45 protein-coding genes and 1 riboswitch (1 of these 46 running past the window's edge) are annotated in these 57,671 nt (G+C 42.9%); of the genes, 20 read left to right on the forward strand and 25 right to left on the reverse strand.

Annotation, left to right across the window (positions count from 1 at the left end):
* The first annotated feature begins 838 nt into the window (after window positions 1-838).
* A complete protein-coding gene (locus AAEZ00_RS11335) occupies window positions 839-1,177 on the forward strand; it encodes a cytosolic protein (protein WP_124013705.1) in 339 nt (112 codons plus the stop codon).
* A 728-nt stretch (window positions 1,178-1,905) separates the two neighbouring features.
* Here AAEZ00_RS11335 and AAEZ00_RS11340 read toward each other — a convergent pair.
* The 5 genes from AAEZ00_RS11340 to AAEZ00_RS11360 form a co-directional block, all read right to left on the reverse strand.
* Window positions 1,906-3,612: an amidase gene (locus AAEZ00_RS11340; RefSeq protein WP_124013671.1), complete on the reverse strand. Its 1,707-nt coding sequence runs from the start codon at window positions 3,610-3,612 to the stop codon at window positions 1,906-1,908.
* A gap of 79 nt (window positions 3,613-3,691) precedes the next feature.
* The gene (aguA, locus tag AAEZ00_RS11345; protein WP_124013670.1) at window positions 3,692-4,804 is read right to left on the reverse strand and encodes an agmatine deiminase; all 1,113 of its coding nucleotides are present in this window, start codon (window positions 4,802-4,804) and stop codon (window positions 3,692-3,694) included.
* A gap of 948 nt (window positions 4,805-5,752) precedes the next feature.
* Window positions 5,753-6,292, reverse strand: a complete 540-nt coding sequence (locus AAEZ00_RS11350; RefSeq protein WP_351075669.1) for a type II secretion system protein — start codon at window positions 6,290-6,292, stop codon at window positions 5,753-5,755.
* A gap of 360 nt (window positions 6,293-6,652) precedes the next feature.
* Complete coding sequence (locus AAEZ00_RS11355) at window positions 6,653-7,939, reverse strand: acetyl-CoA hydrolase/transferase family protein (RefSeq protein WP_124013668.1); 1,287 nt, start codon at window positions 7,937-7,939, stop codon at window positions 6,653-6,655.
* A 504-nt stretch (window positions 7,940-8,443) separates the two neighbouring features.
* Window positions 8,444-9,085, reverse strand: a complete 642-nt coding sequence (locus AAEZ00_RS11360) for a YitT family protein (protein WP_101032633.1) — start codon at window positions 9,083-9,085, stop codon at window positions 8,444-8,446.
* Between the two features lie 1,383 nt (window positions 9,086-10,468).
* On the opposite strand from AAEZ00_RS11360, the gene AAEZ00_RS11365 reads away from it, so the two are divergent.
* The 3 genes from AAEZ00_RS11365 to AAEZ00_RS11375 are packed head-to-tail and all read left to right on the forward strand — an operon-like array spanning window position 10,469 to window position 15,143.
* Entirely contained in the window at window positions 10,469-13,342 is a 2,874-nt protein-coding gene (locus tag AAEZ00_RS11365) for a xanthine dehydrogenase family protein molybdopterin-binding subunit (protein WP_351075674.1), read from the forward strand.
* Window positions 13,339-13,875, forward strand: a complete 537-nt coding sequence (locus AAEZ00_RS11370; RefSeq protein ID WP_101032635.1) for a (2Fe-2S)-binding protein — start codon at window positions 13,339-13,341, stop codon at window positions 13,873-13,875. The genes AAEZ00_RS11365 and AAEZ00_RS11370 overlap by 4 nt, the downstream gene beginning before the upstream one ends.
* On the forward strand, window positions 13,872-15,143 hold the full coding sequence (locus AAEZ00_RS11375; protein WP_351075678.1) for a c-type cytochrome: 1,272 nt from the start codon (window positions 13,872-13,874) through the stop codon (window positions 15,141-15,143). The genes AAEZ00_RS11370 and AAEZ00_RS11375 overlap by 4 nt, the downstream gene beginning before the upstream one ends.
* Window positions 15,144-15,360: 217 nt before the next feature.
* Here AAEZ00_RS11375 and AAEZ00_RS11380 read toward each other — a convergent pair whose 3' ends face one another.
* The 5 genes from AAEZ00_RS11380 to pbpG form a co-directional block, all read right to left on the reverse strand.
* A complete protein-coding gene (locus AAEZ00_RS11380; RefSeq protein WP_124013665.1) occupies window positions 15,361-15,837 on the reverse strand; it encodes a hypothetical protein in 477 nt (158 codons plus the stop codon).
* A 575-nt stretch (window positions 15,838-16,412) separates the two neighbouring features.
* Window positions 16,413-17,711 (reverse strand): MFS transporter, encoded by a 1,299-nt coding sequence (locus AAEZ00_RS11385; protein WP_351075682.1) that lies wholly within the window; start codon window positions 17,709-17,711, stop codon window positions 16,413-16,415.
* Window positions 17,712-17,816: 105 nt separating this feature from the next.
* A complete protein-coding gene (locus tag AAEZ00_RS11390) occupies window positions 17,817-18,434 on the reverse strand; it encodes an FMN-binding negative transcriptional regulator (RefSeq protein WP_351075685.1) in 618 nt (205 codons plus the stop codon).
* An 87-nt stretch (window positions 18,435-18,521) separates the two neighbouring features.
* Window positions 18,522-19,166, reverse strand: a complete 645-nt coding sequence (locus AAEZ00_RS11395) for a cupin domain-containing protein (protein WP_101032641.1) — start codon at window positions 19,164-19,166, stop codon at window positions 18,522-18,524.
* 184 nt (window positions 19,167-19,350) lie between these two features.
* The gene (gene pbpG / locus AAEZ00_RS11400; protein ID WP_101032642.1) at window positions 19,351-20,262 is read right to left on the reverse strand and encodes a D-alanyl-D-alanine endopeptidase; all 912 of its coding nucleotides are present in this window, start codon (window positions 20,260-20,262) and stop codon (window positions 19,351-19,353) included.
* A gap of 425 nt (window positions 20,263-20,687) precedes the next feature.
* Between pbpG and AAEZ00_RS11405 the strand changes: the two genes are divergently transcribed.
* The 4 genes from AAEZ00_RS11405 (at window position 20,688) to AAEZ00_RS11420 (ending at window position 24,647) form a co-directional block, all read left to right on the forward strand.
* Window positions 20,688-21,992 (forward strand): ATP-binding protein, encoded by a 1,305-nt coding sequence (locus AAEZ00_RS11405; protein ID WP_351075690.1) that lies wholly within the window; start codon window positions 20,688-20,690, stop codon window positions 21,990-21,992.
* A gap of 11 nt (window positions 21,993-22,003) precedes the next feature.
* Entirely contained in the window at window positions 22,004-22,798 is a 795-nt protein-coding gene (locus AAEZ00_RS11410; RefSeq protein WP_351088646.1) for a mechanosensitive ion channel family protein, read from the forward strand.
* 62 nt (window positions 22,799-22,860) lie between these two features.
* On the forward strand, window positions 22,861-23,523 hold the full coding sequence (gene rpiA / locus AAEZ00_RS11415) for a ribose-5-phosphate isomerase RpiA (RefSeq protein WP_101032643.1): 663 nt from the start codon (window positions 22,861-22,863) through the stop codon (window positions 23,521-23,523).
* A gap of 554 nt (window positions 23,524-24,077) precedes the next feature.
* Window positions 24,078-24,647, forward strand: coding sequence for an RNA polymerase sigma factor (locus AAEZ00_RS11420; protein ID WP_502959324.1), 570 nt, complete (start codon window positions 24,078-24,080; stop codon window positions 24,645-24,647).
* 283 nt (window positions 24,648-24,930) lie between these two features.
* Here the strand turns inward: AAEZ00_RS11420 and rsuA are convergent, their stop codons facing one another.
* Entirely contained in the window at window positions 24,931-25,620 is a 690-nt protein-coding gene (rsuA, locus tag AAEZ00_RS11425) for a 16S rRNA pseudouridine(516) synthase RsuA (protein WP_351075697.1), read from the reverse strand.
* A gap of 292 nt (window positions 25,621-25,912) precedes the next feature.
* Here rsuA and AAEZ00_RS11430 point away from each other — a divergent pair, with 292 nt between their 5' ends.
* The 4 genes from AAEZ00_RS11430 (at window position 25,913) to AAEZ00_RS11445 (ending at window position 30,072) form a co-directional block, all read left to right on the forward strand.
* Window positions 25,913-28,000: a M13 family metallopeptidase gene (locus tag AAEZ00_RS11430; RefSeq protein ID WP_351075700.1), complete on the forward strand. Its 2,088-nt coding sequence runs from the start codon at window positions 25,913-25,915 to the stop codon at window positions 27,998-28,000.
* Window positions 28,001-28,147: 147 nt separating this feature from the next.
* On the forward strand, window positions 28,148-28,927 hold the full coding sequence (locus AAEZ00_RS11435; RefSeq protein WP_351075703.1) for a RelA/SpoT-related domain-containing protein: 780 nt from the start codon (window positions 28,148-28,150) through the stop codon (window positions 28,925-28,927).
* 175 nt (window positions 28,928-29,102) lie between these two features.
* Window positions 29,103-29,504 (forward strand): SMI1/KNR4 family protein, encoded by a 402-nt coding sequence (locus AAEZ00_RS11440; protein WP_101032647.1) that lies wholly within the window; start codon window positions 29,103-29,105, stop codon window positions 29,502-29,504.
* Between the two features lie 67 nt (window positions 29,505-29,571).
* On the forward strand, window positions 29,572-30,072 hold the full coding sequence (locus AAEZ00_RS11445; protein WP_351075707.1) for a DUF4447 family protein: 501 nt from the start codon (window positions 29,572-29,574) through the stop codon (window positions 30,070-30,072).
* A gap of 59 nt (window positions 30,073-30,131) precedes the next feature.
* Here the strand turns inward: AAEZ00_RS11445 and AAEZ00_RS11450 are convergent, their stop codons facing one another.
* Both AAEZ00_RS11450 and AAEZ00_RS11455 read right to left on the reverse strand, forming a co-directional pair.
* Window positions 30,132-30,764 (reverse strand): glutathione S-transferase family protein, encoded by a 633-nt coding sequence (locus AAEZ00_RS11450; RefSeq protein ID WP_351075710.1) that lies wholly within the window; start codon window positions 30,762-30,764, stop codon window positions 30,132-30,134.
* A gap of 96 nt (window positions 30,765-30,860) precedes the next feature.
* Window positions 30,861-33,428, reverse strand: coding sequence for a TonB-dependent receptor (locus AAEZ00_RS11455; protein ID WP_351075713.1), 2,568 nt, complete (start codon window positions 33,426-33,428; stop codon window positions 30,861-30,863).
* Between the two features lie 756 nt (window positions 33,429-34,184).
* On the opposite strand from AAEZ00_RS11455, the gene AAEZ00_RS11460 reads away from it, so the two are divergent.
* The 3 genes from AAEZ00_RS11460 (at window position 34,185) to AAEZ00_RS11470 (ending at window position 38,042) form a co-directional block, all read left to right on the forward strand.
* Window positions 34,185-35,450, forward strand: coding sequence for an NRAMP family divalent metal transporter (locus tag AAEZ00_RS11460; protein ID WP_351075716.1), 1,266 nt, complete (start codon window positions 34,185-34,187; stop codon window positions 35,448-35,450).
* A gap of 210 nt (window positions 35,451-35,660) precedes the next feature.
* Window positions 35,661-36,125, forward strand: coding sequence for a YehS family protein (locus tag AAEZ00_RS11465; RefSeq protein WP_101032653.1), 465 nt, complete (start codon window positions 35,661-35,663; stop codon window positions 36,123-36,125).
* Window positions 36,126-36,353: 228 nt separating this feature from the next.
* The gene (locus AAEZ00_RS11470; protein ID WP_124013599.1) at window positions 36,354-38,042 is read left to right on the forward strand and encodes an NAD-dependent malic enzyme; all 1,689 of its coding nucleotides are present in this window, start codon (window positions 36,354-36,356) and stop codon (window positions 38,040-38,042) included.
* 147 nt (window positions 38,043-38,189) lie between these two features.
* On the opposite strand, the gene AAEZ00_RS11475 is transcribed toward AAEZ00_RS11470, so the two are convergent.
* On the reverse strand, window positions 38,190-38,624 hold the full coding sequence (locus tag AAEZ00_RS11475; RefSeq protein WP_124013598.1) for a DUF3069 domain-containing protein: 435 nt from the start codon (window positions 38,622-38,624) through the stop codon (window positions 38,190-38,192).
* Between the two features lie 781 nt (window positions 38,625-39,405).
* Here AAEZ00_RS11475 and AAEZ00_RS11480 point away from each other — a divergent pair.
* Window positions 39,406-41,253, forward strand: coding sequence for a tetratricopeptide repeat-containing diguanylate cyclase (locus tag AAEZ00_RS11480; protein ID WP_124013597.1), 1,848 nt, complete (start codon window positions 39,406-39,408; stop codon window positions 41,251-41,253).
* A gap of 34 nt (window positions 41,254-41,287) precedes the next feature.
* Window positions 41,288-42,529, forward strand: coding sequence for a tRNA epoxyqueuosine(34) reductase QueG (queG, locus tag AAEZ00_RS11485; protein WP_502959325.1), 1,242 nt, complete (start codon window positions 41,288-41,290; stop codon window positions 42,527-42,529).
* Between the two features lie 12 nt (window positions 42,530-42,541).
* Here the strand turns inward: queG and AAEZ00_RS11490 are convergent, their stop codons facing one another.
* Together AAEZ00_RS11490 and metE are read right to left on the reverse strand one after the other, a co-directional pair.
* Window positions 42,542-42,754, reverse strand: a complete 213-nt coding sequence (locus AAEZ00_RS11490) for a dodecin (protein WP_101032658.1) — start codon at window positions 42,752-42,754, stop codon at window positions 42,542-42,544.
* Between the two features lie 215 nt (window positions 42,755-42,969).
* Window positions 42,970-45,261 (reverse strand): 5-methyltetrahydropteroyltriglutamate--homocysteine S-methyltransferase, encoded by a 2,292-nt coding sequence (gene metE / locus AAEZ00_RS11495; protein ID WP_351088647.1) that lies wholly within the window; start codon window positions 45,259-45,261, stop codon window positions 42,970-42,972.
* 154 nt (window positions 45,262-45,415) lie between these two features.
* Between metE and AAEZ00_RS11500 the strand changes: the two genes are divergently transcribed.
* On the forward strand, window positions 45,416-46,321 hold the full coding sequence (locus tag AAEZ00_RS11500; RefSeq protein WP_351088648.1) for a LysR family transcriptional regulator: 906 nt from the start codon (window positions 45,416-45,418) through the stop codon (window positions 46,319-46,321).
* Here the strand turns inward: AAEZ00_RS11500 and AAEZ00_RS11505 are convergent.
* The 6 genes from AAEZ00_RS11505 to AAEZ00_RS11530 all read right to left on the reverse strand — a co-directional run bounded on the left by AAEZ00_RS11505 (window position 46,301) and on the right by AAEZ00_RS11530 (window position 53,776).
* The gene (locus AAEZ00_RS11505) at window positions 46,301-47,041 is read right to left on the reverse strand and encodes an HDOD domain-containing protein (RefSeq protein WP_351088649.1); all 741 of its coding nucleotides are present in this window, start codon (window positions 47,039-47,041) and stop codon (window positions 46,301-46,303) included. The genes AAEZ00_RS11500 and AAEZ00_RS11505 overlap by 21 nt on opposite strands.
* 119 nt (window positions 47,042-47,160) lie before the next feature.
* The gene (locus AAEZ00_RS11510; RefSeq protein ID WP_351088650.1) at window positions 47,161-49,149 is read right to left on the reverse strand and encodes a TonB-dependent receptor; all 1,989 of its coding nucleotides are present in this window, start codon (window positions 49,147-49,149) and stop codon (window positions 47,161-47,163) included.
* 143 nt (window positions 49,150-49,292) lie between these two features.
* A riboswitch (cobalamin riboswitch) is annotated at window positions 49,293-49,507 on the reverse strand.
* A 302-nt stretch (window positions 49,508-49,809) separates the two neighbouring features.
* On the reverse strand, window positions 49,810-50,475 hold the full coding sequence (locus AAEZ00_RS11515; RefSeq protein ID WP_351075736.1) for a hypothetical protein: 666 nt from the start codon (window positions 50,473-50,475) through the stop codon (window positions 49,810-49,812).
* A gap of 126 nt (window positions 50,476-50,601) precedes the next feature.
* Entirely contained in the window at window positions 50,602-50,925 is a 324-nt protein-coding gene (locus AAEZ00_RS11520) for a DUF3622 domain-containing protein (protein ID WP_351088651.1), read from the reverse strand.
* 194 nt (window positions 50,926-51,119) lie between these two features.
* A complete protein-coding gene (locus tag AAEZ00_RS11525) occupies window positions 51,120-53,033 on the reverse strand; it encodes a peptidase U32 family protein (RefSeq protein ID WP_351088652.1) in 1,914 nt (637 codons plus the stop codon).
* A 176-nt stretch (window positions 53,034-53,209) separates the two neighbouring features.
* Window positions 53,210-53,776 carry a phosphoribosyltransferase gene (locus AAEZ00_RS11530; RefSeq protein ID WP_101032665.1) on the reverse strand — a complete coding sequence of 189 codons (567 nt, stop codon included), beginning with the start codon at window positions 53,774-53,776 and terminating at the stop codon, window positions 53,210-53,212.
* Window positions 53,777-54,150: 374 nt separating this feature from the next.
* Here AAEZ00_RS11530 and AAEZ00_RS11535 point away from each other — a divergent pair, with 374 nt between their 5' ends.
* Both AAEZ00_RS11535 and AAEZ00_RS11540 read left to right on the forward strand, forming a co-directional pair.
* Window positions 54,151-54,810 carry a DNA-J related domain-containing protein gene (locus AAEZ00_RS11535; protein ID WP_351088653.1) on the forward strand — a complete coding sequence of 220 codons (660 nt, stop codon included), beginning with the start codon at window positions 54,151-54,153 and terminating at the stop codon, window positions 54,808-54,810.
* A 444-nt stretch (window positions 54,811-55,254) separates the two neighbouring features.
* Complete coding sequence (locus AAEZ00_RS11540) at window positions 55,255-55,911, forward strand: thiol:disulfide interchange protein DsbA/DsbL (RefSeq protein WP_124013588.1); 657 nt, start codon at window positions 55,255-55,257, stop codon at window positions 55,909-55,911.
* Between the two features lie 367 nt (window positions 55,912-56,278).
* Here the strand turns inward: AAEZ00_RS11540 and AAEZ00_RS11545 are convergent, their stop codons facing one another.
* From AAEZ00_RS11545 to AAEZ00_RS11555, 3 genes are all read right to left on the reverse strand, one after another.
* A complete protein-coding gene (locus tag AAEZ00_RS11545; RefSeq protein ID WP_351075752.1) occupies window positions 56,279-56,809 on the reverse strand; it encodes a cytochrome b/b6 domain-containing protein in 531 nt (176 codons plus the stop codon).
* Window positions 56,810-56,812: 3 nt separating this feature from the next.
* A complete protein-coding gene (gene hemG / locus AAEZ00_RS11550; protein ID WP_351075755.1) occupies window positions 56,813-57,334 on the reverse strand; it encodes a menaquinone-dependent protoporphyrinogen IX dehydrogenase in 522 nt (173 codons plus the stop codon).
* Between the two features lie 168 nt (window positions 57,335-57,502).
* On the reverse strand, window positions 57,503-57,671 hold the final stretch of the coding sequence (locus AAEZ00_RS11555; protein WP_351088654.1) for a di-heme oxidoredictase family protein. Its footprint extends 1,457 nt past the window's final position; only the last 169 of its 1,626 coding nucleotides appear in the window; its start codon lies beyond the right edge, outside the window; it ends in the stop codon at window positions 57,503-57,505.

Genomic DNA, 57,671 nt, shown 5'->3' on the forward strand with positions numbered 1-57,671 from the left:
ACTCCTGATGTCATAATCAGTCGTTAAGATAAAGGCTCAATGAGCGCAGTTGAAGACGTACTTGCCCGGACGCATACGTTATTACTAATACATCCTCTGAACAATTAACTATGTTGGAAGATAATCTTGTTCATATCAATATTGGTCAAGCCCCATATGAAATGGGAAGACAAGCCATTTTGACACTGTATAAAATTGTAACAGAACAAAAATATGACAGAATAATTTACACACCTATCACATTTTGCACACCAGAGAACGTTGATACATGTACCAAGGTTTCGGGATTGTAATCATATTTAAACAGCATGGTATAAAAGCTAACGAATAATTATTTATAATACTTTCCAAATATCTTTTGGACAAAAGTGAGTTTGAGGTATTAATTAACTCAGCTTACTTGGTATTGGTTTAGCTTGATTTATAACGTCGCTTCATTTGAACTTATTGCCTGCAGCATGTGAGCTACAGGACGTAGTAAATGTCGCGATCACAGGGATATGAAAGAGTGACCTTAGTGCAGATGATTAAGCGAGACGCCAGCTCTTGATTTTAAAATCAGCATCCCTGTGGGCTTAACCAAAACATCCCTGTTTTGAATACTCGCTGACTCATCTACACCTGTAATTTAACTCTCTTCGATTTAGCCGCATAGTTGTCTATAGATGAAAGCTAAATAGGAAAAGCTCAAATCTAATTAGATGACTTATTTTGGGGCAAAGACGTGTTTCAAGGTGACCTAGTGAATGACCGTAAATTGCACAGAATTACTAAATCTCTACTACGTTCTGCCCTTGATAATGTTAAAATCTCCGCATCAGAATTACCGAGAAACTCAATGTTTATCCATCATGTTAACGGCATCGACTGGCTAGTGATCACAGCTTTTGAAGAACTGAAAACTATGTTTATCGAAGAAGCCGGTACGATACCCTCTTGCTTCTCTACCGCCAGCGAATTGAACCTGGTTGATCAAGCAAAGCGAACTTATAGATATTTGCCTACTCTCAGAGGCGTAATCACCGATATCGGCACATATCAAAGACAGGGTAACGAAGAAGATTTGAACCCACAGCTTGCCTGCTTAGTTGAGGGGCTTGGTCGAGTATTTATCTATCACGGCGGCTTTGTAGCTTTTGTGGATGACGAGCAAACCTTTATTACCCGAATAGACTGAAAATTATTCAGTAAGTTGAAATCGGCGAATTGGCATCCCTAGCAAGGAATGGGGCATAAATGATTTGCATACCTTGCTGCATTGGTGTGATGCAACTCTGAACTTGAGGACGTTGAAGAAAATAGCGTGAGCCTGACATGGATGTCAGGCTAGCTTTCGTTGGCCAAGGATGGCCTATCGGAAGCGTTAGCATTTTCGAATAAGTCCGAAGCAGGCTTCAAATGAAGTTAAAAGCTGGATCAATCCCCATGGCGACCTTTTCGCTGTTCAGAAAATGTTGCGGGGCGGCTGGGAGTTCCAAGAGGGAATAGCCGTTGATTTCCTCTTGGTCTGGTGTGGGTGAAGCGCCACGACGTTAGTGGCCGCAGGCCATAGCTTAAAAACACTTTGGGGCAAAAATGAGTTAGTAATACTGGCTTAAAAGGTATTGATTCAACTCTGAACTTAAGAACGTTGAAGACTCTTTATAACAGAATGCGTGAGCCTGACAGGCCTTTCTCGCACATCTGACCTATATGGATATTGGAAAGTCGGCAACATCATTGATCATGTCCTTCAAGGCATTCAGGCATCCTGCCTATCAGAATCAGGCTAGCTTACGCGGTACAGGTCGATTGGCATCTAACCGATATGGATATGGGAAAAATGAGTTAAACAAGTATTTACGTTGGAGTTAAAAAAACGGAATTGGCGTGTAAGATCCAATCCCGTTTTTCACTTCTTGGTGCTTATCTGCTAAGCGCTGGCGTGCGTGTAGGGATCAGGCGCTTGCTGCCTGTAGCCTCAAATGCACCCGCAAACCTCAGCAGGTTGTTGTCGTCATAAGCACGGCCCGCGAAAGTTAACCCTACAGGCATGCCAATATCGGCCATTGCCCCCATCGGCACAGTAACCGTTGGTACACCTAAGTGGCGAATAGCAAGGTTGCCGTTAGCGACCCAAATACCGTTGCTCCAAGCGATGTCGGCGGAGGCTGGATTAACATGCGCATCTGCTGGACCCACGTCAGCCATGGTTGGAAACAGCACTGCATCGAGTTTGAGTTCGTCCATCCAGTCTTCCAGATCCAGCTTGCGAGTCTTCTCTAAGCCGCGCAGACCATCCGGTATGCTGTCGATTTGGTTATACGACTTGAGACCTCTTTTGGCCATATTGACGTACTCATCCATGCCAGCAGCAAGATCGCCCTCACGGTTCGGCAAGGTGCCAAGATCGTGCGGGAAAATCAAATGCCCATTAACGTCAGCTAATTTGTTCAGTTTAGGGTCATTGTTGGCACGCAAGAATTCATCTAAAGCCCACCCCGATAGTGCCCATAGCTCATCATCAAGAAACTCAGGTGTGACTAAGCCACGGTTAAATACCGTCGGCGCACCAGGCCGGTCACCTTCACAGTTAGAAACCAGCGGGAAGTCCACTTCAATCACTTCGGCTCCGGCAGATTCCAGTGCTTTGCGTGCCGCTTCCCAGAGGTCGATCACCGATGATCGAGTATTGATGCGCTGACCGGTCGGGCCTCCGATACCGGGGTTTTCGCTAGTGCCAGCCAATTCATCCTTGTTAATGAACATGCGTGGCACCCCGAAACGCTTGCCTTTAAGCGTGTCAGCTTGGGCGGCAAGATCCAGATAAGAGTCTGGACGAACTGTTGATGCTTTTGGGATCTCGACCCAAGGTTGTAGACGCCATAGGTCGCCACGGGTGATAGGGTCGTCTGCCACGATAACGTCAAGAACTTCGAGCATGTCGGCAATAGTACGGGTATAAGGCACCACTACATCCATGGTCGGTGTCAACGGCCAGTTGCCGCGCACAGAAATCACCCCCCGTGACGGGGTATAGGCGCACAGACCGTTATTTGATGCAGGTCCACGACCGCTCGACCATGTCTCTTCGGCTAGACCGAAAGCAGAATAGCTTGCGGCGGTCCCAGTACCCGCGCCATTGGAAGAACCAGAGGCGAAGGGAGCTGTAAGGTAGTTAGCATTGTATGGGCTTTCGGCGCGACCGTAGTGACCACGCTGCATACCACCATTGGCCATAGGTGGCATGTTGGTTTTACCTAAACAAATGGCACCCGCTTCGCGCAGACGTTCAACGGCAAAGGCATCGTATTGAGCAATCAAATCCTTAAACGCTGGGCTGCCCGAAGCCGCAGTGAGCCCCTTAACAAGATAGCTGTCCTTGGTGGTATAGGGAATACCATCGAGTGGGCTAAGTGTTTCACATTGAGCTCGGCGTGCATCAGAAGCCTCAGCTTCCTTGATCGCATCTGGATTGTGAACCACCAGCGCATTCAGCTTGGTCTCTGTCGCTGGGCCGTCGTAAGCATCAACCCGTGCGAGATAAGACTTCACCAGTTCAACCGCTGTGGTGCGACCGGATTCGAGCGCTGTACGCAGCTCGGCAATAGAAACCTCAGTGACTTCGAACATGTTTCGACCTCTTATTGAAAGCCAATTGTGTTAAAACAACAGTGACATACATGGTCATTGTGTTCTCCTTAGTTTTTACTTACTGTCCAGAGGGGATCTGTTGGGTGATGCAATGGATGTTACCACCACCTAATAAGATCTCGCGGGCAGGTACTCCGACAATTTCATACTCGGGGAAAATCTCCTGCAATTTTTGTGCAGCGATATCGTCAGTTGCAGGGTCGAGTAGTGGAAAAACGATACGATTGTTGGTAATTAAAAAGTTCGCATAAGAACCCGCTAAGCGTTCACCCGCCGTGCGTGGAACACCAGTCCCCTCAGTTACGCCTTGCGCTTCCTCTGCTGTGCAATACAAAGGACCTGGCTGTGGTAATAAATGGATTGTTAATTTACGGCCTTGTGCATCCACAGTATTTTGTAAAATATCCAAAGCGGCTTTTGAACGAGGATACTGCGGATCGGTTTGATCATCAGTCCAGTGTAAAACCACTTCGCCTGGGCGAGCAAAACAGCAAATATTATCAATATGTCCGTCGGTCTCATCCATGTACACACCTTCTGGCAACCAGATAAACTGCTGCACATTTAAATAATCACACAGTAATGCTTCTATTTGTTCACGATTAAGATCTGGGTTGCGATTGCTGTTAAGCAAACATTCAGCCGTCGTCATGCAGGTGCCTTCACCATCGACATGAATTGAGCCACCTTCGAGGATCAACTGAGCCTGATAACGCTCAAAACCATGCTGCGTGAGCATCTGTTGTGCGACTTGCTCGTCCTTATCCCATGGAGAGTACAACCCCCCGTTATGACCGCCCCAGGCATTAAAGCCCCAATCAACACCACGGCATTCGCCTTTGGCATTCACTACTACAGTCGGCCCTGTATCGCGAGCCCAGCAATCGTTGCTATCTATTTCGACCAACGTAACGTGGGAAGGCATAACCGTCTTGGCTTGAGTCAAAAATTCCTTAGGTACCCCCATATAAACAGGGGTAGCAGCACCAATGGCATCGGCCACTTTAGCAAAGGTTGCCTGAGCATAAGCCCCTGCAGAGCGCCAGTTATCAGGACGATATGGCCAAATCATCCACACAGCTTGCTGCGGCGCCCATTCGGCGGGCATGCTAAAACCATCTTGAGATGGTTTAGTGGTTAACTGCGTGGCATCCACATTCATGTTTGTCATGAGTTTTGTCTCCGGTAATGCTGAAAAACTATAAGGGAGTGCGCCCTAACATAGGACGACAGAATAAAAATACGCCTAACATTAATCAAATGAATAAATCGAATTACCACATTCATCACGCAAATAGTTAGGCCGAAATTGCCACGTCTACACTAGGTGAGCTTTAGCTTCGATGAAATATCACTGTATATCATATCATTTAAGACTACTTGCGCTAAATACTTGTATGCAGGTGATAGATAAGAATTTATACGGTAAAAAGCTTGCAAGTTTATTGCAAGCTAGATTAAGTGCAATCACAAAATGGGCCAAAAACGAGTGAGATTTATTGACTTAAAAATGGACAAATTCAACTCTGAACTTGAGGACGTTGAAGACTCTTTATAAAAGAATGCGTGAGCCTGACAGGCCTTTCTAGCACATCTGATCTATATGGATATTGGAAATGTCATAGTGATGTCGGCAACATCATTGACCATATACTCCAAGGCATCCGGCTTATCAGATGTGGGCTTAGCTTTCGAGGTACAGGTCACTCATTGGCATCTGACCCATATGGACATGGGGAATGTCATTTGATGGCGGCAACATTATTGACCATGCCACCACGACATTCGTGAATCCATTCACATCAGATCCCCATCGGAAGCGTTAGCATTTTCACTCTTTATTATAAGATTGGCCGAGGCTGGATTCAAATGCGATTAAAAGCTGGAACAATCCCCATGGCGACTTTTCGCATCTGTTATTTAAGTCATTAACGAAAATGTTGCGGGGCGGCTGGGCCAATTTTTCATAAAGAGTAAAGAGGGAACTGCCGTTGGTTTCCTCTTGGTCTGGTGTGGGTGAAGCGCCACCACGTTAGTCGCCGTAGGCCATAAAGGTGTTAGCCGTTAGAGGCCGCAGGCCATAAGTAAAACAGCAACTCAGTGGATGACCACTGACTAATTAACACCCTGTAATCACCGTCGAAATAACCGGTTCACCTGTAACCTTCCAATGATATTGGAAATAACAATTCGTCGCGATAACCTCTGTCGACGTTGGCTCGGCTGCAGCCAACACACCTTTTGGTGCAGCAGCTACCGCATAACTGCCACTTGATGCATAAATTCGATAAGCCCAGTCATTCACATCAAGCCCAGCGGCTTCAAATATTTCCGGTGCTAAAATATAATTGGCAGTAAAACTGGTGTTAGCGGCATTGGACGCTGCGGCCCAAGGTTGATAATTACTGCCTTTGACACCAGAGAACTCAACCGTATCGGAAATGGCCTTGCCTGATGTGAGCGTTTTCGCTTTAAATAACGAAACTGCCGTTTTCATCGACCCTGTTGCACCTTTGATAGCGGCAATATGGGCATCTTTTTTTAAATTGATAAATTTAGGTGCCGCAACAACAGCCAAAATACCTAAAATGATAATCACTACCACCAGCTCTATAAGCGTGAAACCCGATTGGCGGGAACCTTTTGTTAATGTACTCATACAACGAATGCCCTTTGACACAGTCATTGACCGCGCAGTTTGTATAAATTGAGTAAGATGATTATGTTTCAGTGACCATATTTAACTAACCATATTTAACTGACCATATTTAACTGACCATATTTAACTGACCATGTTTAACTGGCCATGTTTAACTGACCATATTTAACTGACTGTATTTCAGTGATTATTTTAACCCTGTATTTAGCCGTAATTACAGAGACTTTTACGCTGATGTTAATAGTTGCGAGCCAAGTGTGTTGTTTAATCTACCAATCTAAGGCACCGGATAAAAATAACACACTACCGTTTCGGCTCACAACTATTACCGCAATGACAAGATTAATAAATCCACAGTATTTAAACCTTCAGTCGCCACATATCAAAAGCTTCTTGGCAAAGCTGCTGTCTAAATTTTGGATGGGCGATGTCGATAAGTGCTCGAGCTCGCTCGCGCAATGACTTACCCCGCAAATAAGCCGTTCCATATTCGGTGACAATATAATGCACATGCGCCCGGGTAGTTACCACGCCAGCCCCTGGGGATAATACTGTGGCAATGCGCGAAACGGTGCCATTGGAAGCTGTACTTGGCAGTGCAATAACCGATCGCCCACCTTCAGACAGTCCGGCGCCGCGGATAAAATCCATTTGCCCGCCTACGCCTGAATAAATTTGAGTGCCCAGTGAATCGGCACACACTTGGCCTGATATATCGACCTGTAACGCGGAGTTTATTGCCATTACATTAGGGTTTTTACGAATAATGGCAGTGTCATTAACCTGCTCAATATCCATAAATATCACCGACGGATTGTCATCAACATAGTCGTAAAGTCGTTGGCTGCCCAACGCAAAACCAGTGACAACTTTACCGGGATGTACTTTCTTACGGCTGTTATTGATGACTCCAAGTTCAACCAGATTAAGTACCCCATCTGAAAATAGTTCGGTGTGTACGCCCAAATCTTTGTGCTCGGTTAAGCACGACAGCACCGCATCTGGGATAGCACCTATGCCCATCTGCAAGCAAGCGCCATCAGGCACCAGTTTTGCTACATGCTGGCCGATGGCTAAACTAATGGCATCGCTTGGGGCTAATAGATGTTGTGGTAACGGCTTGCTCTGTTCATACACAGCAGCCAGCTGATTATAATGAATAAAACCATCACCATGGGTGCGAGGCATCATAGGGTTAATATGGGCAATGATCCGCCCCGCCATTTGGCACGCCGCTAAGGTTGCCTCAACCGATATGCCTAAAGAGCAGATACCGTGTTTATCGGGTGGCGACACTTGAATAATCGCAGTGTCGATATGCTGTTCGCCGGAACGAAACAACTTGGGCACCTCAGAGAGAAAAATCGGAACATAATCGGCATCACCTTGTTGTAACAGCGACCGCGTGGGTGAACCAGTAAAAAAGCAACGATGGCGAATATGTTCTTTTAAACGGGGATCACTGAGCGATTCAGCGCCCTCGGTATGCAGCTGTAATAATGTTAAGCCATGCTTAGTTAGCGCATGTTCGGCTAATGCATCGAGCAACAATGTTGGCGTAGCGCCCATGGAGTGTGTCCATAAAGTTTCACCGCTTTCAATTAAGGATACGGCCTCTAAAGCACTGCTACAAATAATTGGTTTCATTAATATTACTCAAGGTAATTAAGCTATTTGTAGTGTAAGCGGTAAATTAATCCGTTAATAGCATTGGCCTTTGTAACATTGATCTAACACAAAAGAGTGGCATAATTGAGACATTGCAGGGCATTTTTTATTCAGCGAGCATTGAGTAGGAGTATTAAGCAAGAGTATTGAGCGGGATCATTTTGTTGGAGCAATCTCTATAACCCCCTTTGGGGTTGTGATTGTAAATGTCGCACTGAAAAATACGCCGGAGGCCAATATGACACTGATAGGCACTGATAGGTGGGGCTGAGAGATATATGACCAAAACAGCAGAGGCCACTCATTTATAAACAATATTGCGAGGTGTCTGTTGAGCCCATTTGAGCCATGATGCAGTTAGAGTCTTGCGATATTTATTTACTGTGGCCCAAGGCCAGCCTATTAATTTAAGCAAGCTTAATGTAAACCAGGTTCGTTCAAACGAGGTTTACATTAACCAATAAACAGGGTTAAGCACAGTGTTTATACGCCAACGCGGGCATGTTTAGTGTTAGCTTTCGTTTCAACATAAGCTTGGTAACGGCCAGGTTTATGATTAACCGCAATTAACACATTTAACGCAATTGCACCCATCACTGACAATAACACCAACTCAAAAGGAAACAGCAACAGCGAAGAGCTTAAAATTATCGTATCAATTAGCAAGCCAAAGTTACCGGCACGAATTGAATACTTGTTTTGTAAGTAAAGTGCCAAAATGCCTAAACCGCCTAAGCTCGACTTATGTCTGAACATAATCAACACACCGACCCCGATCAACATACCGCCGACTACCGCTGCAAATAATGGATGGACATTATCGATATGAATAAACATCGGCATATAATCCGTCATTAGCGAGACTATTGTCACCGAAATGAAGGTATTGATGGTGAAACGCTTAGAAAGCTGAGTCCAAGCGATATAGTAAAAAGGCACATTGATTAAGAAAAATAACACCCCAAAACTTAACGATGTCAGATGCATCCCAATAATCGCCAAACCTGCGGTACCACCAGTAATAAGCTGATTACTGTTAAACAGAGTCACGCCAAAAGACACCATTACACCGGCACAAAACAAAGCCATAATGTCTTCGTAAAATCGGTGTGTTGGAAATTGCATGCGATTTGCCATCCTGTAGTGAGTAGCGGTTAGTTATTAGCAACCTAGTGATTACATCATGCTGCTAATGCACTGGCCATTGTGCAGTGCTATAAAACAGCAACATATTAAGGGCGCGCAGTGTACCGAATCAACTTGGATTAAACAGTTAGCTAAATGAGACAAATGCTGCGATTTTTGCCATGAGTGTTCACTCAGATTTACGACTTTAGGTACTTTGGTAAACGAAGTGTTTATTAATTGTTACGATATCGATTAGGCTGGGGTCTAAGAGATGCGCTTGATCAAACTTCAGCCGAATATTAGCACTGTATAAATAGATGTAAAAGTTAACCGCGGCAACGATTCTAGACAACCTTAAGTAATCAATTTCTGCCACTTAAGCATGACATGGTTTAGCCAACATAACCTCGGTTTGGAATAATAAACGGCTTTGAATTAACCCTTGCCTGTTACCAAAAAAAGGCATAAATGACAATATAAATAAAGCTCAGACTTAAGCCATGCCCTCCCCCAATAACATTGAGGCCATAGAAGATAATTAACTCCGAAAGTAATGCTAACGACCTGTGGGCTTAGGCGCACATTTACCCATATGCAGGGAGTAAAACCTCCATGATGCCTGGAATATCATGGACTGAGACAGCGCAACTTATCGACCAAGAAATGACAACTTATTGGCGAAGGTGTAACAGCGCGGCTAAGTCACTTCACATATGTCGTCGGGTAAATTGTCGCTGTAACCGATCAAAAATCATCACTCAGCATAATATTGACCGTGCCCATCACCGCGAAACCATTAACTTGACTAATGATTAAACGCTCAACATAACGACACAAGCAAAACAAACTGGTAACTATAGCCTTACAAATCAAACAATTAATTAAAACCTTGATCAAAAAATTCATTATCGAGCACAATTATTTTTTATACTGACTAAAATTGAATAATCAATCTTGGTAGTAAGCTGGTCATACTGAGTTAAACCGATAACGATATGCTGTCTATCTGCTTAATTAAATAGTGAAAAATGGCAATAAGCTCAATTAAACACCACACAACTAAGCGCGATAATGTTGACTAACCTGCAGATAAACATAACCCTTTTTATAACATTCTCGACTGCTAAAAAGGAATATTTGCAGATTAAATCAGCAACAAATTAAGTTGATCAACATCACAGTTCCCATTTGAGAAGTCCTATAACAATCGAGAATATGCATGTTTATATCATTATGTTACCGTGGCGCAATGCTAAATTAGCCTATACACAAGAAAATTAGTCAATAAAAATTAGTTATTACAATCAAGTAAATGAGCCTAAATCGGGCGGCAACTAACCCGGCGTCTGATTTTCCCCTTAAGACAAACTGAGGTGAAATATGGATATATCTAACACGTCGCGCCGGACCTTTATTAAGCAATGTGTGATTGGTGGAGTCGCCGTTTATTCAGCGCCTTTACTGTGGGAAATGAGTCGGGCCAATGCGTCTATCGTTTCTCCTGAACTGGCAGCCCAATGGCAAACTCAGATTAATGGTCAATCCAAACCCAAGTTTCGCAACGATGGCATAGCCAAAGTGACAGGCCAAAAAGTCTATGGCCGAGACTACCGCGCAATGGACATGGCAGGCTGGCCAAAACAGCAAGGCTACGCTTTTATCTTGCGCGCCGCCGATGCATCCCATGTTTATCAAGGATTTTCCCTCGACCACCTCCCGGCTTCGGCTAAACCCTATAAAGTGATCACTGCGGCGGATCTTATTCGCGACAAGGTTAAGCTGCCCGAGTTTTACGGTGACAATATGTTACTGCCAGAGGGACAAACCGCAGATTATCTTGGTCATGCGGTTGCGATATTATTATTCGATAGTTTTCCTGCATTTAAACAAGCTAAGTCATTGTTGCAGTTCGATAATACCTTATTGCGCTTTGGTGAAAAAACGCCCTTTGTGTCAGACACTAAAGACCCTTATGCCAGCTGGCGTCTTATTCGGGTTGAAGGCGAAAATGGTGCCCGTGAAGATACTTATAGCCCACTACACGATGGACTATTTTTCCCCAGCGTTAAGCACCACAAACCGGTATGGTCAGGTGATGCTAATGCTCAAGGCTCGGTTTCTGAGCGCGGGCTGTATTATGCTGGCGAGATAGAAAAACAGATTGCGAGTGCCAAAGCAGATCAACAGTGGCAAGTATTAGAGCGCGAATATCGCACCCAAATCATCGACCCGATGATGATGGAACCAGAAGCCTTTAACGGCTGGTTTGATGCTGCTAGCCAAACCTTCCATACGGTTATCACCTCGCAATCTCCACAAGACTTTCAAGAGATGGCCGTACACATGCTGTCATCTGGGCCACTGGCGGGCAAGGTTAAACATCTAGTGGTGCATTCGCCTTATATTGGCGGCGGTTTTGGCGCCAAAGATCATTCGATATTTCCTTATTATGGCGTGCTCGCAGCCATTTATGCCACCGGCCCTGTGCGCTTAGCCAATGACCGCTTTGAACAATTTCAATCTGGTCTTAAGCGTCACCCTTTCACGATGAAGAGTCGCTTAGCCGTCGATAAAGCGACCCTAAAAATCCAAGCATTAACCTCACAGATGACCGTCGATGGTGGCGGTCGAGTCAATTTTAGCCCGTCGGTGACCTCCGTTGGGGCGACGGCGATGCAAAGTATTTACTACACGCCACGCAATGATATTATCGCCACCGCCTATGCATCACGTAACCCAGATGCAGGCTCGATGCGCGGTTATGGCACGTTGCAATCGATGACGGCAATGGAGGGCATGATCCACGAAATGGCAGCCGAGTTAGATGTTGATCCGTTTAAACTGCGCGCGGCTAACGTGATGGAGTCTGGGCAGCGTAATACCCAAGGCGCTATCCCCAATGGCACCCTAAGATATAGTGAAATGCTCGACATGGCAGAACAAGACCCTGTGTGGCAAAACCGCGCAGCCAATAAGACTCGTTATGAGGCTAAATACCCTGGCATGCGTTATGGCGTAGGCTTTGGCATTGCCACAAAAGATTATGGTACAGGTGCGGCGGCGCCAAGTGCGGCGGTTAGATTATCTAAAGACGGTAAAATAACCCTGGATATCGGCTTTATCGAAATGGGCACTGGTACCCAAACATCTCAAGCCGTGATCGTCAGCGATGCCTTAGGCAACTTTGCCCATGAGGTAAACCTCGCCAAGATAGACATCTGGGATGCCATGCAATTAGTGCAAACCGACAATCCTTATATTATTTCACAGCAACGTCAAGATGAAATGACGGCTAATCCACGTTGGACGCCAGTAAAAGCCATGGCATCGTCGGCGTCTATGTCGGCCTATTACCAAAGCCATGTGACCCGCATTGCCGCCGAGATTATCTATCGCCACGGACTCTGGCCTGCGGCTGTGTCTATTTGGAACGAGTTGTATTTTAACACCCCAATGGGCGCAACCAATCTCAATCACGCTCGCGACGGCCGCTGGGTCGACGGTAAACTTACCGCTATGGGCTTCCCGCCACTGGCGATCGATATTCTCGCTAAACGCGCCCACGACATGGGCTTAGTGGTTGGCGTAATGGGCCATGCCTTTAATCGCTGGGCTTGGGCCGAAGCTGATTTTGAGATCCTTGGCACCAAAGAACGCATTGCACTGGATGCGTTGGCGCTGCAATACGGCCAAAGTAATCAATATCATGGCAATGCTGCTCGCCAAGCCAGTATGAATTCCAATGGTTATCACTTAATCGACCGTCAAGCTATGCGCTACCCTAAGGCCGAGCTTAATAATGCCATGGTGACTTACTATGCCCCGTGCGCAACCTTGGTTGAAGTGGCGGTAAATGAAGGCAATGGTGAAGTCACACTGCTGAGCTCTCATACTTGGTTAGAAGCCGGTAAAGTGATTGTGAATGAGTTAGTTGAAGGCCAAATTCAAGGCGGTCTTGCCATGGGGATTGGCCATGCTCTGCATGAGGAATTACCGCCATTTGAAGCAGGGGCAGGTAATGGTACTTGGAACCTCAATCGTTATAAGGTGCCGTTAGCAAGGCATGTTGGCGTTTGGAGCCAGAGACATACCATCTTAGCGCCATTATCCGAAACAGATCCGAATCGCGGCATTGCCGAGGTGGTGATGATCCCTGTCGTTTCCGCACTGGTTGAGGCCGTTTATCAGGCTACCGCAGTGCGCTTTTACGAATTACCAATGACAGCGAAAAAAATTAAGGAGGCCATGGCATGAGCCAGTCAATTGAACTAACTATTAATAACCAAGCCGTTGGCCCGATTGAAGTCGGCGATGGCGTCATGATGATTGAATTCTTGCATGAATATTTAAACCTTACCGGCACTAAGTTTGGCTGCGGCGCAGGTGTATGCCATGCCTGCACTGTGATAGTTGACGACAACCTAGGAGTGAGTGAGGTTGTACGTACTTGCATCAATGGTGTCGAGCGTTTCAATGGCAAACATATCCGCACAGTAGAAGGTCATGCCAAGCAGAACGCCCAAGGCGAGATCACCGCGCTTAGCCCTGTGCAACAAGCCTTTTTGGAACATTTCTCGTTTCAATGTGGTTGGTGTACCTCTGGCTTTGTCAATGAATCGACCGCACTGCTAGAACGACTTGAGCGTAAACCTATCGCCAAAGATCAAGTTGAACACGTAATAGAAGAGGCCTTGAGTGAACACGTATGCCGCTGCACTGGCTATGTAAAATATTATGCGGCGATGAAAGATTTGATCCTCAAGACTGAGGGGCTAACCCTGTCATGAAACCATCATATTTGAGTTATTTAGCTCGCTTTAACAAGGCTCGACATCAGCTAAGTCAGGATCTATTACTAACCTTAGGTTTGAGTTTATTGGCATTTTCCTGCAGTGCTGCCAATGACGCAGGCGAAGGCGCAATAGAACGTGGCGCTTATTTGATGAAGATAGGCGACTGTGTGGCCTGCCATACGAGTGTTGGCGGCCGTGAATTAACCGGTGGATTGCCGTTCGAAACCCCGTTTGGGGCGGTGTATTCGACCAATATCACCCCAGACAAAGATACCGGTATTGGTCAATACAGCTATGATGACTTTTTTGATGCCATGCATCATGGTGTCGGCATTAACGGCAATCTGTATCCTGCGATGCCCTACACTTCTTATAGTCTGTTAACGAATGAAGATACTAAAGCGATTTACGCCTATTTGATGAGCACTAAACCCATCAAGCAAGCTAATCTCGACAATGATGTCTCTTTCCCCTTTAACGTACGATTTGGCCTCAAGGCATGGAATTTAGTCGCCCACGATGCCGAGGTATTTGCCCCTAAGCAAGACAAGAGTGAATCTTGGAACCGCGGTAATTACTTAGTCAATGCTTTAGGCCATTGTGCTGAATGTCACACGCCAAGAGACAGCCTATTTGCCATGGAGCAAGACAAACACTTTCAAGGTGCTGTCATTGAAGGGCTAGAGGCATCGAACATTACGCCAGCCGAGCTTAATCGACAAAATTGGACTCATGACGATTTAAAGTCTTTGTTTACTGAGGGTTATTCTCGCAAGGGCACCGTCTTTGGTGGCATGTATCCCGTGGTGTATCACAGCTTTAGTCATTTAACCGATACAGACATGTTTGCCGTTAGCAGTTATCTGCTCGATACCGACGAAAAGATTGAAGCGAAAGCGCTTACCTTTAACGGCCACCAGCGTGAACTGCCAGGATATAAGCTGTACATGGGATACTGCGCCGGTTGTCATGGTCAAAAAGGTGAGGGTCGACCTAATGTTGCTCCGGCAATGGCCGGTAACGCCACATTAGGCAAAGCCAGCCCACACAATATCGTTGCTGTGATGCTAAAAGGGATAAAGAGCCAACATTACAACACCACCACCAGCTTTTATGCCATGCCAGCTTATGCTGATAAGTTAAGCGACGAGCAGCTAAGAGATTTAGCCAACTATCTGCGAGTGACATGGAGTACTCAGCCAGGGGATCTAGATATGAACACTATCAATGATTTGAAAGAAGTGATATTCGAGCATGGTTAAGCGTTTGAATCATTGGTTTTGAATCATGTGGAAAGTAGGTGTTTACACAAAAGCCGACATCAAGTCGGCTTTTTATTTTAATAGCGTTAGCGGTAAGCAAACTCTTGAGCAGTTATCGGCAAAGGGCAACAATTCATTTTGGCTAAAGCCATGAATCTATACTAAGCCCGATTGACCTTGTAATGGCTTTCGCCTAACAAGATATTAGCCAAAAAGATTACAACACATCGTTAAGATCTTGTATTGCATCGATCACCATACCAGTACCTATGCTAATCAACAGCAAATCAGTACCCACACGGACAATCTTCTGCCCTTCTGGTGTGCGCCCTAGCTGAAGAGTCAGTGCTGGAGGCACATCATAGTACACAACATCCGCAGGCAAATGTTGACCTTTATGCCATTGCTTAACATTACCCGGTGGTTGGCAGCCATTGTGTTTCTTGGCTAACCCTGGAGGACAATGCTTAGCATCACGGGTGGTATAATAGTAATTTTTAATCACGACTTGGCGATCATTACTAAAATAGACCTCGTAGTTACTGTCATTGTGATGTTCATGCTTTTTTTGATGTTTTTCAGATTTGTGCTTGCCGCTATTACCGTGTGACTCGTGGTCTTTAGCAACACTTTGACCTGTAGAAAACACCATTAACGTGCTAAAAATGATAAGTGGTATTACATGGCGATTCATAAAATTGATTCCTTTGCGATTAAATAGGCGCTTGTCATAATGCTTAACGAGCGATAATGCCTTACCGATAAAAAAAACCAAATACGATTAGTGATACGGTTACTATAGGTGCAAATGTAGTCGTATTCAGCGCAATTGTCGACTCTAATTTATATTATCGATATCAGTGTTAAAACCCGCATCGGCGGCAACAAAAACCACCTCTGTTTTAGCCTTATATCATCCCTTAACTCATCCAAATCATATTCCGCAAAACAATAACAAAATAGCGGCACTTACTATAGTGAATAAGCCTTAATCTAGAAGCATGAGCGCCTAAAAACAAATCAAACCGTTGATTTAAAGTTAATTCACTTGAACACAGCAAAGCTAAATATTAATGGAATAACAAAATAACGAGACGATTGCGATATTGGCTCAAAACGGCTAATGAAAAAAAGCGGCAGCGACCCCTTTGGCGACCTTATCGTTTTGATAGCGCTTAGGAAAATGATGTGCGGCTGGGTCAGTTCTTCTATAATTATGTAGCGTATATAGAGTACAGAGGCAACAGCCATAAAAGAGAACCCTAACCGTTAACTTAACTTCATTGCAGCAAAATCTGGCCTGGGTAGCTTATCCAAAATACTGTATAAATACATCACCACCAAGGACAATATAGCGCCGATAATAAATAACCAATATCCACCGAGATGATCCAAAATAATCCCGCCACCCAATGGCGCAAACGCAAAGCCAATTTCATAAAATGATGCCGCGCCAAAATACGCACCACGCAAATGCTTAGGGGCTAGCCTGTCAATGTGCACATTCATAGTCGGGAACAAAATGGTTTCGGCTAGGCTCATGACAATAACGGCGCCAATCCAGCCCCAAAATAAATCGATAGGGTTATACGCTAACCAAACTTGTGAGCACACCAATAGTATCAGTCCAAACTGAATACGATGAACCAAACTATAGCCGGCCATTAATCTTAATAGTAAAAATTGGGTTGAGATGATCACCAATGCATTAGTAAAAATCATCGCTGAAATCAATGTCAGTAAATTAGGTGCATTGGCGCGGGTGAGGTATTGGATAAGCGAACTGTCCATTTGCGCATAAATGAACATACACAAAATATTGGCAACGATAAGACATTGGAGCAATTTATCTTGCTGTAAAATCGTTATTATTTGCTGCCGACTGATGAACGCAGGTTTACGCTTAACCGCAGACGTTGCATCACCCATGGCAGGGATAAGCTCATCGGGCACCTGTTCTGTTGTCGATGGGATGGTTTGACAAGCTTGGTGCCTAAAGCCCCAAAATAACAATCCCAGCAATGCGGCAAAAGCGGCGGCAGTAATATAAAAGCTCGATTGTTTACCCGTTAAGCCTAGCCAAACACCTAACATGGGGCCGACAGCGCAGCCCACGTTAACGACGAAATACAATGACTGCATCGCCAGTTCACGAGTTTTAGGGTCATCAATGATGTCACCAATAGTAGCAGACGTGAGTGGTCGCCATAACGAGGTGGCAATCGAACACAGTGTCATCACCACCACATAGCCTTTGACTGAATCAACTTGTGCCAGCAATGAAAACGAGATGATATAAAGCACACCCGTAAGATACATGAGCTTGTGGCGACCGATCCGGTCAGACAATGCACTCCCCATAAAACTGGTAAATACCGAAATAATCGCTGCACTCGACAGTACTAAGCCTACTTCAGTGGCGGTTAAGGCAAATTTTTCATACAAGATAACAGCCAAAAAGGGCCACACCATGTAATAACTGCCACGGGTAATAAATGACCCAAACAATAATATCCACATTAATCGTGGAAATTGCTTAAACCGCGCTAAAGAAACATCGCTATGCACTTTTTATCCTTAAAGAGTGATGCTGAAATGGATTATGACAGACTAAATTGATGGGACTGATGGGATTATAGGGCTAATCCTAACGGCATTTACGCGGGTGAACCACTATTTATTACCTAATCCTATGTTATTACTGATCATATAATCTAATAGCTGTTTTTCATCGGTTCTATTTGACAGCGATAAGCCTTTAACCACACCTTGTTGATCGCTTTGGTTACGGTGCTGCCCTAATTTTTGCTTACCTTGTAACTCATCGATGACAATCTTAAAACCAACAATACCCTTGGCTAATTTTTGTTGGTAATCATCGGGAATAAAGCCACCACTTTGTAGCAATGCAGGTTCATATTGTTGAATGGTAGATTCGAGTACTTGTGCGGTGGTCGCATCATCGGTTAATTCAATAATGCCTTTTGCATGAACTACGCTGTAATTCCAAGTCGGAACGGCTGGATGTGAGTCATACCAGGTGGGAGAAATATAAGCATGTGGACCATTGAAAATGCACAGTACTTTTGTGTTTACTATGTTTTTCCAATGGGAGTTACTACGAGCAAAATGGCCATACAAGGTACCATCTTCACCTTCAGAAGACACAAGCAACAGAGGGAGGTGAGATCCATCTAAATCAGTTGAAACCACTGAAGCAAAACCATATTGACGAATAAACTGGTGTATTGACTCTTTAGATCCCATATCCCACTTATCAGGTACTTGCATAATTCACTCTTTACTAAAATAATCGATAACGTCTTTATAGTGAATCTGACGACTAAATACCATCGTTTTATGGGTTTATATCGATTATTACAAATGGCCGACTTTAACTAAAATCACCGTGTCTTGTTCCACATAGGGATTGTGCTGACTTAAATGCGGGCTGCGGATCCACGTACCAGCAGGATAACGGCCAAGCTCATCGATAAACTCTCCGCTAATCACGTAAATCTCTTCACCGCCAAAATGACGATGGGGTTGAAAATGAGTCCCTGCTGGCCACATCACTAATGCCGTAGATTCGGTGCCATGTTGATGTAGCGGCATAACCCGTAATTGGCCTTGACCCGGTAACCAATCAGCGTTGTTGGTATTAATAGCCACTTGCTCAGAGTCACTCTCTTGAAACTGGTGCAGCTTAACCAATAGCGTGCAGCCTTGTACGCTAAATGGCGCATGAACAAAACCTTCAGGATTACGCAAATACGTGCCGGCAGGATAATCACCGGTTTCATCAGAGAATACACCTTCGAGCACTAAAATCTCTTCACCTAATGGATGAGGATGTGAGTTAAATTGAGCACCGGCTTGATATTTAACAATACTAGTGGCATGACCGCGCTCGGCTTCTTCGCGCGCTAAGCGTTTACGTAAGACCCCTGCAGCAGGACTGTTTTGCCATTCAAGTTCAGCGCTATTGATCACAACTCGCTGGCTAAAATCCATGTTTAACATATTGATACCTTTACAACCATGATTGCTAATAGCTTAGAGCGAAATCAACTCAATGAACAGCGAGTACCAAATGGTTTAATAGGTACTTTAAGGTGCTTTTTATTGATTAATAACAAGAAATTTTCTATAAAAAAACCTGCAAATACAATTTACAGGTTTAATGATGAACGAATGCTTGAATTGGTTAACTTGCTGAATTATTGGCTGCCATTTGGCGTTGTTTTTTATACGCTTTAGCCGAGGCAGGAATGGGCGTCGTTCTGCCCGTTTCCAACCATTTCTTAAGTCGATTAGCATCGGCCATATGCGTATATTTGCCAAACGAATCTAACACCACAACCGCCACTTTACGTTTATCCATTTCGGTTAACATCACTAAGCAATGCCCTGCTTTGCTGGTATAACCGGTTTTGGTTAACGCAATGTTCCAATTATCTTTAAAGACCAGTTTATTGGTATTTTGAAAATCCAGTGCATAGCGTGGGCGTTTAAAAATAACGTGTTTTTTATTGGTTGAACTGAGCTTACCTAAAAGCGGATATTGCTGGCTGGCTTTAAGTAATAAAATAAGGTCATTCGCACTCGATACGTTTTCAGGTGATAAGCCGGTAGGTTCGACATAATGCGTTTGGGTCATTCCTAATGCGATTGCTTTATCGTTCATCGCCCGAACAAATGCCTTAAACCCTCCAGGATAATGATGAGCAAGCGAGGTTGCAGCACGATTTTCAGAAGACATGAGTGTCATTAACAACATGGTTTCACGGCTAACTTCACTGCCTAATCGTACACGTGAATAGACATTACGCATCACGGGTGAGTCAGTAATTTTAACCGATATTTTTTCATTTAACGATAATTTGGCGTCAAGGGTCACCATGGCGGTCATGAGCTTAGTCACTGAAGCAATGGGGACCGCTTGGTGTGGATTACTGGAATACAGCACTTCATTGGTTTTTAAGTCGACTAACATCGCACTGCTTGATGCTAACTCTTGTAATGATTGTTTTTGAGACACGGGTTCAGCAACTACCGAGGAGCTAATAACGGTATTTGAACATAATAAAGCGCAGGCAAAAAAGAAACGGAGTTTCATTATTCTCACTTGAAAAATAAACCTAATAAGTTCCTTGAGTATACGATAAAGGATTAGTCCGACAATAGATAAATAATCACTATTAGTGGGTTTGTAGTGAATGCTAGTCGGTTTTTAGTGAATGTTAGTGCATTTGTTGCCGCTCCAGCAAAAAACATAAATAATAGCGAGTACTGAGCACTGTCCAAACAAGCCTAGATACACACTATCGAGCAATACTGTACTCGCCAGATGAGACATATCAACAATATACTAGTTAAGCATTTGTCATCGTTTCGCGGTACGTGAACGACCCCGCGACATCGCTTCGCTCGGATCACGGGGTTTTCTCGACTGATTCGATAAAAAAATGAGTTTTAGTGTAGATACCGTTTTTTGTTAACTTCATGTTAAGATTAAATAGCTCGTTTAAAAAGAGAGTTTAAATGGATATTAACTTGCGTTTTTTTAGTCGATTAACCCCATGGCTCAATAGCTTATTAACCTCTAAAGCCTCCCTCAAAACTGAGACAGATGATGCGGAGCAAGGACGGATTTCGCTCAAGACCATAGCAAACCAATATCCGCTTAAAGCTTGTCGAGGCCCTATTACTCAGGTGATATTATACCCATCGCTTTATTCCAGTGACGATTTTGTTGGTAGAGAAACACAAATCAGCCAAATCACCGATGTGATGAACCAATGGCGTAATCATCATGGCGAAATCAGTGCCATTGTCTCGCCTGCGGGTGCTGGGAGATCTTCATTTTTAGGACAGCTGCCGCATTTATTGCAAATCATTTACGCACAAGACGCAAAAAACACACTGACTCCCGCAGTAAAACCGCTACCGGCCCAATGGCTACTAATGAGTTTTTACCAGGCGCCATTAAGCCCAAATGAGGCCATAGCTCATGTTTGTTATTGTTTTGGTATTACGCCACCAACAACCATCACCGAGACGATTGCCGCTATTAACCAGCAACCACCGCAGCTAATAATGATAGATGACATGCATAAGCTGATGTTACGAGTGATGGGTAATTATCAAGCACTGGTCACCTTTGCCACTATCGTAATGGAAACACGTAAACATCATTGTTGGATAATAAGCTGTGAAAAATTTGCATGGCAACGATTAAGCGCACAGTACCAAATTCACCATTTTATTAAGCATGTTATTCAGCTTGATTATTTTAATGCCACCGAATTAGCCACTATTCAAACAAAAAAATTGCTTGATCTAGGTTTAATCAGCAACGACTTCATCCCAAAAAGCCACTTACTGCGCAAGGTACAAACCAACAATGATCAAGCCAATGCCGTTAATCCCTATAATGACCAACTAAAACAGCTATGCACTATCAGCCAAGGCCACCCCAAATTAGCGACATTATTACTGCAGTATTCTCTTGCGCATCAAGTCGATATCAGCTCAGACAATCGTCCAAGTCATGGCATTGATATTTGCCGTATCAACTCATCTGCATTACAACAGTGCAAAGACAATGACTTATTTTCATTGGCAGAGATTTATATTCATGGTGGGTTACGAGTGGCTCAGCATGGACATATTTTTGCCATTACCATTGAACAAAGCAGCTTACAGTTAGAGTATTTAGCCCGCCAAGGACTGATTGTTGCCCAATATTCACAACAAGATTTTGCCGAGCATTTCTACTTTATTACCCCAACATTAAGCGAAATCATCGCTAGCCATTTGGTGAATAACAATAAGTTGTTTAATTAAACGAGGCGACAATGGACGATTCACGTAAAGCACTACAAGCATTTTTAGAGATTATTTCATTTGACCGAATAATCAGTATTTTAATGCTCTGCCTAATGGCATGGCTACTATTGGTATTAGTGCAATTTTGCTTAAATCAACTCAATAAAGCATTACCTAAATATCGTTTGATTTGGAACCGATCATACCCTTTTGTGCGTTTATTTGTGTGGCTTTGCGTGATCATTTATTCGATCGTTGGCATTATTGACCCCCACGAAAACTTAATCCTCGCGGTAGTAGGCTCAATTAGTATCGTGGTGGGCTTGGCGACGCAAGAACCGGCCAAAAATATGATTGCCGGATTTATTATTATGATCAATCCGCCTTACCGCGTTGGCGATATGGTGACATTATCTGGCCATTATGGTGAAGTCATTAAACTGGAATGGAGCGTAACGTGGCTGCGCACCTTTGACGATAATACTGTGATGGTGCCCAATGCCGAGGCATTAAAAACCGCAATATGTAACGCTAATAGCGGTGCTTTAGATGAAATGGTTGTCGTGAGTTTTACGATTCCGATAAATGCAGATCACCAAAAAGCCATTGCTCTGGCTAGGGAAGCGACTCAATGCTCACCTTATACTTTTTTAAATAAACCTATTGTCGTCAATTTGGGTAACGAGCACGGCTTTGGGCAGTTTTTACACACCATTACCGTTAAAGCGTATGTGATGGACGTGAGGTTAGAAAAAAAGTTTATGAGTGACATCAATATACGAGTACTTTCAGCGTTTAAAAATGCTAAATTTTATGATACATAACAAACGGTTCTTCAGTGATTTACGCTATAATTGACCCAATTGTTAAAATGGAGAATATGACTATGACACAAGATGAAATGAAAAAAGCAGCAGGTTGGGCAGCACTACAGTATGTCAAAAAAGACACCATCGTAGGCGTCGGAACTGGTTCAACGGTTAATCACTTCATTGATGCATTGGCAACAATGAAAGATGATATTGAAGGTGCAGTATCAAGCTCTGAAGCATCGACTAAAAAACTCATCGGACTTGGCATTGAAGTGTTTGACTTAAACAGTGTTGATTTGATTGATGTCTATGTTGATGGCGCGGATGAAATTAACGACCGCATGGACATGATTAAAGGCGGCGGAGCCGCATTAACGCGCGAGAAGATTGTCGCAGCGGTAGCAAAACGGTTTATTTGTATTGTGGATAATACCAAGCAAGTACCTATTTTAGGTGAGTTTCCATTGCCGGTTGAAGTGATCCCAATGGCACGATCTTATGTGGCACGAGAATTAGTCAAATTAGGTGGCGATCCGGTTTACCGTCAAGGCGTGGTGACCGATAACGGCAATGTGATTTTAGATGTGTACAACATGAAAATTTTAGATCCTAAAGTGATGGAAACTAAAATTAACGCGATTGTAGGCGTGGTAACCAACGGCTTATTTGCTAACCGCGGCGCCGATGTATTGCTAGTTGGCACCCCTGATGGCGTTAACACAGTAACCTTATCATAACCGACAGTGGTGACTTTTTGTGTTGCCACTTAAGCAATACCAATCCTATTGAATATGTGATCGTTCAGCGGGAGTTCAAAGTGCTGTAAGCAAGGCAGATGATTGAAGCGAATAGTGATTCCATTTCGAAAGCATCTAACGAAGCATAACGTACTTTGATACCCGCCAGAATAGAGTCACTCAGTCGTTCCACTTCCGCGTTGCATTGATTTAAATGGGATAATCATTTCGGCATCAATGCGCCTTAAATCAAACCCCTTAGCGACCCCGAACTGATCAGATATTTAATCAGCTTGGTATAGCACAATAGTCAAAACATAAAACGACCTAACTTCAATGCTAGGCCGTTTTATGTTATTGGTTCACCCGTTCAAACCCTACAGACTAATCAAAAACAACCTCATTAATTAACTCATTGTTTAACTCATTGTTTAACTCATTGTTTAACATCAACGCGACTGGCATAAACTTATTTAAAAGCCAATATACACCTTTTGCCTACTTGAGAATGTCAAATATTAGTCAATTATATTGTATGTGTTGTGACAATAAGGATGCTCCCCATTAAGCCGCTAATCACAGGGCCGTTAACCCAGCTAGCCGCCGCAGCCCTTGACGATAATCAGTTAGTCGCCATGGCAAAAACCGGTTGCGAACAGGCCTTCGCACAACTGTTTCGGCGCCATCACCAGCGAGTGTATGCCATCTGTTTTCGATTAAGCGGACAAGCTAGATTGGCAGATGATATGACGCAAGCGTGTTTTATTCGTTTATGGTTCAAACTGGATCACTTTAGAGGCGACAGTCGATTCACCACCTGGTTACATCGCTTATGTGTCCGCCAAGCCATTAACGAATTAAAAGTGCAACAATCATGGTGGCAACGATTTTTACCCATGGAACAACTTGACCCACTGGACGCACCTACGGTGGATTTTGATGACTATCATCAGCTCGATAAGTACATAGCTAAGTTGCCCCAACGCACTCGCATTGTCTTTGTTCTGTGTGCCATCGAAGGCTATCAGCATAATGAAGTCGCCGCATTGCTCAATATTGCCGAAGGCACGAGTAAAGCGCAGTACCATAATGCTAAACAATTATTACAAGAGATGCTTGAATAAGTCATTCACAGCAAGACCTTGAAAGCTTAGTCAAATCGATGTCATCACAGATGAAGCCTGTAACAGATTGATAGCCAGGTATTGCATCGCAATTAAGCGCTAAACCTCAACAACAAAAATTATCTCTTGGGCTTTGGCTTATAGCGGCAAGTATTGCAACCCTGACTCTGATGGCCGTGTGATTGTGGCAACAACCGCAAATACGGCATTAATGCAGCAAACTGGCGCAATAAAGACAACCGGCATTTTTATAGATGTAAACTAATAGATTCAAAAAATACCGCTACACGGATTTTACTTCGGCTGCGGTTAAATGACGCCATTCACCTGCCGCTAAGTCAGCGTTTAAATCGATACTACCCACAGCTTCACGGTGTAAATTAACCACGTTATTACCGACGGCGGCAAACATGCGTTTAACTTGATGGTACTTACCTTCGCTAATCGTCAATCTCACATGGGTGGGATCAATAATATCGAGCAAGGCAGGCTTAGTGAGTCCATCTTCATTGCGCAACTCAACACCATCGGCAAATATTTTTATCAAACTGTCATCAATGGGATCGGCTAATTCCACTAAATAGCGTTTGCCACAATCTTTCTTCGGTGAAGTGATTTTATGAGACCATTGACCATCGCTGGTTATTAATACTAACCCGGTAGTATCAACATCTAATCGACCTGCAATGTGTAACGTGTCCATTTTTTCAATATCAATCAAACTCAATACCGATGGATATTGTTCATCAATGGTTGAACAAATGGTGTCTATTGGTTTGTTTAACATGATGTAACGCTCGCCAATCACGCTAATTAAGGTACCGTCTAAATGCACCGCCATTTGCGGAAGTACCTTAAAACCAGAATTTTTCACCACCACACCATCGCAGGTAACGTCACCACGATGCAGGGCTCTCTTGGCGAGCGACCGAGTCAGTTCGGTACTTTCACAGATAAATTTGTCTAAACGCACAATGATTACTCAATCAAAAAATATTGACACTATTATGCTGCTTACGCACTTAAATAGAAATCAATCGCCGATATTTTTCACCTCCACGGTAATTTTCAGTTACACATACTCACAAAAAACCCTGTAAAAATCACTCTGTTTGGCTTGTTTTATAGACGGTTAAGGCCTTAACATACAATTCACAATAAAAGTAATAGCTTTTCCCTTTGGATAAAGGAGTTATTACTCAATTATGCAACACAGTCTGCAATACCCCATTGAAGGGTTCTTTAAATAAAGCAAAGGAAACAACATGAGAAAACTGGTTATTGGAGGTCTATGTGCCTCGTTAATTGCAGGCTTAAGCGCTTGTAATAATGAAAAGGCAATAGTTGCACCTGCAGCAGACGTGGCTAAAACAGCCACTGCCACTGCGGTAGCACAAGCCCTCACTTCAGGCATCAACTTTGACAACATCGACAAGTCTGTTCGCCCTCAAGACGATTTCTACATGTATGTTAACGGCGCGTGGTTGAACAAATCTGACATTCCAAGTGACCGTACCAGCATCGGCGCTTTTTACGACTTACGCGAAAACGCCCGTGATGACGTTAAAGCAATTATCGAAGACTTGAGTGCAACACCTAACTTAGCCGATGGTACTGACGAGCAAAAAGTAGCTGATTTATATCGCTCATTTATGGACGTTGACACCCTAAATAAATTGGGTATTGCACCAATTCAAGCTGAATTAGATCACATCGCCGCCCTGAAAGACAAACAAGAATTAACCGCTTTTTTTGGTGAAAACCAAGCTAATGGTGGTGGTACACCTTTAGCCTTTTATGTTGACATCGATGCTAAAGATTCAAGCCGTTATGCCACACACATTTATCAGTATGGCTTAAGCCTGCCTGAGAAAGATTATTACTTTAACGACTCAGAGCGTTTCGTTAATATCCGTAAAGCTTTTGTTGAACATGTGGAAAAAATGTACAGCTTAGCTGGCTTGCCAGACGCAAAAGCCAATGCTGAAGCTATTTTAGCGCTAGAAACCCAAATTGCAGAAAAGCATTGGGACGTCGTTGAAAATCGCGACAGCACCAAAACCTACAACCTATACCAAGTTAGCAATCTACCAGAATTGGCCTCAGAAATTAACTGGGATGGCTATTTAGCAGCGTTAGGCGGCGACAAGCAAACTGATATCATTATCAACCAACCAAGCTATATCCAAGGCTTAAACGAGGTCCTTAAAAACAACGACCTTGCGACTTGGAAAAACTACATGACTTGGATGACATTGACTCACAATGCCAACAATTTATCTGAAGCATTAGATAACGAAAACTTTGCGTTTTTCTCTAAGACTCTAAACGGTCAAGAAGAGCAAGAACCGCGTTGGAAGCGTGGCGTTAGCACCGTTAGCGACACGTTAGGCGAAGTTGTCGGTAAAGTGTATGTGAAACGTCATTTTGCGCCAGAAGCCAAAACCCGTATGGAAAAGTTAGTTAGCAACCTAAGCGGCGCTTATAGCTCAAGCATTGATTCATTAGATTGGATGAGTGCAGGCACTAAAGTGGCAGCAAAAGAAAAACTGGCTAAATTTAATCCTAAAATTGGTTATCCAAATAAATGGGCTGATTACACTAAATTAACCATTCAAGCAGACGATTTAATCGGTAATGCTAAGCGTGCCGCAGTGGTTCAGCATAACAAAGACATCGCCAAGCTAGGTCAACCAATCGATAAAGACGAGTGGCACATGACCCCACAAACGGTTAATGCTTACTACAACCCAACCATGAACGAAATCGTTTTTCCAGCGGCAATTTTACAGCCTCCGTTCTTCAATCTTGAAGCCGATGACGCGGTAAACTATGGTGGTATTGGTGCGGTTATCGGCCACGAAATGGGCCATGGTTTTGATGATCAAGGTGCGAAATTTGACGGTGAAGGTAACATGCGTGACTGGTGGACCGAAGCTGACTTAACAGCATTTGAGTCAAAAGGTAATGCGTTAATCGCTCAGTATAATGGCTATCAAGTATTTGACGACCTAAACGTCAATGGTAGCCTAACATTAGGTGAAAACATTGGGGACTTATCAGGTGTCACTATCGCCTATAAAGCTTACAAAATGTCACTTAATGGCAAAGAAGCACCGGTCATTGATGGCTTAACCGGCGATCAACGTTTCTTCATGGGCTTCACCCAAATTTGGCGGGTAAAGATGAAAGAAGAATCACTGCGTAACCGCGTTGCAACTGATCCGCATTCACCTGGCCACTTCCGTGCTCTTGGTTCGCTATCGAACATGCCTGAGTTCTACAGCACTTATGACCTGAAAGAAGGCGACAAGATGTATATTGAACCTGCTAAACGTGTAAAAATTTGGTAATTCAGACGCAGTGAAAACTGATTAACGTCACAATTCCTCATAAAAGGGCATCATTTGATGCCCTTCTTTATTAAACCTTGTTCATTCAGCCCCTATTCAGCCAAAAAGCGGTACATTGAGTTACAGACATTACGCTGGAGCTATTCAATGAATAAGTTATTTCGTACCTTTTTTATCTTCTTAATTTTACTGTCTACCCGTGGTGCTATTGCTCAACCTAACGAGGTTAAATATAACAAGTTAGCCCAGCCTTCAGACTTCAGCCAAAAATCAACTAATGATATTGAGCAGCTATTGGCGCTATATGAGCACGACGCTGACATTGTCGTACAAGATACCGATAACTTACATGCTCTGATGACACGAGCACCATTAGCGCAGCAAGAACTCATTGACCTACTGCACATTATTAGCCAGTCAAGCAACACTACAACCATTATTCCTGCCATTAAAAGTTATCAGCGTGCGGCTCAAAAAGTGCAAGCAAAATTCAATGGCGACGCCAGTCAGCTGACCGATATAGCGCGAGCCAGTGTGGTGGCCAATGACGTTAAAAGCTTATTATCAAGTTACCATCAACTGCGTCAACACACCGAAATAGTGCAATTAAAAAACCGCTTTTCTCGCCCAAAAATGTCAGGCTATCGTGACTTAAATGTATTAGTAAAATTGCCCGCAAGCCAAATGGTGGTTGAAGTACAGTTTCATTTAAATGATATTGCCGACATTAAAAGTGGTCCAGATCATCATATTTATGAGCATATTCAACAGATAGAGTCACAAGCCAAAGCAACCTCTAGACGGTTAAATGATATAGAACAAGCCATGATAGCCAAGCTTCGTCAAGACTCGCACAAGCAATATCATAAAGCGTGGTTAAGTTATAAACGTCAAAGTTTATATAGTTCACAACAACAAGTTGCATAAACACTGATAACTATCCTTATGATGAACAACTCACACCGCCTAGGCCTTTTCTAATCATGACAAGTTTCCACCCTTTTAGCGCTCATATGAGCGCTTTTTTTTTGCCAAATAAGATCCACTACAATCACATCTGCTATACTCGCGCCCATTACGATACGATCTGCTGGACAATGCTATGAATGACATTATCGAACTGCTACAAGAGTTAAGTGAAACTGTACCCGTGCCACTCGAATTGCCCACCTTTGAGCAACTTGTAGAGGTTGAAGAACAGATCTTAATTGGTTTGCCCAACGATCTAAAAGAATTCTTATTGTATGGCAGTGATGTTATTTATGGCACGCTTGAACCCGTTACCGCTGCGGATCCTTACTCGCACACTTATCTACCAGAAGTCGCCTGTTATGCTTGGTCTATTGGATTGCCCCGTGAACAAATTGCCATTTGCCAAATCGGCGATAGCTTTTATTGTATTGATGAAGAAGGCCAAGTGAAGTTTTGGAAAAAAGGCCGATTTAGCGACAAAGTCTGGGAATCATTTTGGCATTGGGCCGAAGATGTGTGGCTTAATCGATAAGCTAATCTGTTAACCTTAAGTTACGGTTAAATAAACAAATAAATAAACACTAATGATGAGAACGATCATGTCGAAAAATACCGGTTTAAATGCGATTGAAATCCAATGTTTGCGTCAGTCTTTAAGCCTAACAACAGAACAAGTTGCTAGCATCACTAAGGCCAGTAATGAAGATGTGATGTCATGGGAGTCTGGTGAGAAAGAAGCGCCTATTCCCGCTCAGAAAAAGTTGTTAGACATCGATGATATTATCGAAATGCAAGTGCTCAATACCTCTGATGGCATTGAAGAGCTATTTAAAAAAGAGCCTAAACGTCGTTTAGCGTTTGTGGTCTATCCAACTCAGGCTCTCTATACCCAATACAATCCTGAATTTTTAAGCTCTTTGCCATTAACTGAACTGTACAATGCAGCAGCTTGGCGTATTAAAAAAGAATGTAAACTCGTACTTGAAGTGGATGTAAGCTTAGTCGCACTCGATGCCGAAGCCTATAAAGCTTATCGTGCTGATAACGGCATGAGCGAAAGCCGAGAAAGCCGCGCTAAATGGGCGGCGACTCAGTTATAAAAACCTCCATTTTACAGTCAATAACTAAAAGGAAGCTTCGGCTTCCTTTTTGATAACGCTTATTTAGCGACATCGGCAAGTGCTACTGTTTTGGCTAGCGCAGCGGCCAAAGCAGGACGTTGCTTTAGTCGATCGCGATAGGCGGACAACTTTGGCGGCAGATGTTGCTCGAATCCCAAAGCCCAACCTAAGGTTTGTGCGAGTAAAATATCGGCAACCATAGGCTCGCTGCCACATACAAACCCAGCCTCTGGTATCCAAGTTTCAGCAACCGCAGCCGCTTGATCAAACTCCCATTTGGCCACAGCAAACATCGCGTCTACGCGCAGTTTTTTTGGTAACGCAAAACGATGCTTACCCATACTCCACAGCGGTTGTTCAAGCTCACTAATCACAAAACTCACCCAGCGTTCGTGAATACCAGACTCTTGAGTACCTAGTTTTGGCAACCATTTACCTTGGCCATACTTTTCCGCTAAATAACGCATAATGGCCGCGGATTCGCTTAACACGAAATCACCCTCTGTGAGTACTGGCATTTTTCCACTAGGGTTAAGGGCTAAAAATGCGTCACCTTTATGTTCGCCATTAGCAAAATCGATAGCATGAAACTGCCATGCAATACCTAACTCTTCTAAAAGCCAAGATACGCGTAGCGCACGACTTTTCTGGGTTCCGTATAACGTAATCATTTAGGTTCCATATAATATAGTGAGGTTAATGAGGATAAAAAAAGCCACATTGCACCATGAGTGAATGTGGCTGTAATTTATCTTATGACGTTGTGATTAGAAGTTCATTGTAACTTTAGTATAAATATAACGGCCTAATGGGTTATGAACGCCCATTGCATAACCATAAAGGTCGGCATCACCGTCACCAATGGCAAATGATGGATCTTCATCAAACACGTTATTAACCCCTACAGATAACTTGACCGTGTCATTGAAACGATATGAACCAGACATGTCCACTAACAACTGGGCATCAACGGTACGGGTTTTATTGAAGTCTTCAAATTCGCCGATATAACTTAAGTTAACGTTGGCAGCAAAGTCATCCATGTTCCAGTTAGTTGTTGCTAACCAACGGTGCTGTGGATACTCATACTCACCAGTGTAATCAACAATATCGCCATCAATTTCTTTTTCAAAGCTGATTAAGTAGCTGTACTCTACACCAAACTTAACCGTACCGTAGCCGTCTAATTCAAGGCCATAATGAGTCGATAAATCCACACCTTGTACTTCTTGTGAACCAATATTGACGAATCCAGATTTAATCACATCAAGCGGACCAAATGTCTGACCTGCTTGCGGTGCATTTCGCAAACAGACCGTACTGTTTTGATCATTACAATTTTCATCATAAAGAACCTGGTTTTGAAGTGAGTCAATCTTGTTATCTTGGAGAATATTGTATATATCAACACCAATATCAAACTGCTGATCTGGGGCCCAAATCATGCCCACATTCCACGTTTCAGACTCTTCAGCTTTAAGGTTAGGGTTTCCAGCGAATATAAAGTTGTAATCCAATAACTCACAATCTACGTTATCAGCTTCACAACGATAGCTATCAATTAAAAAGTCACTCTTCTCAGAAGGGCCTAAGCCGATTTGTGCTAACGATGGGGCACGGAAACCAGTAGACCATGAACCTCGAGCAGTGACCTCGTCACTAATGCCCCATTGGAAAGCGATTTTAGGATTCGTGGTTGAACCAAAGTCACTGTAGCTGTCATAACGACCCGCTAACTGCAACTCAAAGTTATCTGCAACAGGGATAGAGAATTCTACATAGGCAGCATGTTGGTCTCGTGAACCAAACGCAGATATCGCTTCAGTACCAAAAATCAGACCTCGTTGAAACTGCTCATCTGGCACGTCACTGACGCTTTCTTCGCGGTATTCTGCACCGGCAGCCATCATAATATCGCGATCAGCAATCGTAAATGCTTGGCCTGTAATACTGGCGTCATAAGCAGTGATGCTCGACTTACCTTGTCTTACTAGGCTAGTGGTGATGCGATCAATCACCTCTGGCGAGTTGATAGTAGCGCCAAATGGGTTGTAGTTACCGGCATCTATTTCAGCTTGTAAATAATCGGTTCTTACCCAACCCTGTGAACGGTCACCGGTTTGGGTTGACTCACTGCGACCACGTTGCGCTGATACTTCCCAGTCCCAATCGTTTATGACGCCACGAAGGCCGGCAACAATACGCATGGTATCTGATTCGATATCCCAACGACGAGGGCCAGCATCAACCGTACGGTAGCGGCCGATATCGATGTCTTGTCCAAAAGGATTGTTAGGATGAGTACCAGGCACGGTTAAACCTGCATCTTCATCTAATGGCGTTGGTGCTCCGCCAGCCTCAGACGTGTTGTGTTGTACTGACAACTCTAAAAATGCGGTTAAATCTTCACCTAACATATAATCAAACTGGCCAATAGCACCGACACGCTCAGACGTTGGGATCGTTAAGTTGTATGGACCGTAATCAAACAAACAGCTGCCACTTGCTGTCGCATTCTCAGCGGGGCAATCTGGGTCAATCGTTTTAACACCATTGACATAGAAATAACCCGGGAAGCCACGTGATGAACGATAATCTTCACCGCCATAAACTGATTGATTAGCGGTGCCAAAACGGCCCATTTCGTCTGCAGACAAGGTGCCATTGGTAAAGTAATCAAGGATAATTGACGCACTGCCTTTTTCGGCTTTTACGCCCCATACTAAGCTGGCTGTCGTTTCGTCATAACCGGTACCACTGTCATCACCATAACCTAGGTTAAGTTCGATACCTTCAATGTCTTTTCTTAAGACAATATTGACCACACCGGCAATAGCATCAGAACCATAAATAGCTGATGCACCGTCTTTAAGAATATCGATACGCTCAATAGCCGAAACAGGAATATTATTAATATCAACAAACGAATTTGAAATCCCTTCAGCAAACGCACTCGATCCAACACGGCGACCATTAATAAGTACCAGAGTCGCATCAGGGCCTAAGCCACGTAAACTGATTGATGCTCCACCGTTGGCAGTAGAGTCTTGGCTATTTCCACGCGTTGAGAATGCACCAGAACCGTTTGCAGGCATCCGCTCTAGCAATTGTTGTAGGTTGTCAAAACCCATGTTAGCAATATCGTCTTTATTCAAAGATTGTACTGGTGAAGGTCCTTCAATATCGGTGCGTTTGATACGAGAACCGGTCACTTCAATTCGTTCAACCTTTGCATCGGCACCTGCATCAGCAGCTTGTGTAACAAAGGCGATAGGTGCAAGAGATAGTGATACAGCGATAGCGCAAGCGCTGCGTAAAAGGTTAGTTTTTTTCATGATCATCCTTAACGTTAATTTATTGTTTTAAATCCATGACTACTGCAAACTGCGGTAACAACATTACCGCCTACTACTTTGTTGGATTCTAATGTACCTGTTCAAGTTAGGTTAAAACTTAACAAAGTCAACACAAGATAGTAACGTAAATGTAACTAATCACTTAGTCGAGAGTAAATAATGAATAAAAAGTGAATTTAAATGCTTTGATATGGAGATCAGATGAGGGATAAAACACTCGTGAGTGGCCACTTTAATACCAACCTAGCTCGGTACTGGTTATGGTCTACCTACGTAACATTCTGCTTCAACGTTATGGCTATTACATTGTTACTATCATGGTTTCCATTAAGAATTTTAGTGACAAAACGTTACATCACAAATATGAGTGCTCAATTAATCGAGCAGAAACGCATTGTGCGTGCAAACTTACTCACTAATTCTGAACATACTGATAGGGCATTTATTCAAGCGCACATGATGCACATCTTTGGCCTAGATAAACTCAGCGTAAACAAACACAATTGAATCCGCTATAAGAGCTCTAATTAACCTAACAGGTGTTATTGATGCAACGGGATTTAGAGCACAAATACGGGTACGAAAATCATTCCTAAATGGGTTAAAAAAACAACACATCGACCACCCCTAATACGGATGCATTGCTCCTCAACTATCTACAAAAAATGCACGCAAGCTTATTATCGATAAAACAATCATTAACCGTTAAACAATCAAATTAGGTCGTTTTTTATCATGCTTAATCAACAAACTGCATTAGCCCTACAGTGGATGTCTCGTGTTAACACCCTCTTTAAAGCCACAGGACCGGGAATCTTAATGGCCGCTGCCGCGATTGGCGCCTCTCATTTAGTCGCCTCAACCCGAGCGGGAGCCGAGTTTGGTTGGCAGCTTGCGTGGCTGATTTTATTAGTTAATATCGTTAAATATCCTTTCTTCGCCGCAGGCGCTCGCTACACCGCAGCAACGGATGAGAGTTTATTGCACGGCTATTATAAGCAAGGTCGTGGCTATTTAATGCTGTTTACCGGGCTTAACGTTATTGCCGCCATTGCCAGTACGGCGGGGGTATGCATGTTAACGGCAGCAATGCTAACCCAGTTTATTCCGCTATCGATTGATGTATTAGCGCTAATTGTACTGGTCAGCTCATTGGCATTATTGATTTTCGGCCACTACAAACTGCTTGATAAAATGACCAAGATCATCATGTTGGCACTTACTCTAACCACATTAGTCGCCGTAGCATTAGCCTTTAATCGGCATACAGGATTCGGGGCATCAGACGTTGCCGAATCGCCTTGGCAATGGGCTTATGTGGGCTTTTTAGTGGCGATGATGGGCTGGATGCCCGCGCCAATTGAGGTCAGTACTTGGAACTCATTATGGTTAATAGAAAAACGTAAAACCCAAACGGTGACCGCCAAGCAGGCTATTTTTGATTTTAATCTAGGCTATGTCACCACGGCATTACTGGCGATTGTATTTTTAGCCTTAGGCGCATTAGTGATGCACGGCAGCGGTGAACGATTCTCAGATTCTGGCGCGGTATTTGCTTCACAATTGATCACTCTTTACAGCCAAGTGATGGGCAATGAAAGCCGTTATTTGATTGGGATTGTGGCGTTTCTATGTATTTTTAGCACCACAGTGACGGTAATTGATGGTTATAGCCGCACACTCGATATGGGCTGGCGATTGCTGACAAATAACCCTGCTCAACGCTCGCACCTAACGGCAATGATGCTAGCCATCAGCGCCTTAGGGTTATTACTGATTTTATTTTTTAAAGGCGCATTACTGCCTTTACTAGAATTTGTGATGATATTGGCCTTCATGACTACCGTCATTTTTGCCTGGTTAAATTACCGCTTAATGACCAGCAAATCTCTAGATGCTAAACATCGTTATGGCCCGGTAATGGTCGGACTCTCTTGGGTAGGCTTACTGTATTTAACCGGCTTTGCTGGGCTATTTATTTACTGGTATCTAGCTAAATAATCTCACTAAAAGCCTAGAACGCTGCGCTGCTAGTACGCTTCGCGGCTAGAGGCTATAAAATCAACAGCCTAGCAGCGAAGCGATACTAGCAGGGATAGAAATCGATTACCGTTCTAGCAGGATTAATCTGACTAATGAATGATTACCCGTTATAATAGCAATTAGTCAATTGACCTAAACCATTAATGCGCCGCCGCGCCAGAGAACCTTATGATTAACAATGATATTCTTCGCCGTATTCGCTTTGTGTTTGATTATTCAAATGCCAAGATGACTAATATTTTCAGTCAAGCCAATGTAGAAATGTCTTCAGAGCAAATTATAGCGCTGTTGAAAAAAGAGGAAGAAGAAGGTTATCAAGCATGTAATGACACATTAATGTGCCAGTTTTTAGACGGTTTGATCATTAATAACCGTGGCTTAAAGCCTGGAACAGAAGTGCCGACACCGTTAAAGCAATTGACTAATAACCTTATGTTCAAAAAATTACGCGTCGCGCTCGAAATGCGTGAAGAAGATATTATTGCCACATTAGCTTTAGCTGATTTTGCGATGACTAAATCTGAGTTAAGCGCGCTGTTCCGTAACCCTAATCATAAAAACTATAAGCCTTGTGGCGACCAAGTATTAAGAAACTTCGTCAAAGGTTTATCGATCAAACACCGCGGTAAGTAATATATAACTTGATATTGATATAATACCGTATTAATGCGTAGCTTAGGCTGCGCATTTTTGTTTCTGGGGTTTACATTAAAACAACACAATAGTGAGCGATGAATAAAAGTACTTAATAAAAATGTGATTTAACTCACTTAACCGACCACAAAAAAGAACAGACGTGATAATCTACAATTACAAAAAAAGCCCTATTCTAATAACGATCTAACACATTAAGGTTTCCCCATGGACGATAACAAACGCCCCCTCTATCTTCCTTTTGCTGGCCCAGCGATCCTTGAATCACCTCTGCTTAATAAAGGCAGTGCATTTAGTGAAGAAGAACGCGTATTTTTCAACCTTGAAGGCCTCATTCCTTGGGTTATTGAAACCATTGATGAACAAGCTTCACGTGCATACGAACAATTTAAAAGCGTCACCAATGATCTTAATAAGCACATCTATCTGCGCAATATTCAAGATACTAACGAAACCTTATTTTACCGTTTAGTGCGTAATCACATCAGCGAAATGATGCCGATTATTTACACCCCTACGGTGGGTTTAGCCTGCGAGCGTTTTTCTAAAAATTATCGTCGTAACCGCGGATTATTCATTTCATATCCAAATAAAGATCGTATTGATGATATTTTGAATAATTCCACCCGTCAGAAAGTCAAAGTCATTGTGGTCACTGACGGAGAACGTATTCTCGGCTTAGGTGACCAAGGCATTGGTGGCATGGGGATCCCGATCGGTAAATTATCGCTATACACTAGCTGTGGTGGGATCAGTCCAGCATACTGTCTTGCGGTGACCTTAGATGTGGGTACCGATAACCCACATTTACTTGAAGACCCTATGTACATGGGCTGGCGTCATCAACGAATTGGCGGCGAAGAATATACTGAATTTGTTGAAGCCTTTATGCAAGCAGTAAGTCGTCGCTGGCCTGATGCATTGATTCAGTTTGAAGATTTTGCGCAAAAAAATGCTATGCCACTACTTGAGCGTTATAAAGATCAATACTGTAGTTTCAACGATGATATTCAAGGCACTGCTGCTGTTACTGTCGGCTCACTACTGGCCGCTTGTAAAGCCGCTAATAGTAAACTTAGCGAACAACGTATTACCTTCTTAGGTGCAGGTAGTGCAGGTTGCGGAATTGCCGAAGCCATTGTGGCCACAATGGTGTCAGAAGGCATTAGTGAACTACAAGCGCGCTCACAAGTATTTATGGTCGATCGTTGGGGCTTGTTACTCGACAACATGCCTAACTTATTACCCTTCCAACAAAAGCTGACCCAACATTGCGCCACGATTGAAGCGTGGGACAACTATAGTGACAATATTTCGTTACTTGATGTGGTTAATAATGCCAAACCGACAGTATTGATTGGGGTCTCTGGCTCACCAGGCCTGTTTACTGAAGAAATCATTCGAGCAATGCACAGCCATTGTAAACGCCCTATTGTATTCCCATTATCGAATCCAACCAGCCGCGTTGAAGCAACACCAAAAGATATTATGCATTGGACATCAGGCCAGGCATTAGTGGCAACAGGCAGCCCATTTGAACCTGTGGTCATTAATGGTGAAACCTTTGAGATAGCACAGTGTAATAACAGCTTTATCTTCCCAGGTATTGGCTTAGGTGTTTTATCTTGTGGTGCAAGACGCGTGTCCGATGAAATGTTAATGGCATCAAGCCGCGCCTTAGCAGAATGTTCGCCATTAGGTAAAAATGGCATAGGTTCGCTGCTGCCACCTCTAGAAGAGATTCAATCTGTCAGTAAGTATATTGCTTTTGCCGTTGCCAAAGCGGCAATTGATCAAGGTTTAGCCTTACCTTGTACCGATGATTTGCTGCAGCAATCAATTGAAGCTAACTTTTGGGAACCTGAATATCGTCGTTACAAACGTACTTCATTCTAAGAACTGTTAAGTTTCATTGGGCACTTTAGTATTGTAAAGCGCTGATCCTTGATAGAAAAATAACTGATTTAAAAGGTTAATCGTCTTTTAAACCATAAAAAATCCCAACCTAAGTTGGGATTTTTTGTCTCTATCATCACGACGAACTTAGGCAGACATCACTTGTCTAAAGCTGTTTAATAATGGACGATCGGTACGCGCTTTTTTAAGCTTACGTAAACACTCTTTCAGTGATTGCTCAGCTAAGCGTCCAAATACACCATCATATTCGTTATTATTCATCTCTTCTTCAGACTCAGCACTATCAGCAATCTCTTGCGCTGCTCGACTTAATTGCATCCATGCATTGGCAATATAAAAACCATGAAATTCGGCTTTAGTCATCAATTTCTGTGCACTTGCTGGCAAGGCATTCCATCCATTGGTAAATGCGTTCGCTTTGTCATCCATTAACTCTTTAAACAAGCCTTCGTAAGCTTCAAGTAAGGTTTCAGGTAACTTGGCCATGGGTAATACTTTATTAGCAACGTTATACGACACTTGCTTAACCACTTGTTGATACTGTTGATCTACTGCTGTCATTGTTTATCTCTCAATTAAAATCGGCCTCTAAAATACCCAAGCCACTTCAAAATGCTCGTTTCAGACTCCCAAAGGGCAAGCCGAGAAACGACATGTTTCTGCGCAATATACAAGCTAAAAGCTACAAGCGAAAAGCCTAGAGCCTAGGACGCTACGGGGCTAGATCCTATATAATCTTGTTAGCAAGCGGTGACGAGCGATATCAATAGATGTCAAGCCAAGAGCCCAAGTGCTAGACAACTCTATCCGTGATCGCAGCGTTCGCTTGTTATCGTTTCTGAAGCTTTACTAGCAGCGCAGCGACCCTAACAGGACGCAGCCCACCCTAGAACCTAGTCGCTGTAGGCGCCCTATTCCTAGACCCTTGAAATCTGGTCATTTGGGTATACAACATACGTCGCTGCATATTTAACATCACCTGACGTTGCTAAGCTTCCTTCTGCACCACAAGGTAATAATACTGACAGCATACTTAATACGATAATTTGCGTAATTCTTTGCAGTATTTCTATCTCAGTTTATCCCGAGAGGCGTTTTTTACTCGTGAAGATGACTGAATGCAAATTGGATAATATCGCCAGAGAAAATAGCAGAAAAGAGCATGTTGTCACATTATTGATAAGACAAAAATATCATTTAACCTAACTAAAAGGTTATAATTTCATCACAAGACTTTTCCCGCTGAAGTCTGTACGATTCAAGAACAGAAGCTTCATAATAATAAAATTGAGAAATTGTAGCCTTGTCAGTCTTAAAGTTAACTCACATTATTAGTGTCATTATGCTCGTTTTTATCATTGGATTAACCAGCATCGCTTATGCTAATCCGATAGATAATCCCCGTGCCGATGAAATTTACCAGCTATTTGACAGCGGCGGTTTTATTTCTGATAAAGAAAATCGTAAGTTACTCGACGAATATAAAAGTATACTGTCCACCGACGATATTGTTCGGCAAAAACTCTATATTCGCCTTAATTGCTGGAGTTTACCGACTAACACAACCGAGAAAATAAAAGCGGCAGTTAACTACGCTGATGAATACCTGCAGATATACAGTCAGCCAACCCCATCATTAATCGGCATTGACCTGCAATATTGCAAGGCGTGGTATCTGCACGCACAAGGGAAAAATGACAGCTTATTCGCCGACCTTGACGCGGCCATCACCAGCGCTTATCTACTTGAAGATCCGCGTTTAATTGCCGATGGCCGTAGTATTAGAGGTTCAATTCTGTCCTATTTAGGCAATTTTTCTGCGGCACTTGAGGATCTGATCACTGCGCAAAACTTATATGAGTCGCTTAATTTAACTTATTGGGCCAATGTCAATTTAGGTGACCTAGCAAATAGCTATCGCCGCTTTGGCGATGCTCAAACCGCGTTAAAATATCAAATAAAGCTCGAAAAAAATTACCTACAAAATAAACAACGTTATGAAGCCAATCTAACCAATAACCAAATAGCACTATCATTGGAGAAACTTGAACGTTACGAGGAAGCCATTGCGCGCTACCAAAAAACTCACGATTTTTGGTTAACAGAAAATCACCCGATTGCTGCTGCCGATGCATCTATTAGTATTGCTGGCAATTTCATCAACTTAAATAGACTCAACGAAGCCGATGATATTCTCCAACGGGCTCAAAAGTTGATTACACCAGATAATGATAATAGTTATAGCTACATGAATTTATTTATGGCCGAGGTGCATTACCTGCAAAATGATTACGACCAAGCCATAATCAAGATTAATAACGCTGAAAAGGCATTTAACTTTAGTAATAACATCCGTGGACTCAATCAAGCATTACAACTAAAGAGTAAAATATATCAAGCTTCCCAGCAGTGGCAACAAGCCTATGAGGCGCTGGCGTTATTTGTAGAATCTCATTTATCACTCGATAAACAAGTCTTTTCAGAACGTAATGCAGAGATGCAAGCTCGATTTAATACCAACAAAATTCAAACCGAAAATGAATGGCTTATTCAGCGTGATAAAGATAAAGAAGCGCAATTAAATATTATGCAGCGCAATGAGCAGATGCAGATCGTTATCATCATCTTAGTTGCGATTATTTTATTGATTGTGTCAATCTTCGCCTACAAGCAAGTGATAAGGAAACAACTCTTTAGACGCCTAGCACTAACCGATGAGCTCACCAAACTCGCCAATAGACGTGACACATATGCTCAAGGTAATCACTTCTTATCATCATCAAAACAATCGGGAAGACCTTTTTCGATTATTTCTTTTGATGCAGACCATTTTAAAACAGTGAATGACAAATTCGGCCATAACATGGGCGATAAAGTACTGGTAAAACTGGCGTCAATTAGCGCAAGCATGATGCGAGAAACCGATATTGTAGGTCGTGTTGGCGGTGAAGAATTTTTAATTTTATTGCCTAATATTGATAAAGCTAAAGCCATTGAAATTGCCAATCGCCTAGTGCTCACCATCGAAAAATATGATTGGTCTCAAATATCAGCCGGACTGCATCAAACCGTCAGTGCCGGTGTGGCTAGCTATAGTAACGAGGAAGACTTGTCACCCTTGTTACTCAAAGCCGACAAAGCGCTCTATTGTGCCAAAGCTGCTGGGCGAAATTGTGTTAAAGCAGCATAAACGAGTATAATTTTACCGTGTTTACTTAATAATAGTGTTTATGACTGCAACCAACCCAGCTTTAGTGCCAGATATTGGCTCTGCTAGCCACTCAATCAATGAGCCAACACCCGAGCCATGTCCGTTGACAGCGGCCCAGCTTGATGTGCTCAATCGCCAAATAAAGCTATGGGGTAAAGAGCTTGGCTTTGCCCATATTGGCGTCGCAGATATTGACTTAAGCCAACATGAGACAATATTACAAGATTGGTTAGACAAGGGTTATCACGGTGATATGGCTTATATGGCCGCGCACGGAATGATGCGCGCGCGACCCGCTGAACTGCATCCCGGAACCATTAGAGTGATTTGTGCTCGGATGGACTATCTTCCCCCTGATGCGGGTTTTGCCAGTAATTTAACCGACCCCAATCTGGGCTATATTTCTCGCTACGCCGGTGGGCGTGACTATCATAAATTAATCCGTCAACGGCTTAAAAAACTCGGTGATAAAATTAACCAGTATTGCCAACAACTCGACTTTGGCGCGACTGATTTTAGACCCTTTGTGGATTCAGCGCCTATTTTAGAGCGTCCATTAGCCGACAAAGCGGGGCTAGGCTGGACAGGAAAACACTCGTTACTGTTACATCCTGATGCGGGAAGCTGGTTTTTCCTTGGCGAGTTATTAATTAACTTACCGTTACCATTAGACATACCAATCGAAGAAGGCTGCAATACTTGTGTCGCCTGCATAAAGTCATGCCCGACCGATGCCATTGTAGCGCCCTATGTTGTCGATGCTAAGCGGTGTATCTCTTATTTAACGATTGAATTAAAAGGCGCTATCCCAGAAGAGTTTCGCCCACTAATGGGCAATCGTATTTATGGCTGTGATGACTGTCAGCTAGTGTGCCCAGTCAATGCTAAAGCACCACTGACCCAAGAGACAGATTTCCACACTCGCAGCGCCCTTATTCAACCTGATTTACTGACCTTATTTGCTTGGTCTGAAACTTATTTTCTCAGCCAAACAGAAGGCAGTGCGCTGCGCCGAATGGGCCATAAACGTTGGTTACGTAATATCGCGATTGCATTAGGTAACGCCCCTGCTAATCCAGCTATTATTACTGCATTAGAGCAACGTAAACACAGTGAAGAAGTGGATGATATGGTACTTGAACATATTGAATGGGCATTAGGACAACAAATACAAAAAGCGCCACAATCGGCGCTTTCACGTAAAACTCAACGAGTGATCAGATCAATACAAAAGGGTTTACCCAGAGACGCATAAACTAAAAAGCCCCTAAGCATTAGAGTCTAAGGTAAAACCCACTTTAACGGTTACTTGCCAATGAGCAATTAAGCCTTCTTCTAAGTGGCCACGGGTTTCGATAACTTGAAACCAGCGCAAATGTAGTAAACTTTTATTGGCTTCTGCAATCGCATTTTTGACCGCCTCATCTGAACTGATTGGTGATGACCCGACCAGTTCAATCACTTTATAAGTGTGGCTCATGATAACTCCTATTGTCAGCTGAACATCCTTACTTTTATTGTAGTCAATAATGGCCCAACTCACACATTATCGATGAAGGACCAATGAAACCACCGTTACTACACTCAGCGGTCAACAACTGAGCACTGCAACGAAGTCTGCATTAAACCGCTCAGACGACTTCAGTAAAGCGACTATTAATCAGATGGATATCTATCAGGCTTATATCATGCCAATTAAGATAAACGCCTAAGCACTTTAGCCGCTGCAATCATATTCCGCAGCGCTGGCTCAACCTCATCCCAGGTACGGGTTTTTAAACCACAATCAGGATTAACCCATAACTGTTTCACCGGCACCTTTTGCGACGCTTTAGTCATTAAGTCGACCATTTCATCAACGGTTGGAATATTCGGCGAATGAATGTCATACACACCGGGACCAATTTCATTAGGATAATGAAAATCTTCAAAGGCACTCAGTAGCTCCATACGCGAACGTGACGTCTCAATGGTGATGACATCTGCATCCATCGCCGCTATGGCATTAATGGTGTCATTAAACTCGCTGTAACACATGTGTGTATGGATTTGAGTTGCATCTTCAACACCTGCAGCCGATAACTTAAACGCATCCACCGCCCAGGTTAAATAATCTGCCCATTGGCTTTGTTTAATCGGTAAACCTTCACGAAATGCTGGCTCATCAATTTGAATAATGCCAATACCTGCGCTTTCTAAATCGACCACTTCGTCACGTACTGCTAATGCAAGTTGGTTGGCAATATCTTTACGAGGAATATCTTCACGAGCGAACGACCAATGTAAAATGGTCACCGGACCCGTTAGCATGCCTTTAACGGGCTTGTCGGTTAAGCTTTGCGCATAGGTAGCCCAGTCGACCGTCATTGGTTTTGGACGAGACACATCGCCATAAATTAACGGTGGCTTAACGCAACGAGAACCATAACTTTGCACCCAACCAAATTGAGTAAACCCAACACCGTCTAATTGTTCACCAAAATACTCCACCATGTCATTACGCTCAGCTTCGCCGTGGACTAGCACGTCGAGACCCAATTTAAGTTGACGAGAAATGGTGTCTTGAGTAACTTGCTCAAGCTGTGATCGGTAATCATTGTCATTGATTTCGCCTTTACGCCAGCGACTGCGTAACCCCCGAATGGCTGGCGTTTGCGGAAATGAACCTATGGTGGTTGTGGGTAATAATGGCAGCGCTAACTTTTGTTGTTGGGCAATGATACGGCGGGCAAATGGACTGTCACGTTCAAAATCATCAGCGGTTAACTGCGACACACGTTCAACAACCTGTTGATTAGCTGCTGCAGCTTTTGCCAAGCGGCGTTGCTGGCAACGATCAATAATCGCTTGGCTAGTTGCTGAACCTTGCCCAACGATTAATTGATAAATTTCGTTAAGTTCAAATAATTTTTGTTTCGCAAAAGCTAATTGGCCAAGTAATGGCGTAATTAATTGGCTTTCAACCTCGACATCCACAGGACAATGCAACAATGAACATGAAGGTGCAATCCACAAACGATCGCCTAACCTGGTCGCTAATTCGGTCACTTTATCAGCAATCAAATCAACATCAGCAGCCCACACATTGCGACCATTAACCACCCCAACAGAAAGTACCTGTTGGCTAAAAAGCGCATTAACAAACACATCAAGCTGTTCTGGCGCGGTGACTAAATCAAGATGTAGCCCCTCAACCGGTAATGCACTCACCAATGCTTGATGATGGGCAATAGAACCGTAATAACTGGCGAGTAAAATATTTAGAGATGCTGGCTTTTGTTGCGCTAACGTTTGATAACTTTGACGAATAGCTTGCTGCCACTCATCGGTTAAGTCTACCGCTAATACCGGTTCATCAAATTGCACCCAACTCACACCTTGGGCTGCAAAACGAGACAAAATTTGCTGATAAGCAACTAGTAACGGTGGTAATAACACCAACTTATTAAACTCAGTGAGGCTTTTAGATAAGTATAAATATGTCACTGGACCGAGCAGCACAGGTTTTGCTTGATGACCTAATTGCTGCGCTTCTGTAACATCATCAAACAGTTGGTCGTAGGCTATTTCGAACGCTTGATCAGCGCTCAATTCTGGCACTTGATAATGGTAGTTAGTATTAAAAAACTTGGTCATTTCTGCCGCACACGCATGTTGGCCGGTTTGCGAACGGCCACGAGCCACGCGAAATAAGGTGTCAATATCGACAGGGGCTTGGCTGCCATCAGCTTGAGTGGCCCGATGACGAGCGGGGATCACATTTAAAGTCGCACTCAGGGTTAACACTTGGTCATAATAAGCAAAATCCCCTATAGGCAGTAATTCAACACCTGCATCTGCTTGCCACTGCCAATGGGTGCGTTTTAATTCACAGGCAACGTTTTTCAACTCCGTTAATGTGGCTTCACTGCGCCAATAGCGCTCTAAAGCAAACTTCAATTCACGCTGACGTCCTATGCGGGGAAATCCTAAACTTGAAATTTTCATACTGTTTACCTTTTCATGGAGCAAAAATTTATCGCCATTTATGCGTAAAATTCACGCAGGCGTCTGGACGTCTAGAAGTTTATTGTGTTACTCTACTGTCAAGCAATCGAATTGATTTCATCAAATAGTTGAGCAAGATTCATGTGGAGAGAAAATGATAGAGCTTAGACACCTTCGTACCTTGATGGCGTTAAAGGAAAGTGGCAGTTTAGCGGGGGCGGCTAAAAAACGATTTGTCACCCAGTCGGCGCTTTCTCATCAAATAAAAGAGTTAGAGACACGGATTAACTCAAGTATTTTTGTTCGTAAGAGTAAGCCGTTAACCTTTACTCATGAAGGCTCGCGTCTGCTGAATTTAGCAGAAGAAATCTTACCGAAAGTGATTGCAACCGAGTCGGATCTTAAACGCGGTTTAGAGGGTGAAAGCCAACAGCTTAAGCTCGGCATTGAATGCCACAGTTGTTTTCGTTGGTTAATGCCCGTTATTGAGCAATTTAAGCAACATGCGCCAGCGGCTCAAATTGATATTTCAAGTCGTCACTTATTTGATTCACTCAATGCATTGCAAACGGGGAGTTTAGACATAGTGCTAACCTCAGATCCAGTGCCGGGACACTGTGTCGCTTACCAGCATCTATTTGATTTTGAAGTTAAATTAATTGTAGCCAGTGATAACACATTAGCGGCACAAGCGTTTGTAACGCCAGCCCAATTGGCAAAGCAAACCTTAATTAGTTACCCCGTGCCGTTAGCGCGTTTAGATATATACAAACACTTTTTAGAGCCCGCTGGTATTGAACCTGGCGAGCAAAAGCAGTGTGATTTAACCTCAATGTTATTGCAGCGTGTTGCCTGTAATGACGGCATAGCAACCCTGCCAACTTGGTCTATCAGAGAAAGTCAGGGGCTGAATCTTACTGCGGTTAAATTAGGGGCAGAAGGACTAAAGCGTCCATTGTTTGGTGCTTATCGCCGCGATGCCACTAATGCAAATTTAATCCAAAAGTGGCTCGAACTTGTAGCAAATGAAGGCATAATACTACAACGGGTTGATCAGTAATTGTCGTTTAGATAACACGCGTCGAAGCACAAGTCCTGGAGAATCAGGGTTTTGTGTTTGGCGTAAGTTATGGGCAATTAAAAATTCATCGCGTAAATCATCATCCAAACCTAATGATTCAAATGCTTCAAGTGATAACTGTTGTTGTTGCTTATCAATCAGTGATTTTATTACTGTCAATGATACGGGCCGAGATAACTCAGCATTTAAATAAGCAAAAGCCGTTAGCGCAATCACCTGACCAAACACACTAAATAGTGCTAATGTTTGCATTTCATCCGCATCAATTTTAGTACCAACACCGATTTTATTATCTTCACGTAACTGTACTATACAATCCATCGCGATCATTTCATTTAAGGCCCAATAGCCTTGGGCTAATTTTTTGTACGGTTCTAAAAGCTCATCAAGCCGTTCTTTAAGATAAAACGAAAACGCATAACGATAGATGTTCACTTGGCCTAAACGGATTAAGGCATCCTTGACACTTCGGCTTTTGGTCGATATCACCCCTGCTGTTTGTGCGGTATTACTGCGCAACAACAAATGGGCTGCCAACGCAGGGTCGGCAGACACTGTGTCGATAACAACTCTAATATCAGCTTCGTTAATCAAGGCTTTTTTTAATGGAAGTAATATGCCACGACGACCAATGACCTGTTCTTCATTGCCAATAATAGCTTGAACTTGAGTAAAAACTTGTTGCTCAAGATTAGTCATATCTATCAATTACCTTTTAAAGAATAAACACGCTATAAATTAATTTAACGATGTATTAAAACGAAAGCCAGTAATAGTTTACTGGCTTTTATGGGTAACTATTTATTAAGCCAAATCATCTAGAAACGATAACCCGCAGTCAGTCTAATTGAGCGACCCGTACCAGAATAATAACCACTGCCAAACGCAGAGTAATAACCAGTACCAACATAGTCTTCATCAAGTAAGTTATCAACACGTAAACTGCCATTCCAACCAGCATGAGCATAGTTTAATGCAAGGTTGGTTAGCACGTAGTGGTCTAACTTATCACCGATATTACTGTTATCGCCTTCCATATAGCGCTCACCCGTATAAACACCTTCAACAAATGCTTGCCAATGATCGGCAAAGTCATAGCTCATGTAAGCCTTACCCGAATGCTTAGCCACCCAAGATAACGCTTTGCCGTCGTTTTCACCTTGAGTGAACTCTGCATCAATATAGTCGTACGAAGCACCTAGCAGCCAGTCATTTGATAACTGCACATCATAAGCCGTACTCACCCCAAAGCGGCGAGATTGATCCGCATTAACGTTAGCACCAAAACCATTCACCCCACCAGGTCCATCAGTACGGCTGGCATCCAAAACAATCTCATTTTCTAACTCAAGTTGATACGCATTGATTTTTAATGTTTGAGTGGCGGTGGTATAATCCCAACCCGCTTCGTAAGAGCGGCCTGTTTGTGGGTCTAAGCCTATTGTGGTCACGGGTGTATAAGCTTGTTCGTCAACTTTTGCAAAGCGGAAGTTATCATTTGCACGTACATAAAAACGATTTTCACTGCTTGGGCGATAATTAAACCCTAACTCAAAGGCATGGGCGTCGTTATCGACTTCAATACGGTTAGGATAAAGTATTTGGTCGTATAAATCGTCAGTCACTTCTGAATAACGCCCCCCGACGACATAGGATAATGTCGTGGTAATAGGTACCGATGCTTGCACATAGGCACTAGTTTGTTGCTGTTTATTATTACGTTGGGTATAAAGCAAATCAAAATCGGCTTCACCTTTACTGACATCAATACCCGCAACAAAATTTAAATCACCGCGATCTAAATGATAATTGGCAGTCGCTTTAGGTGAAAAACTCAATAAGTCACGTTCAATCCGCCCTGCACCACCAAATAACATGCTGGTCGTTAACGAGTCTGAATAGGTTAAATCCGCACCTAAGGCCCAAATGTTATTTAGCTGGTATTGGTATCCGCTACGCAGTGCGGTAGTCATTTCATGACTGAAATCGCCTGCAGAAAAAGATCCAACTTGACGGGGGTCTGCTTCATACTGAGCTAACGTTAATGCACCCGGTGCTTGAAGGTCATTATCAAAGTAATTAACTTCAACAAAAAAGTCTTCGTTAGCGGTTTGATACTGCAAACGACCTAAAATAGAGCTGGTTTCATTATCATTATTATCACGGTAATTGTCGCTTTTGTTATAGCTTGCGGCTAAAAAGTAACGCCATGCGTCGTTAATGGAACCTGAAATATCGCCTTTAGCTTCATAGGTATCAAAACTGCCGCCACTGACTTGTAAGCCACCACTGGTTTCTGTTGGTGCCTTAGTAATGATGTTGATAACGCCGCCAACCGCTTGGTCACCATACAACACCCCTGCACTACCGGATAAAATCTCAACCCGCTCAACTAAGTTAAGCGGAATGGATTCAATACTCGGCGCAGCAATATCAATATTATTCAATCTGCGTCCATCAACTAAAATCAGCGTGTTGTTGGCCGCTTGTGATGCAGAAAATCCGCGCATAGAAAATACGCTACCCGAATTATTATCCGACACCTGAATGCCAGACTGTCCACGTAATAAATCGGTTAAATTGGTGACTCCGCTCATTTGAATATCGGCGGCATCAATAACATTGACGTTGGCCGCAATGTTTAGTGGATTGGCAAGATTACGCCCAATGACCACAATGGTTTCATCCATGCTGATAGCTGAAGACCCGGGGGATGTATCGGTTGACTCTGCCGCAATAGCATTAACCGTTGCCACACTGAAGACAGCACTTAATAGCAGTGCAATTTTTGTTGGTTTAGTACCCATTTACCTTTAACTCCTGAAAGGAAAAATGGGGCAATAGCGCCGTAATATAGATAACCACTGTCGCCCTAATCTCCTGAAAAAAATCGTCAGAATAAGTCAACAAGCAGTATCACATCACATTTCGAGATCTGCCCACCGAAATCATCGAAATCACCTTTAAGGCCGGTCTCCGGACTGAGGTTGTGGCGTTATACCTATGGCATAACCCGCGCGAGTCTAGATGATTAACGCAACCCTGTTGCGCACCTGACTCTCACCAATCACCGTTGCGGGGGCAGTACCAGATTTACACTGGTTTCCCGATTATCTTGCTTTGGTCTATCGATCCACTGCAAGCACCGTAAAGATTGACTAACTAATCTCAACCCGGGCTAATAAGCCGAGTTGAGGTTAACGCTTGAAATAACGTGAGTTGAGGTTCAACCCATCATTAAAAATATCTGTTTCGTTATGCCAGCATTAGCATTTAGTACCATAGTACCGTTTAATTATTGCTGACATCATAAAATAATAACGCAGAGATTATAACGGATCTAAAGGTGAACTTGATACCAACAAAAGAGTAACCTGCAGATTATTCAGCATGTAGAACAGTCAACTTGTTGGTTAGTGGCACCTAAGAGGGTTATCAACCACATGACGCCGCGCTAGGATTCGACGCTAGGGATACGTCATGAAGTCACGATAATTATCGATAGTGATAGGAGTCGTTTCGGTAGTAAACACGTCTGTTCGAATAGATTTATGGATTAGGTAGACATTTTCGTCATCACTTATTACAGAAAAATAGCCCATTTCGCCTTGTGGACGGCTGATATAGGACACATCTTCCACTGCTGAAGTGTCATGAATATTAGGCATACTGGTGCAGCCTAATAAACCATGTACCGCTTCGAGCCCGTCAACTTCAGAACTGCCAAGCTGTTGATAAACAATTTCCCCTTGGCAATGTTGTTGATAAGTCGCCGCCATTGAATCTAAAAAGCGTTCCGGCTCAACATCATTGGCTAACCCTTTGAACCCCTGCATGCAGACTAAACTAGACCAGTCATTTAATGACTCATGGGTTGGAATAAACTCAGCCATCGTCATGTCGCCACGTTTATCACTGAATGCAAGTTTCCAATCTAATGGCGGTAAAAAGCCGAACTTTGCAGACAAGGTTATGAGTTTCTGGACATCATCAGACATCACCATAACACCTGATGACTTATCAACGTCGCCAAATGCCATCTGTGCTGGAGGGGTAGCAGATGCACTACTGGGGAACAGGAACATTATTCCTAAACACCCCGAGCAGCCTATAATTGCAGCAATCTTGTTCATCCAAATGAATCCTTATTTGGTCAAGATAGAGATAAGTTGATCAAAAATCATGCTAATTTAGTACGTCCTATCCTGAACATACAAAAATTGAAACTTATCTATAACCTATACATAGTGGGTAAAATATTAGTTAAGCTCGTCTTCGTCTTCATCTTCATCTTCAGCATCGAACAGCTCTTCTTCGTCGATGGCCGATTCAGCAGCAATAGCAGCCGCTAAGCTTTTAGCTTTAAGGTGCTTCTCAGTTTTACGCTGGTTACGATCAGCTTGCTTAGATAAAAAACCTTGCAGTGCTTGCTCGCCCCATACAATGGCTTCTGCTTCTGATGCAAAACCATCTTGGCTTTTTGATACTATGGTTTTAGTCGATGTCATACGACGAGTGATTTCAGTTTTCCAGGTGTTTTCAATTTGAATAACACGTAAAGCATACTTTTTGCTATCGCTCATAATCTATTCTTTCCTACTTAAGGTATCACAGGCTAAAACCCATGAAATTTCAGCCGCGCAGTGTACTCGAAACACACGAGTTTGGGCAGCTATTTAATGGTTATTTTTGCAGCTTATTTGAAAAACTAACCCAATGGCAAGCTTAATACTGCCAGCGGAAAAACAATGATGGTTAAAATCACGCTGTGGCGCCATTATTGTTTCACTAATTGGTTGGAGCCAACAATCATCATTTCACATTTATGGCAGTCAAAAATCAATTTCAATTTATCTTTACCTACCTCTAAAAACATAGGATCCGCTTTAATACCTTCAACTTCTTTCGGGCATAAATTAAAACTGTAACGCAGACAATGTTTAGTGACCATTAACGGAGCATCATGCAAAACGTTATTTTTCTCATAGGTGTCTTCAATTTGAATCACCCCATGTTGATGGTAAAAAGATTTCGCTTTTTCATTCGCCACATTAGATAAAAAGCTCAGTGCTTTTTGCGGGAAACGTGCTGTTTTATCATGCACCCAGCGCTCTGGTCGTTGGTAACTGGCAACTCTTGCCGTCATTAATGCACTAACGGCATCGCGGCGTAACTCATTAACAACCGAGACGGGTAAAAACCACATCTGCTGCGTGAGTAAATTAACCTTGTTCAATACAAAGTCACTGCTGCCAAGTTTACTGAATTGTTTTTTCAGATTTTCGGCGGTCTTGACTTGGTCATTAGCGGGGGCTTTATCGCACGCTAACATGACTGTCGCACTGATATTATGCCGATCTGTAATCGTTAATCCCACCCCGTCATCGGTATCAAAAAATTGCATATCGACAGTCATTTTACGGCTAGCAGAATCTTTGTTAAGGCTAGCTTCGAACTTATGGTCAAAGTTACGGAACATCATCACCCCAATTTTAAGATCTTTGGGTACCTCGGTTAAATGCAAGACATTCCCCTCAGCACGGTTGATGCGCACGCCAGAGAGTTTATCGTCAGACAAACGCTGTGTTTCGTAGTGTTCAACAAAAAAACAGAGGCCATCACCATTATTAAAGTGAATGTCTTTGCCACTTTCACGGGTATCGATTTTAATAAAGTCTTTACCTACTTCGGTGATACGGCCCACTTTTTCACCAATGAACTTAGGCGAACTAAAATGCTCAATGGCCTCAGTACGTTCATTAACAAAATAATCCGTTTTACCGCGGTTAAAACTTTTATCAGGATCTGGGATAAAGTTAAACGTGCAACGACCATGAGAAATTGATTCTAAATCATCACGTTTAGCCATAATCGCATCAAGTTGCTGGCGATAATGAGCGGTGATATTTTTAAGGTAAGTAATATCTTTTAAGCGGCCTTCAATTTTAAACGAACTAATACCAGCATCAATTAACGCTTCTAAATTATCGGTCTGGTTATTGTCTTTTAATGATAATAAGTGCTGATTTTCAGCTAAGACGTCACCTTCGCGAGTGGTCAAATTGCACGGTAACCGACACATCTGTGAACATTCACCGCGATTAGCACTGCGATTAGAATACGCATGGCTCAAATTACATAAACCGCTATAACTGACACATAATGCGCCGTGAATAAAGAACTCTAACTTCATTTTTGTGCTAGCAGCAATATCGCGAATTTGTGGGATATTGAGCTCACGGGCTAATACGACTTGCGAAAAACCAACTTGCTCTAAAAAGACCGTTTTTTCAGGGCTGCGGTTATCCGTTTGCGTACTGGCATGCAACGCAATAGGCGGCAGATCAAATTGTAAAACACCCATGTCTTGAACAATCAAGGCATCAACCCCCGCTTCATAAAGCCGCCAAATAAGCTTTTGGGCTTTATCAAGTTCGTCATCCATTAAAATGGTATTTAACGCCACAAAAACCTGAGCATGATAACGATGAGCAAATTCTGCCAAACGAGCAATGTCTTCAACACTGTTACCAGCATTATGGCGCGCGCCAAAGGCAGGACCACCAATATAAACCGCATCAGCACCATGGCGAATAGCCTCAATGCCGTAATCAGCATTTTTAGCAGGCGCTAATAGTTCTAATCGACGTTTTACGGGTGCCTCAGGTGTAAACAATTCTACAGTAACCATAATGTTAACTAAATTTCGCATTAATTCGGATAAAAAAAGTGCGCCAGCATACTAATATTGTCGCATTGACATAAGTATGTTGACGCATTCAAATAGCGGTATACTTTAGCAAACTTTACATAAAGTTATACATGAATTCGTTGTTATCAACGCCTAAAATGGCTGCAACGCTAGGCTTATAAAAACAGATCTTGGATATTTTTAAAGTCAGTTTTACCTTCAGCAATTTCTTGTGGGTTTAAACCAGACACTTCATGTGGGAACACTAACCAATCTTCAGATGAATGAATAAAATAATCTGGCTTTAGATCGACTTTAGTGTTTTTGGGTTTGTAGTAAGGACATGCTATACGAATATCGGTTGGCATGTTCAAACGCATAAATTTTCTTAATTTACCAATAAGCGCATCAACACTGCGCCCCGAGTCAAATACGTCATCAACAATCAACAAACCGTCGCTAGCATTGGCATTTTCGATAATGTAATGCAAACCGTGCACTTTAATATTTTTATCTTGTTTGTCAGTGCCAATACCATAATAAGACGAGGTTCTAACTGCAATATGGTCTGTTTCGATTTTCTTAAAATCAAAATACTCTTGAACGGCAATACCGATAGGTGCTCCACCGCGCCAAATACCCACGATAAACTGTGGTCGAAAGCCACTGTCATATACTTGTGCAGCGAGTCTAAATGAATCTTCCAAAAGTTGTTGCGCACTAACAAAGAGTTTATCTGTCATTGGTTAAAGCCCCAGTTATTTTATTGCGGCGAATTTTATATCAAATAAGCTTTTCTTGCCTGCAAGAAAAGGAATTAATTGATCAAAAGCAATAAAAAAATCAAAACGTTCGCCACATCGCCATTATCTCAAGCGCCACTAGTAGCGTCAACCGATCCTAATGTGAACAATAATCCACCTCATTAACAAGTATCCTTTATCAATACAATATAGAGTAGGCGTTAAGTTTGCTATCTCAAGCTTGAAGGCAAAGTTCAAGGTCAATACCTGGGTCGTAATGACAATAAAATCTACTTGTCATTAAAAACGACTATGGCATAGTGGGCTGCCATGAAAAGCAGATTTTATCGCCAATTCAGGACCCATACGCCACTATGCTAGTCAATAAAACCTTACACCATGCCTATGGAACTGAACAGGCAAGCACCACAGACAACAACGAACTCAAGGTGCCTAAAAGTGACAACCCGCTCATATGGCCTGTGCTGAGTTTGTTGCAATCAACCAACCAAAGTTGGAAAGTACATCATTTGGCGAGCGAGTTACAAGCCAAAGGATTAATGCATAATCTTGACCCTTTACCCGAAAAAGACCTCTTTAAACGCAACTTTCTACTGATGAACGCCTTATATGAATTACAAGACATATTAATCCCCAAACAGTGGTTACAAGTAAAGGCAATGGAGATCCAAATATTTAGGATTATTCCGGCCAATGCTGATGTGCAACATATTTGCGATGGTGCATTACGCGATTATTATCTCGATTGGGCCAATTATGATGCCAGCGTTAACGTTATACAAGAAATGCTGGAGTCATTCTGGTCAAGTTATCAGGAGTATATTGGCGTCAACACCCAGTTAATGCACCAAGGTCATGCCTTGACAGTATTTGAACTTGATGACACTGCCACCGATAAAGACATTCGCAAACAATGGCGCAAACTCGCGCTTAAATGGCACCCCGACCGCGAACAAGGTAATGCCGAACGTTTCCGTGAAGTATGCGAAGCATGGCAAACCCTAAGAAATTAAGCGTAGGCTGCCAATAATTTACAGGCTCAATATCTTGGTCGAACACTCATAGACCATGATAGCGATTGTCCACAGAACTCTGCATGACTAACTGTGCTTTAGTTATTTAGCGATGCGCATTAGCCATTTAATCGTTAGCTATTTACAGCCATCAATAAACAGGCTTTGGTTAATTATCCAGATTAACCTTCTATATCGCATCATCTAGATTGAACAACTCAATGCCACTTTATGATGACATTCCTTAATAATCATTAAGTTCACTTCAATATCTTGCCTTAATTCAGAGGTTAACCTCATAAAGCACGCACGGATCACGAAATTAACGCCTTTTTAATTGATGATTTAAGCCATAATTCAGCTTAGAAACTTACCCTAATTAGCTCGAGCAGATTAATCTAATCCTATTGATTACTCGCTAATAACATTGATCTGAGGTTTTACATGATTAAATATTTCGCCGTTGCATTGACGCTCATAGCAGCCTCATTTAGCACATTTGCTGCGCCATTTGTTGCAGGCAAGCATTACACTCAAATTTCCAATAATATGGTTACTAGTACGCCAAAAATCACTGAGTTTTTTTCATTTTACTGCCATAACTGCTTCAATATGGAAACTCAGTATCTTGCTGAGATTAAAGCAGGATTAGATGAAGAGGTCACCTTCGATACTAAGCATGTTGACTTTATGAACAGCGATTTAGGCACTGAAGTGATGCGATCACTGGCTGTTATTCATGAGGTTGGTCAAGCAGAAAAGCTCAACCACGCAATGTTTACGGCTATCCAAGGTGATAAAGGCGCCAATGGGCATGATCACAATGCTCAAGGCCACCAGCATGAATCACAAATAAACAGCCGTGAAGACATTAAAAAAATCTTCAGCCAATTTGGTGTCGATGCCGCAACCTATGACACATTGGCCGACAGCAGTACTACCGATAAAGCATTGGCTTTATGGCGTCAGCAACAAACGTTATATAACGTCAGTAGCGTACCCGCATTTATCGTTAATGATAAATACGCTATCAATATGAATGAAATTAGCACTTTAGATGAACTAATTGAGTTGATGAACTATTTAGCCACCTCAAAATAACGGCCGCATCTTGATGAGTAATCAACACTAATGAAAAAAATGGCTATCAATTGATAGCCATTTTTTTCGATTTATCCCATCTGTAATTCAGAGATAAGAACCTATACTCAAACGACCTCGAAATGCAGGATTACGCATGTGCAGACTGCTAAGTTCTAGGGCGGACTCCGTCCTGCTAGGGTCGCTACGCTTCTAGATCCTAGGACCTAAGACCTAGCACCTAGAAGGAGCGAAGCACCGCCCTCTGGCGAGCTTGCGAGTTCCTAGCAGCGCAGCCCTCTAGGCTCTTCCTACGGGAGCGCTGAAACGAGCATGTTGAAGTGGCTTGAGAGGATATAACCAGATCATCAGAACCAGACCACGCTCTCTAATCAAAAAAATCACGTAAATGCAGTAGTCCAAGTAACGCATGTACGAGTAATAAGCCAGCAAAACAGTTTGCAAATAAACTATGGTAATAGCGTAAACTCAGTGCATATTCACCACCTTGAGCCAACCACCACCCCACACCTGTGACAGATACCAACAGCAATAACAATAAACATATCCCGGCAATCACACTCAATAAGCCTTTACCGCCAGATAGCGGTAATTGCCCTTTAGACAAGCCCAGTAGGTCTTGCTGACATTGACGCCAGTCGCCCACTATCCAAGGGTAAAACTGACGCCATTGACCTTGCCTACAGACATCAAAAGCAAAAGCTACGGCTAACAAAGCACAACACAAACCACCATAGACATGCCAGCTATTCCAACCACTGCTATTAGGCTGCAAACGCCGCCCCATTAATATCCACGGGCTAGTGGCAATAAGCAAAACGCTCAACACCCCTGTTACGGCGTGCAATTTAGTGGCTATCGCATCGCACCACTGCGATGCTGTCATCGCTGGCTTCATCAATTATGCCTCAATGATCTGCTGAGCAAATTCATCAACTTTATGCCAGTCGGTAAACTCTACCTTGGTATTAGGATCGGTAGGGCCTTTGGTTATCCACATAATAAACCGAATAATATTTCGGTCCATCACACCGTAGCCTTGGTAGTCTAAATTACCACCAAACACTTGTAATAATGTTGGTTGCCAAACACTTTGCTGTAAAAATTGCTGCATATAGCTATTAGTTTGCGGGGTGTTTTTTTGCGGTTTACGCGCCACTAAGCTAACCGAAAAAAAACCACTGGGTTTGTTTTCTAATTCCGTACGATGAGCTTCAATAAATTGATACAACGCTGGACGATGTTTGCCATGACGAATACTGGCACCGATGAACACTTTATCAAACAGGGCTAAATCGGGAGCATCTGCTAAAGATGCCACCGTGACCTGCTGATCTTGCGCAGCTAGCTGACGTTGTAAATACTCACATATTTTTTGAGTGTAACCATGGACACTTGAATGGATCAGTAAAATCTGACTCATGCTGACCTTCATTGAAATCATTTAAAGTAATTCAATATTTTAGTCCACTAGTGCCAAAATTTACATGAAATAGATCACGTCATCATGATCCACAATAGCGGCAATGTGAAATACTGCGCAAAAAACGCCCTAGAAAAGGATCTAGGGCATCTGGATTTTTAAAAACATTTATAGCGACTGTAAAAATGCGATAACTTGAACTCGCTCAGTTTGGGTTAATGCCATAAAGTCTTGCTTAGATGTTTTGGCTTCACCGTCATGCCATAAAATAGCTTCTTCCAAGGTTGCCGCACGTCCGTCATGTAAAAAACCAGCTTGTGGGTTAACGGTTTGCGTA

The sequence above is a fragment of the Shewanella sp. S1-49-MNA-CIBAN-0167 genome (genome assembly GCF_040310145.1).
Lineage (GTDB): Bacteria > Pseudomonadota > Gammaproteobacteria > Enterobacterales > Shewanellaceae > Shewanella > Shewanella psychromarinicola.

Excerpts from the sequence above, each read along its gene's own strand:
- AAEZ00_RS11335 (WP_124013705.1), top strand. The coding sequence starts at position 839 with ATGTTTATCCATCATGTTAACGGCATCGACTGGCTAGTGATCACAGCT.
- AAEZ00_RS11340 (WP_124013671.1), bottom strand. The coding sequence starts at position 3,612 with ATGTTCGAAGTCACTGAGGTTTCTATTGCCGAGCTGCGTACAGCGCTC.
- aguA (WP_124013670.1), bottom strand. The coding sequence starts at position 4,804 with ATGACAAACATGAATGTGGATGCCACGCAGTTAACCACTAAACCATCT.
- AAEZ00_RS11350 (WP_351075669.1), bottom strand. The coding sequence starts at position 6,292 with ATGAGTACATTAACAAAAGGTTCCCGCCAATCGGGTTTCACGCTTATA.
- AAEZ00_RS11355 (WP_124013668.1), bottom strand. The coding sequence starts at position 7,939 with ATGAAACCAATTATTTGTAGCAGTGCTTTAGAGGCCGTATCCTTAATT.
- AAEZ00_RS11360 (WP_101032633.1), bottom strand. The coding sequence starts at position 9,085 with ATGCAATTTCCAACACACCGATTTTACGAAGACATTATGGCTTTGTTT.
- AAEZ00_RS11365 (WP_351075674.1), top strand. The coding sequence starts at position 10,469 with ATGGATATATCTAACACGTCGCGCCGGACCTTTATTAAGCAATGTGTG.
- AAEZ00_RS11370 (WP_101032635.1), top strand. The coding sequence starts at position 13,339 with ATGAGCCAGTCAATTGAACTAACTATTAATAACCAAGCCGTTGGCCCG.
- AAEZ00_RS11375 (WP_351075678.1), top strand. The coding sequence starts at position 13,872 with ATGAAACCATCATATTTGAGTTATTTAGCTCGCTTTAACAAGGCTCGA.
- AAEZ00_RS11380 (WP_124013665.1), bottom strand. The coding sequence starts at position 15,837 with ATGAATCGCCATGTAATACCACTTATCATTTTTAGCACGTTAATGGTG.
- AAEZ00_RS11390 (WP_351075685.1), bottom strand. The coding sequence starts at position 18,434 with ATGCAAGTACCTGATAAGTGGGATATGGGATCTAAAGAGTCAATACAC.
- AAEZ00_RS11395 (WP_101032641.1), bottom strand. The coding sequence starts at position 19,166 with ATGTTAAACATGGATTTTAGCCAGCGAGTTGTGATCAATAGCGCTGAA.
- pbpG (WP_101032642.1), bottom strand. The coding sequence starts at position 20,262 with ATGAAACTCCGTTTCTTTTTTGCCTGCGCTTTATTATGTTCAAATACC.
- AAEZ00_RS11405 (WP_351075690.1), top strand. The coding sequence starts at position 20,688 with ATGGATATTAACTTGCGTTTTTTTAGTCGATTAACCCCATGGCTCAAT.
- AAEZ00_RS11410 (WP_351088646.1), top strand. The coding sequence starts at position 22,004 with ATGGACGATTCACGTAAAGCACTACAAGCATTTTTAGAGATTATTTCA.
- rpiA (WP_101032643.1), top strand. The coding sequence starts at position 22,861 with ATGACACAAGATGAAATGAAAAAAGCAGCAGGTTGGGCAGCACTACAG.
- AAEZ00_RS11420 (WP_502959324.1), top strand. The coding sequence starts at position 24,078 with ATGCTCCCCATTAAGCCGCTAATCACAGGGCCGTTAACCCAGCTAGCC.
- AAEZ00_RS11430 (WP_351075700.1), top strand. The coding sequence starts at position 25,913 with ATGAGAAAACTGGTTATTGGAGGTCTATGTGCCTCGTTAATTGCAGGC.
- AAEZ00_RS11435 (WP_351075703.1), top strand. The coding sequence starts at position 28,148 with ATGAATAAGTTATTTCGTACCTTTTTTATCTTCTTAATTTTACTGTCT.
- AAEZ00_RS11440 (WP_101032647.1), top strand. The coding sequence starts at position 29,103 with ATGAATGACATTATCGAACTGCTACAAGAGTTAAGTGAAACTGTACCC.
- AAEZ00_RS11445 (WP_351075707.1), top strand. The coding sequence starts at position 29,572 with ATGTCGAAAAATACCGGTTTAAATGCGATTGAAATCCAATGTTTGCGT.
- AAEZ00_RS11450 (WP_351075710.1), bottom strand. The coding sequence starts at position 30,764 with ATGATTACGTTATACGGAACCCAGAAAAGTCGTGCGCTACGCGTATCT.
- AAEZ00_RS11455 (WP_351075713.1), bottom strand. The coding sequence starts at position 33,428 with ATGAAAAAAACTAACCTTTTACGCAGCGCTTGCGCTATCGCTGTATCA.
- AAEZ00_RS11460 (WP_351075716.1), top strand. The coding sequence starts at position 34,185 with ATGCTTAATCAACAAACTGCATTAGCCCTACAGTGGATGTCTCGTGTT.
- AAEZ00_RS11465 (WP_101032653.1), top strand. The coding sequence starts at position 35,661 with ATGATTAACAATGATATTCTTCGCCGTATTCGCTTTGTGTTTGATTAT.
- AAEZ00_RS11470 (WP_124013599.1), top strand. The coding sequence starts at position 36,354 with ATGGACGATAACAAACGCCCCCTCTATCTTCCTTTTGCTGGCCCAGCG.
- AAEZ00_RS11475 (WP_124013598.1), bottom strand. The coding sequence starts at position 38,624 with ATGACAGCAGTAGATCAACAGTATCAACAAGTGGTTAAGCAAGTGTCG.
- AAEZ00_RS11480 (WP_124013597.1), top strand. The coding sequence starts at position 39,406 with ATGCTCGTTTTTATCATTGGATTAACCAGCATCGCTTATGCTAATCCG.
- AAEZ00_RS11490 (WP_101032658.1), bottom strand. The coding sequence starts at position 42,754 with ATGAGCCACACTTATAAAGTGATTGAACTGGTCGGGTCATCACCAATC.
- metE (WP_351088647.1), bottom strand. The coding sequence starts at position 45,261 with ATGAAAATTTCAAGTTTAGGATTTCCCCGCATAGGACGTCAGCGTGAA.
- AAEZ00_RS11500 (WP_351088648.1), top strand. The coding sequence starts at position 45,416 with ATGATAGAGCTTAGACACCTTCGTACCTTGATGGCGTTAAAGGAAAGT.
- AAEZ00_RS11505 (WP_351088649.1), bottom strand. The coding sequence starts at position 47,041 with ATGACTAATCTTGAGCAACAAGTTTTTACTCAAGTTCAAGCTATTATT.
- AAEZ00_RS11510 (WP_351088650.1), bottom strand. The coding sequence starts at position 49,149 with ATGGGTACTAAACCAACAAAAATTGCACTGCTATTAAGTGCTGTCTTC.
- AAEZ00_RS11515 (WP_351075736.1), bottom strand. The coding sequence starts at position 50,475 with ATGAACAAGATTGCTGCAATTATAGGCTGCTCGGGGTGTTTAGGAATA.
- AAEZ00_RS11520 (WP_351088651.1), bottom strand. The coding sequence starts at position 50,925 with ATGAGCGATAGCAAAAAGTATGCTTTACGTGTTATTCAAATTGAAAAC.
- AAEZ00_RS11525 (WP_351088652.1), bottom strand. The coding sequence starts at position 53,033 with ATGGTTACTGTAGAATTGTTTACACCTGAGGCACCCGTAAAACGTCGA.
- AAEZ00_RS11530 (WP_101032665.1), bottom strand. The coding sequence starts at position 53,776 with ATGACAGATAAACTCTTTGTTAGTGCGCAACAACTTTTGGAAGATTCA.
- AAEZ00_RS11535 (WP_351088653.1), top strand. The coding sequence starts at position 54,151 with ATGCTAGTCAATAAAACCTTACACCATGCCTATGGAACTGAACAGGCA.
- AAEZ00_RS11540 (WP_124013588.1), top strand. The coding sequence starts at position 55,255 with ATGATTAAATATTTCGCCGTTGCATTGACGCTCATAGCAGCCTCATTT.
- AAEZ00_RS11545 (WP_351075752.1), bottom strand. The coding sequence starts at position 56,809 with ATGAAGCCAGCGATGACAGCATCGCAGTGGTGCGATGCGATAGCCACT.
- hemG (WP_351075755.1), bottom strand. The coding sequence starts at position 57,334 with ATGAGTCAGATTTTACTGATCCATTCAAGTGTCCATGGTTACACTCAA.